Source organism: Actinospineispora spinosispora DSM 44797, assembly GCF_000429025.1.
In the GTDB taxonomy this organism is placed as follows: Bacteria; Actinomycetota; Actinomycetes; order Mycobacteriales; family Pseudonocardiaceae; genus Pseudonocardia; species Pseudonocardia spinosispora.
The window spans coordinates 1-56,290 of the sequence record NZ_AUBB01000017.1; the positions used below are offsets into that span (position 1 = coordinate 1).

Consider the following 56,290-nt stretch of genomic DNA (forward strand, 5'->3'; position numbering starts at 1 on the left):
GATCTCGCGCATGAGGTCGGCGGTTTCGCTGGGTGTTTTGCCGACCTTGACTCCTGCTGCTTCGAGTGCTTCTTTCTTGGCTTGTGCGGTGCCCGCTGAGCCGGAGACGATGGCGCCGGCGTGGCCCATGGTCTTGCCTTCGGGGGCGGTGAACCCGGCGACGTAGCCGACGACGGGTTTGGTGACGTTGGCCTTGATGAAGTCCGCGGCGCGTTCTTCGGCGTCGCCGCCGATCTCACCGATCATCACGATGGCCTCGGTGTCGGGGTCGGCCTCGAACGCCTGCAGGGCGTCGATGTGGGTGGTCCCGATGACCGGGTCCCCGCCGATGCCGATCGCGGTGGAGAAACCGAAGTCCCGCAGCTCGTACATCATCTGGTAGGTCAACGTCCCGGACTTCGACACCAACCCGATCTTGCCCGCTCCGGCGATGTCGGCCGGGATGATCCCGGCGTTGGACTCACCGGGGGAGATGATGCCTGGACAGTTCGGGCCGATGATCCGGGTCTGGTTGCCCTTCGCGCACGCATGCGCCCAGAAATAGGCGCTGTCGTGCACCGGAATGCCCTCGGTGATCACCACGGCCAGGGGGATCTGGGCGTCGATGGCCTCGATGACCGCGTCCTTGGCGAACTTCGGCGGCACGAACACGACGCTGACGTCGGCTCCGGTTTCCTTCATGGCCTCTTCGACGGTACCGAACACCGTCAGGTCCTTACCGCCGATCGTGACGCTCTGCCCGGCCTTGCGGGCGTTGACCCCGCCGACGATGTTGGTGCCCGCGGCGAGCATCTTGGTGGTGTGTTTGGTGCCCTCACCACCGGTGATGCCCTGCACGATGACCTTGCTGCTGCTGTTCAAAAAAATCGACATGGTTCAGGCCCCCGCTGCCGCGAGCTCGGCGGCCTTGTCGGCCGCGTTGTCCATTGTGTCCACCTGGGTCACCAGCGGGTGGTTCGCCTCGTCCAGAATCCGCCGGCCCTCGAGCACGTTGTTGCCATCCAGACGCACCACCAACGGCTTCGTCGCACTGTCACCCAAAATCTTGAGCGCCTCCACGATGCCGGTCGCGACCGCGTCACACGCGGTGATCCCACCGAACACGTTCACGAACACCGACTTGACGTCCGGATCCCCCAGGATCACATCCAGCCCGTCGGCCATCACCTGCGCCGACGCGCCACCACCGATGTCCAGGAAGTTCGCCGGCTTCACATTCCCGTGCTTCTCCCCGGCGTAGGCCACCACATCCAGGGTGGACATGACCAGACCGGCACCGTTACCGATGATCCCGACCTGACCATCATCGAGCTTCACATAGTTCAAACCCTTGGCCTTGGCCTTCGCCTCCAAGGGGTTCTCGGTGCGCTCATCGACCAACGCGGCATGATCGGGGTGACGGAAATCGGCGTTCTCGTCCAGGGTGACCTTGCCGTCCAACGCGATCACATTATCCGCGGGATCGCGGACCAGCGGGTTGACCTCGACCAGCGTGGCGTCCTCACCGACGAAGGTCTCCCACAACTTCACGATCACCGACGCGGCCTTGTCCGCCACCTCGGCCGGATACTTCGCCGCCGCCACGATCTCATCAGCCTTGGCCTTGTCCACCCCGGCGATCGCATCGATCGGAACCCGAGCCAACGCCTCCGGCCGCTCCACCGCCAGCTGCTCGATCTCCATACCACCCTCAGCACTGGCCATCGCCAGGAAAGTACGGTTCGACCGATCCAACAAGAACGAGAAGTAATACTCCTCAGCGATATCCGAAGCCTCGGTCACCAACACCTGATGCACCGTGTGACCCTTGATATCCATACCCAGGATCGCCCCAGCCTTCTCCTGGGCCTCACCCGCATCCTTCGCCAGCTTCACACCACCGGCCTTACCCCGCCCACCAGTCTTCACCTGGGCCTTCACCACCACAGCCGTACCAATCTCGGACGCGGCAGCCGCCGCATCCTCGGCCGTGGTGACGGTGCGACCCGGCAGCACCGGGACGCCGCGCGTCTCGAAGAGTGTCCGTGCCTGATATTCGAAGAGGTCCACTCGTGTCTCCCGTCGGGGTGGTGGAAGCACGACTGTATACAGTATGGAGTCAACCGTCCAGAGGTTTGGCTGTGATGTAGACAGTATGCAGTATGTGGAGTTACTGTGGCCTGTATCACTCAACGGGCAGCTCCAGGGGAGTCGTGATGTCGGGAACCGAGGACGCCGGACGCGAGGTCCGGGATTGCTACGGGCGCCTGTACTTCCTGCGCCACAGCGCCGCCGACCGGGTCGGGCGGGAGTCCTCGCCCTGGTTGACCTGGCCGCCGATGGCCGCTGTCGGGCTACTCCAGTACGGCTTCGGCGCGATCGCGCCCGCGCTGATGGCCGCGCGCGGATGGTCACTGACCACGGTCTTCTCACTTCTCGCCGTGTGGGTGGTCTGCCAGGCGGGGGTCGGTTTCCCGGTGGCATTCCTTCGTGAGCGTCGTGGGCTCGGACCGCGCGCGGTGATGCTCCTGGCAGCGGTCCTGTCCGCGGCGGGGCCTCTCGCGCTCGCACACAGCTCCGGCTACGCGGGTGCACTGATCGGCTACTCGATACTCGGTGGCGCCGGAGCCGGCTTCGTGTACGGGACCTGCACGTCGACGCTGACGAAGTGGTACCCGGAGCGGTCGAACGGGAAGGTCAGCGCGATCACCGGGGTGTTCGCCTACGCGTCGGCGCCGTTCGCCGCTGCCGCCGTCCTGAGACTGGATGCGGCCTGGCTGACGATGGCCCTGGACGCGGCGGCGATATTGATCCTGCTGGTCATCGCCGGCTTCGGCGCGTTCTTCAGAGACCCGCCCGCGCGCTGGTGGCCCGCTGACGTCGACCCGCGCGCATGGGCGCTGAGCACCGGTCCCGGTCGTCGCGCGAACGCACCGGCGGTGCGCCAGTTCTCGGCGGCGCAGGCGCTACGCACCGGCGCTCTTCCGGTGATGTACCTGATCGGCATCGGTGCGGGCGCGGTGTCGCTGCTCGACGCCGCGTTCCTCGTGGTGTTCATGGCGGATCTGGGAGCGGCGACGTCGGTGATTGCGGTGACGGTCGCGCTCCTGCTCGGCCTGAACGGGCTGGGGCGCGCCGCGTCGATCCGCATCTCCGACCGATGGGGGCGGCGACGCACCCTCAAGTACGTACTGATGGTGCAGACCCTCGGGCAGCTGCTCCTCGCCATGGCCGCGATGTCCGGCTCGACGGGCATGCTGGTGGTCGCCTCGGCGGTCGCGGGCTGCGGCGGTGGCGCCTTCTACCCGCTCGTGGCCAGTCTCGTACGGGACTATTTCGGCCATCAGAACGCGCTGGAGGTGCACGCACTCGTCTACAGCGCGAAGGCGTTCGCCGGGGTTCTCGGTGTGGGTGTCACGGCCTTCGCCATGACCTGGTGGACCTATCCGAGCCTGTTCCTGGTGGCGGGGTGCGTGTCGCTGACCGCGGTCGTCGGTATCGCCAGCCTGCAACGCCCGGGCCTGCCTGCCACGTTGCCGAGCCACGGCGCCGGACGCCTCGCGGGCTGACCAGGCGCGAGCCGAGCCCGCGAGTCGGGACGAATGTCCCGACTCGCGGGTGTTCAGGACGAGACGGCGTCGACGATGGCCGAGCTCTCGGTGTCGGCGGTGCGGTCGTGGTAGGCGCGGCGGGTCTGCTCGGTGTGGAAGCGCATGATCTCCGTGGCCTTCTCCGGGTCGTGCGCGGCGATGGCCTCGATCAGCTGCTCGTGCTCCACCCAGGACTGGCGACCTCGATGGCGGGCCACCGGCGCGTAGTACCAGCGGACCCTTCGGTCGACCTGCTCGGACAGCTCGACGAGTACCTGGTTGCCGGAGCTGCGAGTGATGGCCGCGTGCAGGCTCGCGTTGGCCTCGACCAAGCTGTTCAGGTCGTCGGACTCGAGCGCGGCCATGCCCTGCGCGTACAGCTCGCGGAGCCGCGCAAGGTCGGCATCGGTCGCGTTGAGGGCGGCGAGCCGCGCCGATTCGGTCTCCAGCATCGTGCGCACCGCCAGCAGCTGGTCGGCCTCCTCGACGGTGGGCGCGTGCACGAAGGCGCCGAACCCCGGCCGCAGCTCGACCCACCCGTCGTTCTTGAGCCATTGGAGAGCCTCGCGGACCGGCTGCCGCGATACGCCGAGCATGACGGCCAGCTCGTTCTCGACCAGGTGCTGGCCCGGCTGCAGGCTGCGCTCGACGATCATGTCCAGGATCGCCTCGTACACGCTCTGGCGCAGCGGGACCGGACGCGCGATCTGGCGAGCGGACTGGCCGGTGGCCGTCGTGGATGCTGGCTGGGGCACGGTGGAGCGTCTCCGTCCGAGGTCAGAAGCTGGGATGCTGCCTACAAAATACCGTATTCGCGGCGTCGAACCTCTCCTCTGAGGTCATCTCCACCGCTTCGAGCCATACCTGTTCGCTACATACTGTAGACAGTCTACCGGAACGCCACCGAGGCGCCGTGGACAAACTACGCGCAAGTTTCCCGTGGCGAGGCGTCTGACGGTGTGATCTGGTGTGCGATACCCACCCGATCGTGGCGGCCGGGTGCCGGCAGGGAGGAACGTCGCCGTGGCAGAGGTAGCCGATGGACCGCCCAGCAGCGCTCAGGCAGTCGTGGTGGGGGCCGGGGTCGTCGGTGCCGCGATCGCCTTCAACCTGGCACGTCTCGGCCTGACGGACGTCGTCGTGCTGGACAAGGGCACGGTCGCGGGGCAGGCATCCGGCCGGTCGGGTGCGCTGGTACGCACCCACTACACCAACGTCGACGAAGCGAGGATCGCGCTCGCCGCGCTGGGCTGGTTCGAACACTGGGCTGACCGGGTCGGCGGTACCTGCGGGTTCGCGGCGACCGGCTTCCTGCAGATGGTCGCCGCCCAGGACCACTCCACACTCCGGAGCAACGTCGAGCAACTGCGCGGCATCGGAGTGGACACGACGTTGGTGAACGCGGACGAGATCCGAAGGCTCCAGCCGCACATGGTGGTCGAGGACGACGCAGTCGCCGCGTACGAGCCGCGCGGCGGCTACGCCGACCCGGTCGCCACCACGGTCGGTCTCGCCGAGGCCGCCCGCCGCCTCGGCGCCACGGTGTTCGAGCAGGTCGAGGTCACCGGGCTGGCTGTCGCGCACGATCGGGTCCGGGGCGTCCACACCTCACACGGCACGATCGAGGCACCAATCGTCGTAGTGGCCAACGGCGCCTGGTGCACCGGGCTGCTCGCGCCACTGGGAATCGAGCTGCAGATCGAGACGGCGCGCGCACAGGTCAGCTTCTTCGCGCGGCCCGCCGAGCTGCCGACCGGACCCGACGGACATCTGACGATCATCGACCGCACCAACGGCTGCTACCTGCGTCCGGCGGGGGATCGGCACACGCTCGTCGGGCTCAGCGCGTTCCGTCGACCACTCGACGACCTCGACGGGTACGACGAGTCCGACGAGCCGGAGTTCACCGAACTGGCCAGGCGACAGGCCGCACGGCGACTGCCGGGGTTGGCCGACGCACCGCGAGCAAGCGGGCACGCCGGTCCGCTCGACATCACGCCCGACCGTCGGATGGTGCTGGGCTCGGCACCGGGGACCGAGGGCCTGTACCTCGCGGTCGGAATGAGCGGCGGTGGCTTCAAGAAGGCACCCGCGATCGGGGCGTGCCTGGCCGAGCTGATCGTCCACGGCAAGGCCGCCACCGCGCCGATCGAGCCCTTCCGGTTCTCGCGGTTCGCCGAGGGTCAGCCGCTGACCGGGGCGGACTACTCACTGCCCGCCGACGGCGTCGACCCCCGCCGTCGCGCGGCACTGCAGCACCAGGGACTCATCCACTAGCCGATACGGATTCCGCCATGCCGATACGAGCTCTTCCCCGGACTCCCGACACGTCCTCGGCGCACGGCTGGCGGGTGCGGTTACCTGTGGTGTTCCTGATACTGCTCGCCGCCCTCGCCGGGTGCGCGGACAGCGCCGCGACCAACGCCGACGTCGAGGTCATCAGAGCGCGGCCGGCACCCTCGGTCGAACAGCTGATCCCGCCAGCGGTCCGGGCGCGGGGCACGCTCAACGCGGTCATGAGCATCGGCAACGCGCCGTTGCACTACCCGACCCCGGACGGGTCAGGTGACATGCTCGGGGTCGACCCGGACCTGGCCAAGGCACTGGGCGACGTGATGGGCCTGCACGTCAACGTCGTGGGGGTGACGTTCGACCAGATCGTCCCCGGCCTGCAGAGCGGCCGGTACGACCTCGCGGTGAGCCAGATGGGTCTGACCCCGGAGCGGCTCAAGGTGCTCGACTTCGTCGACTACTTCAACTCGGGAACCGGGCTGGGGGTCCGGGCGGGCAACCCACTGCACATCACCGTCTCGTCGATGTGCGGCCGCGGGATCGCGGTGTCCAACGGCTCCATCCAGCAGGCCTCCTACCTGCCGAAACTGTCCGCCGCATGCCTCAGGGACGGCAAACCCCCGGTGCAGGTGCACAGCTTCCCCGACCAGCAGAAAGGAGTCCTGGCACTGGTGAGCGGACGGATCGACGGCGTCTTCGTCGACCTGCCGGTGATCCGGTACGCGGCCAAGAACGTGCCGGACATCGAGGTGTCGGACACCTACGAGGCGAACACCCCGGTCGCGATCGGTCTGGCGAAGGGCAGCCCGCTGGCACCGGCGGTCTCGGCCGCGCTCACGGAACTGGACCGCGACCAGGTCTACCGCCGGATCCTGACCAAATGGGCGGTACAGGACAACGCAATCAACACCTTCACGATCAGGACGGCGCCATGACCGCAGCGAGCTCGACAACGGAGTCGGCCGCACCCGTGACACTGCGGGTGATTCCCCGACGCAGGCCCTACCTCTGGTTCATCTATGCGCTACTCGCGGTGATCGCCGCCGCCGCCCTGTATTCGGCGGCGGTCAACGAACGGTTCGGCTGGGCCGTCGTCGGGCAGTACCTGTTCTCCGGCGCGATCCTGAAGGGATTGCTGACGACGATCGAGCTGACCGTCATCAGCATGGTCCTCGGTATCGTCCTCGGTGTCGTGCTGGCGATCATGCGGACGTCGAGCAGTGGCATCCTGAGCACGGTCGCCCGGCTCTACGTCTGGTTCTTCCGTGGAACCCCGCTGCTGGTCCAGATCCTGTTCTGGTTCAACCTCGCCGCGCTCTACCCGCAGCTCGGCCTCGGCGTGCCCGGTCATGAGCTGCTGTTCTCGTTCAACGCGAACCAGATCATCAGTCCGTTCACCGCCGCGATCCTGGCGCTGTCACTGCACGAGGCGGCGTACATGGCCGAGATCGTGCGCGCCGGTGTCATCGGCGTCGACAGGTGCCAGCGACAGGCCGCGCTGGCGTTGGGCATGCGGCCCGCGCGCGTGCTGCGGCGCATCGTCCTGCCGCAGGCGATGCGCACCATCATCCCACCGACCGGGAACCAGACGATCTCCATGCTGAAGACGTCCTCGCTGGTCAGCGTGATCGCGTTGAGCGACCTGCTCTACACCGCGCAGAGCATCTACGGGATCAACTACCGGGTCGTCCCGCTGCTGATGGTCGCCAGCATCTGGTACCTCGTCGTGGTGTCGTTGCTGTCGGTCGGTCAGGGACATCTGGAGCGGCGTTTCGGGCGGGGGTCACTGTGACGAACACGGCTGTCGTGCACATGGAGGGCGTGCGTAAGCGCTTCGGCTCGGTCGAGGCCCTGCGCGGGGTCGACCTCGAGGTAGAGCGGGGAGAGGTCGTGTGCCTCATCGGCCCGTCCGGCTCCGGCAAGAGCACCCTGCTGCGCTGCATCAACCATCTGGAGACGATCGACTCGGGCCTCGTGCTGGTCAACGGTGACTTCGTCGGGTACCGGCGGAAGGGGGACACGCTGCACGAGCTGTCACCCGCCGAGGCGGCGAGCCGGCGCGCGTCGATCGGCATGGTGTTCCAGCAGTTCGACCTCTTCCCCCACATGACGGTCCTGAAGAACATCATCGAGGCGCCGGTCGGCGTGCGTGGACACTCGGTCGCGTCGGCCACCGTGCGTGCGCGTGAGCTGCTCGACCGGGTCGGGCTGAGCGACAAGGAGAACGCCTACCCGGCCGAGCTGTCCGGCGGCCAGCAGCAGCGTGTCGCGATCGCGCGGGCCCTCGCGATGGACCCGTCGCTGATGCTGTTCGACGAGCCGACCTCGGCGTTGGACCCCGAGCTGGTCGGCGAGGTGCTGACCGTCATGCGTGACCTGGCGGCGGACGGCATGACGATGGTCGTGGTGACGCACGAGATGGCGTTCGCCAGGGACGTGTCCTCGCGGGTGGTGTTCATGGACCAGGGCGAGGTGGTCGAGTCCGGGCCGCCGGGCCAGGTGTTCGGCTCACCCAGCCACGAGCGCACCAGGACGTTCCTAGCGCGCGTGCTGACCTGACGTCCCGGGGAAGTCCGAGGGATGAATCCGCTGGTCGATCCCCCGGCCGGTGCTGCTGAGCACGCTGAGGAACTCGACGGCGCGGGGTTCGGCGTTGCCGAACCAGTGGGGTACCCGGGTGTCGAACTCGGCGGCCTGCCCGGTCGTCAGCACCAGGTCCCGGTCACCGAGAACGACCCGCAGCCGGCCGTTGAGCACGGTGAGCCAGTGGTATCCCTCGTGCGAACGCTGGTCCGGTTCGGCGCCGACCGGCCCGGCCCCGAGGATGCACTTGAAGGCCTGCAGCTCACCCTCGGTCGGGCTCAGGGGCACGACGGTCATGCCGTGGCGGCTCATCGGCTTCGGGTACACACGGGGGTCCCCGGTAGGGTCCGCGTCGACCAGCTCGTCGAGTGCGACCCGGTACTCACGAGCCAGCGGCAGCAGCAGATCGAGAGTTGGTGCCCGGATGCCCGACTCGAGCCGGGACAACGTGCTCACCGATATGCCGGTGCGCACCGCCACTGCCGCCAGCGTCGTCCCGCCGCGCAGGCGCAGACCGCGCAGCCGTGGTCCGATGGCCGCCAGAACCGTGTCGTAGTCGTCGATCACCGCCGAATTGCAGTTTCCGCAAGAACGATTGTCAAGCATTCCCGGCGCGACGCACCGTGGTCCCGTTGATCAACGGCCCGAGGGGCACGACCGCGAGGAGTGACGGAAACTGAACACGACGGACTACGACGTGATGATCATCGGTGGCGGTGCCGCCGGACTGACGGCGGCGCTCTACCTGGGACGTGCCCGCAGGCGGGTACTGGTGATGGACGCCGGCTCGCCGCGCAATGCTCCGGCCGCGCACATGCACGGTTTTCTGTCCAGGGACGGGATGGCGCCCGGCTCATTCCTGGCGGAAGGACGGCGTGAGCTTCGCGGGTACGGGGTGGAGATAGGAGAGGGACGGGTCGACGGCGTCGGCCGCACCGGCGAGGACCGGTTCGAGGTACGTCTCGCCGAGCACCCGGCGGTGACCGCGCGAGCGGTGCTCGTGGCGACCGGCCTGCGCGACGAGCTCCCGGACATCGCGGGGCTGCGCGAGCGGTGGGGCAGGGACGTGGTGCACTGTCCGTACTGCCACGGCTGGGAGGTGCGCGACTCGCCGATCGCGGTACTGGGTGGGGACAACCGACCGTTCAGCCTGCACCAGGCGGCCCTGATCCGGCAGTGGTCCTCCGACGTGGTGTTCTTTCCCGATCGGATCGAGCTCGACCAGGGCGAACGCGAACGGCTCGCGGCTCGGGGCGTCCGGGTCGTCGAGGGCAAGGTCGCCCGCGTCGTCGTCGACGAGGACCGGCTGCGGGGCGTCGAGCTGGCCGACGGGCGGACGATCGAGCGGTCGGCGGTGTTCGTCGGACCGAGGTTCGTCCCGCTCGACGGCCTCCTGCGCGACCTGGGATGTGCTGTCGGCGAGAACGGCTGGGTGGTCACCGATCCGAGCGGTCGCACGAGCGTCGACGGCGTCTGGGCCGCGGGCAACGTCGTGGACGAGAGCGCCCAGGCGATCAGGGCCGCCGGTGCCGGCGCAACAGCGGGAATCGCGCTGAACCACCACCTGCTGGCCCGAGACATCGAGCACGCCGTCGCCACCCGCTAGCGACTCGTGAGTGGTACGGGCGCCCCCAGGCGCCTGTACCACTCACGAGTTACATGACGGTGCCGATGTGCCAGGGGACGAACTCCTCCTCGCCGTAGTCCATCAGCTCGCTCTTCGTCGGTTCGCCCGACGCCACAGCGAGAACGCGCTCGAAGATTTCGTTCCCGAGCTCGCTCACCGTCGTGGTGCCGTCGACGATGCCGCCGGCATTGATGTCCATGTCGTCGCGCATGTGCTCGTACAGCTCTGTGTTGGTCGCCAGCTTGAGACTCGGCACCGGTGCGCAGCCGAACGCCGAACCTCGGCCGGTGGTGAAACACACGACGTTCGCGCCGCCCGCGACGATCCCGGTGACCGAGACCGGGTCGTAGCCGGGTGTGTCCATGAAGACGAAGCCTTTGCTGGTCACCGGGGCGGCGTAGTCGACGACGTCGGTGAGGGTGGTCGTCCCGCCCTTGGCTACGGCGCCAAGCGACTTCTCCAGGATCGTGGTGAGCCCGCCCGCTTTGTTGCCTGGCGACGGGTTGTTGTCCATCGAGCCGCCGTGGCGCGCCGTGTAGTCGCGCCACCAGTCGATGCGTTCGAGCAGCTTGCGACCGACCTGCTCCGACGCGGCGCGCCGCACCAGCATGTGCTCGGTGCCGTAGATCTCGGGTGTCTCCCCGACGACCCCGGTCCCGCCGTTGCGCACCAGACGGTCGACGGCGTCGCCGAGCGCCGGGTTCGCGGTCAGTCCTGAGTACGAGTCCGAACCGCCGCAGTTCGTGCCCAGGATCAGGCTGCTGACCGGCTGCCTCGTCCGCCTGGCGCGGTCTGTCTCCGGAAGCATCTCGGTCAGCCGCGCGACACCTTCGGCCACGGTCTTCTTCGTTCCGCCGATCGCCTGGATGGTGCTGGCGAACACCGGGACGTCGGCGCGCATCGGAACGCCCTCGGTCAGCTGGGCGATCTGGTTGTCCTCGCAGCCCAGCCCGAGGACGACGAATCCGGCGAAGTTCGGGTGCGTCAGGTAGCCGCGCATCACCCTGCGCAGCACGCGGATGCCCTCACCGTCCGGTGCCATTCCGCACCCTTGGCCGTGGGTCAGTGCGACGACGCCGTCGACGTGCTCGAAGTCGTCGAGCACACCGGAGTACCGCATGCGGGCGGCGATCTGCTTGGCGGCCGTCGCGGAGCAGTTGACGCTGGTCAGAACACCCAGGTAGTTACGTGTCCCGACGGTGCCGTCGGATCGGAGGTACCCGTCGAAGGTGGCCCGCCGCGACTCCTCGAGCAGTTCCTCCACCTTCGCATCGACCGCGAACTCGTAGTCCCGTTCGAACTCGCGGTACTCCAGGTTGTGGACGTGCACGTGCTCACCGACCGCGATGTCACGACCGGCGAACCCGATGACCTGCCCGTACCTCAGCACCCGCTCGCCGGCACGCAGCTCGTGCAGCGCCACCTTGTGACCGCGCCCCACGGCCTCGCGCACGGTGAACGGACCGTCCCCCGCATCGACCTGGGCGCCCGCCGGAACGTCCGCCGCGGCGATGGCCACGTCGTCGACCGGTTGCAACCGGATGAGCCGTTGCGCACTCAATGGGACTCCCTCGGAACGTCATGACCGCTGGCTCCGACCAGGAAGTCCAGGTCGAGCCCACGATCGGCCTGCAGGACGTGCTCGGTGTACAGCCGCGTCCAGCCTCGGTCCGCGACCGGCGGTGGCGGCGTCCAGTCAGCACGACGGGCGGCGAGCTCCTCGTCGTCGACCTCCAACGTGAGACTGCGCTCCGGCACGTCGAGCGCGATCCAGTCACCGTTGCGGACGAGGGCGAGCGGGCCACCCGCCGCGGACTCGGGCGCGACGTGCAGTACCACCGTCCCGTACGCGGTTCCCGACATCCGCCCGTCGCAGATGCGCACCATGTCGGTCACACCCCGACGGAGGAGCTTGGTCGGCAGCACCACGTTCGCCACCTCCGGCATACCCGGATAGCCGCGCGGACCGCTGCCCCGGATCACCAGCACGGTGGTCTCGTCGACCGGTAGGTCCTCGTCATCCGCGACCGCGTGATAGTCCTCGACCGAGTCGAACACCAGCGCCCGGCCGCGGTGACGCAGCAGGTCCGGTGAGGCCGCGGACTGTTTGATGACCGCGCCGTCCGGCGCCAGGTTGCCGTGCAGCACGGCGGTCCCGGTTCCGGCGGGCTGGAACGGGTCGTGCAGCGCGCGGATGACGTCGCGGTTGAAGCATTCGGCGTCCGACACGTTGTCCGCCACGGTTTTCCCGGTGACGGTCACCGCCGTGCCGTGCAGCAGCTCACCCAGCTCACGCATGACGGCCGGCAGTCCTCCGGCGTAGCAGAAGTCCTCCATCAGGAACCGGCCGGACGGCTGCAGATCCAACAGGGTCGGCACGTCCCTGGCGAGGGCGTCGAAGTCCGCCAGCTCCAGCCGCACGCCGAGACGTCCGGCGATGGCGAGCAGATGGATCACCGCGTTGGTCGAGCCGCCGATCGCGGCGTTGACCCGGATGGCGTTCTCGAAGGCCTCACGCGTCATGATCCGGGACGGTCGGAGATCCTCCTCCACCATTGCGACGATCCGCTGACCGGCACGTTGAGCCGTCTCGTACCGGCGCGAGTCGGCGGCAGGCCAGGTCGCCGAGTACGGCAGCTGCATACCCAGCGCCTCGGCCATCGACGCCATCGTCGAGGCGGTGCCCATCGTCATGCAGTGACCGTTCGAGCGCGCCATGCACCCTTCGGCGAAGAAGCACTCCTCCTGCGTCATCCGGCCGGCGGCGAGCTCCTCCTCGAACCGCCACACCTGGGTGCCGGACCCGACGTCCCTGCCCTGGTACTTGCCGTTCAGCATCGGTCCGCCGGTCACCATCAGCGCGGGCAGGTCGACGCTGGACGCGGCCATGAGCAGGCCGGGCGTGGTCTTGTCACAGCCGGAGAGCAGGACCACCCCGTCGAGCGGGTTGGCGCGCATCAGCTCCTCGGCCTCCATGGCGAGGAGGTTGCGGAAGAGCATCGCGGTCGGGCGCATGAGGGTCTCACCGAGTGCCATGGCCGGGAACTCCAACGGGAACCCACCCGCCTGCCAGACGCCTCGCTTGACCGACTCGGCGACGCGGTGCAGGTGCGCGTTGCACGGCGCCAGCTCGGACCAGGTCGTGGCGATGCCGATGACCGGTCGGCCGTCGAACACCTCGCCGGTGAACCCCTGGTTGCGCATCCAGGACCGGTAGACCATGCCGGATCGTCCGCCGGCACCGAACCACGCGGCGCTGCGACGGGGCTTGGGACTGCTGTCGCTCGTCATTGAGCTGCTCGATTCTGTGGTGGGTCGTCGGTTCGGTCAGCAGGCGGTGCGTCGGATCGCCTCCCAGGTGCCGATCGGGAGCGGGATCCCCTCGGCCAGACGGCGGGCTCGCACCGCACCCTCGGGATCGCCCGGCGCGAGTACGGGCTCACCGGGGCGAGCCGGTCTCGCGGAGAGCACCCAGTCCAGGTAGTCGAGCCCGATCCGCTCGAACTCGGCCCGGGTACCCAGGTGCTCCGGTGACAGATAGATCGACAGCATGCCGTTGCTGATGCCCCGACGCTCGCCGTCGAGCGGCCCCGCGCACGGCCCGCCGGTCAACGCGCCGGCCAGTAGCTCGCACATCAGTGCGAGACCGGAACCCTTGTGCTCGCCGAAGGCCCGAATGGCACCAGTCCCGCCCGAGGTGAGCCGCAGCTCGTCGTCCCGATAGTCGCCGTAGAGCACGCGAGGGTCTCCGGTCGGGGTGCCGTCCTGGCCGATCAACGCATCGCCCGGGAGTGGCTTTCCGCCGTAGGAAGCGACCTGAACTTTGCCCTCGGCGACGTAGGAGGTGGCGAAGTCCAGTACGACCGGTCTGCCCGGCAACGGCACGCCAGCCGCGAACGGGGCCGTGGAGTACCGCCGGTCCAGTCCGCCGAAGGGAGCGACGAGCGGTGAGCCGGCCACGTTGACGAAGTGCACCGAGACGAGGCCCGCGCGGATCGCCGACTCGGCGAACCAGCCCACCCGGCCGATGTGTCCGGCGTTGCGCAGCGCGACCACGCAGGACCCGGTTCGTCGGGCACGGTCGATGCCCAGGTCGACGGCCTGCGTGGCGACCGTCTGACCGAGGCCGAGGCCACCGTCGAGCACGAGGAAAGCGCCGCCGTCCGAGACGACCTCGATGCTCCGGCCCGCGTGTACGAATCCGGAGCGGAGCCAGTCGACGTACTGGGGGACCCGCACGACTCCGTGACTGTCGTGCCCGGCGAGGTTGGCGTCGACCAGCTGGGTGGCGATCAACGTGGCCTCGTCGTCGGCGCACCCCGACGCGAGGAAGATGCTCCGCACCGTCGCGCGCAGCTCGTCGACCGACACGATGTGCACCGCCGTGTTGCTCGTCACCACTGCAGTCTCACCCGCCGGCCGGCTCCGCGCAGGCGAAACTTGCGCGCATCCCGGGTCGCGGCTCGGCAGGATGGCGCGATGACCAGCCGTCCAGAGCCACCCCTGATCGCCGGCGAACGTGCGACCCTCACCGGATTCCTCGACTTCCAGCGCGCGACGCTGGAGTGGAAGTGCTCCGGCCTCACCCCGGAGCAGCTCGCGGTGCGGGGCGTGCCACCGTCGCCGATCTCGCTGCTCGGGCTGGTGCGCCACATGTCCGACGTCGAGCGCGGCTGGTTCCGCATGTTCGCCGGCGCACCCCTCCCGACCCGGTACTACGGCCCGGACGATCCGGACGGCGACTTCGACAACGCCGTCGGCACGGCGGCGGGTGTGGACGAGGCGTTCAGCAGCTGGCGCGAGGAGATCGCTCATGCGCGTGACGTGGTCGCCGGAGCCTCACTGGACGACACCGCCGTCCGTCCCCGGGACGGTCTGGAGTTCTCACTGCGCTGGATCCTGGTGCACATGATCGAGGAGCACGCCCGTCACGCCGGCCACGCCGACTTCCTCCGGGAACGCCTCGACGGAGCGGTCGGCGAGTAGCGACCGTCCGTCCGTCTCTCCTCGCTCCGCGAGGTCGAGCTCGGGGTGGTGCGGTTACTCGGCGGGCTCGGCCAGGAGGTGTTCCAGCACCGGGGCCAGGCGGGTCAGCTCGTGGATGTGCAGCTCGCTCAGGGCCGCGATGCGGTCCTCCGCCAGCTGGGTGAGGCACAGGCGGGTGACCCGGGCGTCGTCGGTGTCCCGGCAGCGACGCAGCAGCCCAGAGCGCTCGGCGCGGTCGACCAGGCCCACCGCGCTGTGATGCCGGGTCAGCAGCCGGTCCGCGACGTCGCGGATGGTCGGACCGCGCGGGTCGGAATGGCCCTTGATGACGAGCAGCAGCTGGTGCTGGGCCGGTGTGAGGCCGGCGTCTCGTGCCTGCTCCTGGCTCCAGCTCTCGAAGCTGCGCAGCGCGGACCGGAACTCGAGAAGGTTCGTGTAGTCGCGCTGCGACAAGCCGGTCACTGCCCTGATCCTGTTCGGTCCGATGTGGCGGGGGAGCTGAGGATATCGCAGTGCTCTCAGGAACAAACCATTGCATCGTGCCACGATAGAGATCTATCGTGGAGCGATAGTTAGTTGTCGTCGAAGGAGGCCTGAACCATGTGGGAAGATCTCACGGTGGCACTGTGCGGCATCGGCTTCACCGCGGCGATCGGGATGTTACTGATCGAGCTGCCCGCGGTACTGAACCCGAAATTCACCGTCCGGCGTCGCCTGAACTGACGACCATTCGATAGCGAAGACACGGGGGAGCGGCGGCCGGTTGCCGACCGCCGCGATCCCGCGTTCCTACCAACCGGTGAAACCACCGTCCACCAGCAGATCCGTGCCGGTGCAATAGGCGGCGGCATCGCTGGCGAGGAACACAGTGGGACCCACCAGGTCGTCCGGGGTCCCCAACCGGCCCATCGGCGTCTCGTCGGCGAACCGATCGGTCTTCGTTTTCCATTCCGGCCCGGAGATCATCGGTGTGGCGATGTAACCGGGGCTGATCGAATTGACTCGGATACCGCGTAGCGCCCATTCCAGCGCAAGTGAGGTCGTGAGGTGTTTCACCCCGGCCTTGGACGTGTTGTAGTGGACCTGCCAGAGGCCGCGGTTCGCGATCGTGGCCGACATGGACGCGATGTTGATGATGGAGCCGGCACCGTGGTGGAGCATCCGGCGGGACTCGGCGCGACAGCAGTAGAAGACGCCGGTGAGGTTGACCGACATCATGCGCTGCCAGTCCGCGTCGGTCATCTCCTCCGCGCGCGCGGAATGGTTGATGCCCGCACAGTTCACCGCGATGCGCAGCGGGCCCAGCTGGCTCTCGTGGGCCTCGATCGCGGCGTCGACCTGGTCCGCATCGGTGACGTCGGCGATCAGCGTGATCGCCCGCCGTCCCGCCGTACCGATGCGGTCGATCGTCTCCGCCAGACCGGGTCGCTGCCGTTCCAGGTCCAGGCACCCGACGTCGGCTCCCGCTTCCGCGAGTCCGACCGCGAGTCGCTGACCGATCCCGCTGCCGGCTCCGGTCACCAGGGCGGTCCGTCCGGTGAGGTCGAATCTCGGTGTGCTCATCAGCATGTCCTCCCGCTCCGGCCGAGGGCCGGCGATCGTTCAGCTCGAGGTGCGCAGCCCGGGTACGGCGTGGGGGTCGGCGCGAACCGACGCGGGGTTGGTCTCGCGCAGCCCCCATGCGCATCCGACGGTCAGTAGCGACATCAACGCTACATAGACGGAGACGAACGTCGTGGCCTCCGTCTGGGCGATGATCGCCGTCATGATGAGCGGCGTGCCACCGCTGATCGTGATCGCGGCCAGCTGGTAGGCGAGCGACGCGCCCGAGTAGCGGATTCTGGGGTCGAACAGCTCGCCGAGATAGGAGGCGAGTGGACCGTAGGTCATGGACTGGAAGATGCCGCCAACCGTGACGGCGATGAAGAACAGCGCGAAACTCGCGGTGTTGACGAGCCAGAAGTAGGGGAACGCCCACAGGACCAGCGCGCCCGCGCCGACGAAGATCATGGGCTTGCGTCCGATCCGGTCGGACATCGCTCCTGCCCACAGGATGACCGGCGCGGTCACCAGGGAGCTGAGCAGCGACATCATCAGCAGAGAGCTTCGGTTCATGCCGAGCTCGGCGGTCGCGTAGCTGAGCACACCGGCGATGCTGATGTAGAACAGGCAGTTCGTCGCGCCGAGCAGTCCCGAGCCCAGTAGAATCGTGCGCCAATGGTTGCGGACCGCGTCACTCAACGGTGCCGCGACCACCTTCGGTGCGGCCCCGGCGGTCGCCTGTTTCAACTGGCGGAACTCGGGGGTGTCCTCCACCCGGGTCTGGATGTAGAGCACCACCGGGAAAAGCAGGGCGCTGCAGAAGAACGGAATTCGCCAGCCCCAGCTGAGGAATGACTCATTCGACATGACGGCTGTCGCTATGAGAAAGGAGACATTTCCGAGAATGACGCCGAACGGCACACCCATCTGCCCGAACGTGCCCGCGAAACCACGTTTCTTCGGGTCGGCCGACTCGGTGAGAAGCAGCGCGATACCGCCCCATTGGCCACCGCAGGCCAGTCCCTGGACGAACCGCAGCGCCACGAGCAGGATCGGCGCCAGCACGCCGATCGTGGACGCGCCCGGCAGGCAGCCGATGAGCAACGTGGCCGCGCCCATCGCCGCCACGCTCACCACCACCATCGGCTTGCGGCCGTAGCGGTCACCGAAGTGACCGGCCACGACGCCGCCGAGCGGCCGGGCGAGGAAGCCCGACCAGAAGGTGCTGAAGGAGAGCAGGGTGCCCATGAGCGCCGAGCTGTCCGGGAAGAACACGTGGGGGAACACCAATGCCGCGGCTGTGCCGTAGAGGAAGAAGTCGTACCACTCGATCGAGCTGCCGATGAGACCCGCCGCCAGAAGTTTTCGATGGGCGCGCCGGGCGTCCACCGCCTCGGCCGAGGTATCCGCGGTCCCCTTGTTCGGTTCCACCGTCGATGAGGCCACCAGGCTGCTCCTTTGCAATCTGTGGGCTGCGCGCTCGATGAGCAGTCCGGCCAGTGTCCGGGAGCACAGTGGACCCGTCAATCATTTGCGCGAAGCGTCGATCGCGCAGACATTTGAATTGCCGTTCTATTTTTCACGCTCGCGAATCGGGCGGAAACGTACCTACCGGTCGAGGTATTCGGCGGCGACCTTCTTCGGCACGCACATCCGCCAGGCATCGACCAGTAGCTCGTGCATCTCCGCCTCGTCGAGCCGGTCCAGCCGGCAGACCACCCAGTTGTAACGCATCTGCGACGGACGCGGCAGGGCGAACTTGTCCGGCTCGGCCGCGACCAGCCCGGCCCGTTCTTCCTTCGGGTAGGCGAAACCCATCGATTGCTCGTCCCGGGAGAACGCCGCGTAGACCAGCCTGCCGATCCTGAAGCGGACGCTGTCGGAGACCACACCCGCGGTTGTTCGGGGCAGGCTCAGCGCCAGCTCTCTGACCTGCGCCGCGGTCACCACGTCGCAAGTCTATCCAGCGGGAGGCGCGGCCGACGCGCGCTCGGCTATCCCCGCACGTCCACGATCGGCAGCCGGAGAGCCCCGGTCGCCTCCGCCGGCACCGCGGGACGGTTCGGACGGACAGGCTTCAGCCGTCGGTACTCCGAGCCGACGACGGGCCGCTGGTCCGGCTCTCCCCGGTTGGGCCAGAACGCCATGGCGCGTTCGGCCTGCGCGGTGATCGTGAGGGAGGGGTTGACCCCGAGGTTCGCCGAGATCGCGGAGCCGTCCACGACGTGCAACCCGGGATGTCCGTAGAGCCGGTGCCACGGATCGATCGCCCCGGTCTCCGGCGAGTCGCCGATCGCGCAGCCACCGATGAAATGCGCGGTCATCGGAATGTTGGCGATCTCCCCGACGGTTCCGCCGGGGATACCGTCGATCTTCTCGGCCACCCGGCGCGCGGCTTCGTTGCCTGCCGGTATCCAGGTCGGGTTCGGCTCGCCGTGTCCCTGCTTCGAGGTGAGCGAGAACCGGCCGAGTCGGGTCCGCCCGGACACCGTGATCGAGTTGTCCAGGGTCTGCATCACCAGCAGAATGATCGTGCGCTCCGACCAGTGTCGGACGGACAGCGCCGCCAGCTGTCTCGGTGAGCTGACCATCTCCCGCACCCAGCTGAAGAACCGCGGATAGGGCTTGTCGCCATCGGTCAGCGCGGTCTGCAACAGCCCCATGGCGTTGCTGCCCTTTCCGTACCGCACCGGCTCGATGTGCGTGTGCTCGTCGGGGTGGAACGACGAGGTGATGGCCACACCCTTGCTGTAGTCGACGTCGACCCGCCGTGCTTTCGCTCCCAGGATCGCCTCGGAGTTGGTCCGGGTGAGCATGCCAAGGCGCGCGGAGATTCGGGGGAGAACGCCCGAGTCGCGCATCCGGTGCAGCAGCTTCTGCGTGTTATAGGTGCCGGCGGCGAAGACGACCTGCTCCGCGGTGAAGGTGCGTCGGTTCCGCGAGCGTCGGGGTGACCTACCGGTGCGCGCGGTGTCCACCGCGTACCCGCCGTCGGACAACGACCGGACCGTCGTCACGGTCGTGAGTGGGTGGACCTCGGCGCCGTGTTGCTCGGCGAGGTACAGGTAGTTCTTGTCGAGGGTGTTCTTCGCGCCGTGCGGGCAGCCGGTCATGCACGAGCCACACCCGATGCAGGTCTGTCGGCTCGGGCCGACCCCGCCGAAGAACGGGTCGGCGACCGTGGTGCCCGGCGGCGTGTCCGGGCCACCGAAGAAGACGCCGACGGGTGTCGTGTGGAACGTGTCGCCGACGCCCATCTCGTCGGCGATCTCCTTCATGACCCGGTCGGCCTCGGTCGTCACCGGGTTGTCGGTGACGCCGAGCATGCGGGTCGCCTGGTCGTAGTAGGGAGCCAGCTCGCTGCGCCAGTCGGTGATGTGCGCCCACTGCGGGTCGGTGTAGAAGGCGTTCAGGGGCTGGTAGAGCGTGTTCGCGTACACCAGCGATCCCCCTCCGACGCCGGCCGCCGCGAGCACCACCGCGTCGCGGACCAGATGGATCCGCTGAATTCCGAAACATCCGAGCCGGGGTGCCCACAGGAACTTGCGCACATCCCAGGAGGTCTTGGGGTAGGTATCCGGGGTGAATCGGCGCCCGGCTTCCAGAATGCCGACGCGGTAGCCCTTCTCGCTGAGCCGTAGCGCGGTGACCGAGCCGCCGAAGCCGGAGCCGATGACCAGCACGTCGTAGTCGTAACCCATCACTCGCTCCGTTCGACGCGTCAGGTCACGATTCCCCGGACCTCCACCCAACCTACTCGCCAGTAGAACAGAAGTCGGGCGTGTCCGCCGGGCGCCGTTTCGAATGATCGTTTCATGGCGAGGTAACTTCTGACGTCAAGGAGACCGCTGATCGCGACACTGAGGTCGATCTCGGCTCATCGGACGCGCGGGAAGGACAGGAATGGACATCGCGGGTGCATCTGCCATCGTCACCGGAGGGGCGTCGGGGCTCGGGGAGGCGACGGCGCGCCGGCTGGCGCAACGCGGCGCCAAGGTCGTCGTCCTCGATGTGAACGAGGACGCCGGAAAGGTCATCGCCAAGGAGATCGGCGGCGACTTCGCCAAGGCCGACGTGGCCGACGAGGCGCAGGTACAGGCCGCCGTCGACGCCGCGTCGGCGATGGGACCGCTGCGGGTGCTGGTCAACGCCGCCGGTCTCGGTCGCGCCGCGCGGATCATCGGCAGGGACCTGAGCCCCATTCCGCTGGAGACCTTCGAGTTCGTCATCCGGGTCAACCTGATCGGCTCGTACAACTGCGCTCGGCTCGCCGCGTCGGCGATGGCGAAGACCGACCCGCTGGAGGACGGCACCTCGCGCGGCGCGATCCTGAACACCGCGTCGGCCGCCGCGTTCGACGGGCAGATCGGCCAGACCCCCTACTCGGCGTCGAAGGGCGGTGTCGTCGGCATGACCCTGCCGATGGCCCGCGACCTGGCCCGGCACGGTATTCGGGTCAACACGATCGCACCCGGCTTGATCGACACCCCGATCTACGGCACCGGTGAGAAGGCCGAGGCCTTCAAGGCGCAGCTCGGCCAGAGCGTCGTCTACCCGAACCGCCTCGGCCACGCCGACGAGTTCGCCTCGATGGCGGTCGAGGTGCTGACCAACGACTACATGAACGGCGAGACGATCCGCCTCGACGGCGCGATCCGGATGCCCCCGAAGTAGTCCTCCGATCGGCGGCGGTGGATCCCTGCACGGTGGATCCACCGCCGTCGGTCAGTCCGGTTGCGGAAGATGGACGACCGGCGCTCCCTCGGCGTCCCAGGTGAGACCGGCGACGAGCATGCTGCGCTGGTACGGGCCGGTGAATGCGTGGAACACCAGAGAGCTCGGGTCGCGTGCCGGCAACAGGCTCTGCCCGCCGGGACTGATGAACTCGACACCGATGTCCTTGGATGTCAATAGTGCACCAGGATGTTTCTCGAACTTTCCATCGAGGGTCGGCGCCGTCGCGTAATTGACGAAATAGCTTCCGTTGTTGTATGCGTTGCCGGAGTAGAACAGTACGTACTTTCCGAGACGCTTCGTCAGCGTCGGCGCTTCCACGATGGACGCTTCTTCCGGCCGATCGGCCTGGATCAATGCTTTCGGGCAACCGACCAGCGTCAGCCCGTCGGTGGATATTCCCTGCAACCAGATCGTGCTACCCGCCCAGCCGTTGGCGTACAGCAGATAATGTGACCCGTCGTCGTCGACGAAGATGCTGGGATCGTTCGTGTCGTGCGTCTCGGGTACGCAGATCAACGGTTGGGGCGCGGCATCGAACGGCCCGGCCGGTGACGTGGCCACCGCTGTTCCGATGCAGTGCACGTTCTGCCGGGTCGCCGGCGCGGTGAAGTACAACAGGTAGGTGCCGTCGTTCCGGTCGACCACCTCGGGAGCCCAGATGTCGGTGTGACCTGCCCCGTCGCGCAACGTCCAGGCCGGCGGCCTCGGCATCGCGTCGCCGAGCGCGGACCAGCTGCCCTGTGGGCTGTCGGCGCGCTGGACCGGCACGTGCCAGATGTGGTCGCCGTAGCCGCTCTGCGTCGAGTAGGCGTAGTAGCCACCCTCGGCCTGAATGACCATCGGATCGGGAAAGTCGTGGGTAATGGCTATTCGAATTCTTGGACCCGAGAATACTGAGAGTCCGGCTAGAATCACGAGCGCTGCCGATGCCGTTCTTATCGACCACCATCGAACACGGCGGGTGAGCGGGTTCTGAGTTCTACCGATGATCGTTGCCGGAGTATCGGCGACGTCCATACGGTCACGAGTGGCCAGTTCCATTGGACGCCAATGTAACTGATCGGTCAGCGATCAGGCAAAGAACTCAGCTCAGGAATCCACGGAGCAGGGCAGCTGTTCCGGCAAGATGTTCCGCCATCAGGCGGTGTGCCGCTGTTGCATCGCCGGCCAGGATGGCGGCCACGATGTGCGCGTGTTGTTCGTCGGAATGCTTGATGTTCTGTTCGAGCAGTGGTATTCCGTCCAGCAGTTCGTTCATCTGCATCCGGATATCGGCGACCATGCTGGTCAGGGACGCCACCCCCGCGACCTCCGCGATGGCCAGGTGCAGGCGCGAGTCCAGCCGTCGGTAGTCGGGGAGGCTCGCCGCTGTGGTCTCGGCCAGTCGCTGCTGCAGGTGGGCGCGTTCCTCGGCGCTGGACAGGCGGCGGGCCGCGGTTTCGGCGGCACCGCACTCGAGCACGTGTCGCAGGGTCAGGCGGTCCTCCAGCTCGGCCCCGAGCGTCCGCGCCAGTGAGCGCACATCCCGATGGTCGGCCCCGGGGTGTGGGTGAGTGACGAACGAGCCGCCGTAACGACCGCGCCGTGACTGGACGTATCCGGCCTGCTGCAACGAACGGATCGCCTCACGCAGCGTCACCCGGCTGACGTCGAGGCGCGCGGCCAGCTCCCGCTCGGGAGGTAGCCGCTCGCCCGGGGCGATGAGACCGAGCTTGATGGCCTGCAGCAGCCGTTCGATGGTCTCCTCGAAGACGTTGGCCCGCACCGGGCGGAACAGGGCGTCACCGGCGCGTTCGCTCAGCGCGGTCACCCCTCGGGTCACCTCCACCCGGCCTCCTCATCACGCAACTTGTCCGGAGTACTTGACGCGGCGCCACCGAACCTCGACTCTATCCCAATTATCTTATGGACTGGTCTATGACCAATTGGAAGCAGGGAGCGACCATGGTCAGGCACGGCGGACGCGACAGCCAGGAACCCGGGCAGCAGGCGAGCCAGCGCGGCGTCGAGTACCACCAGGTCCAGTCGGACTACCTGCGCCAACGTGAGCTGAAACGGGGAGCCGCCGGGTGGGTGCTGCTCGCCGGGCTCGGTGTCGCCTACGTGGTGTCCGGTGACTTCGCGGGCTGGAACTTCGGTCTCGCCCAGGGCGGCTGGGGCGGCCTGGCCATCGCCTCGCTGCTCGTCGCGACGATGTACACCTGCATGGTCTTCGGCCTCGCGGAGCTCGCCACCGCGATGCCGGTGGCGGGCGCCGGCTACGGGTTCGCGCGCCGGGCACTCGGCCCCTTCGGAGGTTTCGCCACCGGTACCGCGATCCTGATCGAGTACGCGATCGCGCCCGCCGCGATCGCGGTGTTCATCGGCGGCTACGTCGAGTCGCTCGGGCTCTTCGGGCTGACCAGCGGCTGGCCGGTCTACCTCGCGTGCTACCTGATCTTCGTCGGGATCCACCTGTGGGGCGTCGGCGAGGCCCTCAAGGTGATGCTGGCGATTACCGTGATCGCGGTCGTGGCCCTGGTCGCGTTCGTCGTCGGCATGGTGCCGAAGTTCGAGTTCGCGCACCTGTTCGACATCGCACCCACCGACGCCTTCGGCGCGAGCACGTTCCTGCCGTTCGGGATCGCCGGCGTACTGGCGGCGCTGGTGTACGGGATCTGGTTCTTCCTCGCCGTCGAAGGCGTCCCACTGGCGGCAGAGGAAGCGCGCGATCCCAAGCGGGACATGCCGCGCGGCATCCTCGGTGCGCTGGCGGTACTGCTCGTGTTCGCGGCGCTGATGCTGTTCATCGGTCCCGGCGCGGCGGGCGCCTCGGCGATGAAGAGCCTGGACAACCCGCTTCCCCAGGCGATCCGGCTGGCGTTCGGCACCGACACCTGGCTCGCCCAGTTCGTCAACTACGTCGGGCTGGCCGGTCTCGTCGCCAGCTTCTTCTCGATCATCTACGCCTATTCGCGGATGCTCTTCGCGCTGTCGCGTGCCGGTTACCTGCCTCGGCGGTTGTCGGTGACCGGACGGCGCAAGACGCCGTACCTCGCGCTGATCGTGCCGGCGACGATCGGTTTCATCCTCGCCTCCGTCACCAAGAACGGCGCGCTGCTGATCAACATCGCGGTGTTCGGAGCGACGGTCTCGTACGTACTGATGATGGTCTCGCACATCGTGCTCCGGGTCCGCGAACCCGGACTCGACCGCCCGTACCGGACCCCTGGCGGCGTGGTGACGACCGGGGTGGCCCTGGTACTCGCCTCGGCGGCGGTCGTCGCGACGTTCATCGTCGACCCGTTGGCGGCAGCGATCACCGCCGGGGTGTTCGTGGTGGCCCTCGGCTACTTCTGGTTCTACAGCCGTCACCACCTCGTGGCGAACGCCCCGGAGGAGGAGTTCGCCGCGATCGCCCGCGCGGAGGCGGAGCTGGCGGGCGACTGACGCGACCGATCGCGGGAGTACGGGCGACCCCCGCCCGCGAGTCGGTGCTCTCAGCACACCGAGCGGGGATTCTCAGCACCTCACGGTGTGCCGAGGCGCCCGACTCGGTGTGCCGAGGGTCCCGACTCGCGGGTGAGGTTCTCGCCGGTGCGCGGGTCGAACAGGTGGATGCGCGTGGGGTCCAGCCACAGGGTCGCCTGTTCACCTCCCCGGACCTGGCTCGTCGGGTCGAGCGAGACGCACATCTGGGTGCGCAGGCGCTCACCGTCCAGCTCGGACTCCAGCTCCGCCAGCTGTCGCGCGATGTCCTCCGGCGCGTCGTAGGGGACGAATGCGTACTGCTCGTTGCCCAGCCACTCGGTGACGTCGATCCCGGCGGTGAAGGTCAGACCGCGGTCCCGCTTGGCGGGCTCGACCAGCGCCGCGTCCTCGAAATGGCCGGGGCGGACACCCGCGACCAGCACCGTCCGGTCGCCGATCCCGTCCTTCCACTCGGGCCGGACGGGAACGGTCAGCAGCGGTAGCCGCAGCTCGTCGCCGTGTACCGCGACCGGGAGGAAGTTCATCGGCGGAGATCCGATGAACCCGGCGACGAACAGGTTGACCGGCTGCTCGTACAGTTCGCGCGGGCTCGCCACCTGCTGCAGCTCGCCCTTGCGCATGACCGCCACGCGGTCACCCAGGGTCATCGCCTCGGTCTGGTCGTGCGTCACGTAGACCGTCGTGACACCGAGCTTGCGCTGCAGGCGCAGGATCTCGGTGCGCATCTGACCCCGGAGCTTGGCGTCCAGGTTGGACAGCGGCTCGTCGAACAGGAACGCATCGGCGTCACGGACGATGGCACGGCCCATCGCCACCCGTTGACGCTGGCCGCCGGAGAGCTGTGCCGGCTTGCGCCCCAGATGCTCGCGCAGCTCCAGGGTGTCGGCGGCCGATTCGACGAGCTCGGTGATGCGTTCCTCGGGTTCGGTGCCGCGCAGCCGCAGCGGGAACGCGATGTTCTCGAACACGCTCAGGTGCGGGTACAGCGCGTAGTTCTGGAACACCATCGCCAGGTTGCGGTCGCGCGGCGCCTTGTCGTTCACCCTGACACCGCCGATGAGCAGGTCGCCGTCGGTGATGTCCTCCAGCCCCACGATCATCCGCAGCAGGGTGGACTTCCCGCAGCCGGAGGGCCCGACCAGGATCATGAACTCGCCGTCGGAGATCTCCAGGCTCACGTCGTTGACCGCCGGGTAGCCGTCCCGGTAGCGCTTGACGACGTTCTTGATCGTGATGTCAGCCATGACGGGTCAGCCCTTCACTGCGCCGGCGGTCAGGCCGGCAACGATTCTGCGCTGGAACAGCAGCACGAGAATCACGACGGGAATCGTGACGGTGACCGAGGCGGCCATCACGTAGGGAACCGGCGACTCGAACCGTGAGGCGCCCTGGAAGAACGCGAGCGCGGCGGGGACGGTGCGCGCGCGGTCGGTCGAGGTCAACGAGATCGAGAAGAGGAAGTCGTTCCAGCAGAAGAAGAATGTCAGGATCGCGGTGGTGAACACCCCGGGAGCGGCCAGCGGCACGATGACCTTGCGGAACGCCTGCCAGGGAGTGGCGCCGTCGACCTGCGCGGCCTGCTCCATCTCCCACGGGATCTGACGGAAGAACGCGGACATCGTCCAGATCGACAACGGCAGCGCGAACGTCAGGTACGGGATGATCAGGCCCAGCCAGGTGTTGTAGATGCCGAGCCCGCGCCACATGTCGAACAGCGGCCCGACCAGTGCGGCCTGCGGGAAGGTCGCGATGCCGAGCGCGAGCGAGAGCAGCGGCTTCCTGCCGGGGAAGTCGAGCCGGGCGATCGCGTAGGCGGCGAACATCGCCACGACCACCGCGAGCACGGTCGCGATGATCGAGATGCCGATCGAGTTCAGCAGCGCTCTGGTGAACAGCGAGGTGCTGAACACGGTGGCGAAGTTGTCGACCGTCCAGCTCGTCGGCAGGAAGGTCGGGCTGCCGGACACGATGTCCGAGGGTGGTTTGAACGCCAGGCTCACCATCCAGGCGAGCGGGAAGAAGCTGTAGACCACGATGACGACACCGCCGACGGTCCACCACCGGCTGTCCCGGCTCATCGGTCGCCTCGCGCCTGTGAGAGGTCGGTCCTGAAGCCCTTGACGAACAGCGTCGCGATGAGCAGAACCGACAGGAAGAGCAGTACCGAGACAGCCGAGCCCATTCCGAGGTTGACCAGCGTGACGTTCTGGCGATAGGCCAGGAACGAGATCGTCTCGGTGTTGTTCGCGCCGTTCGTCATGACGAACGGGTTGTCGAAGATTCGCCATGCGTCCAATGTCCGGAACAGCAGCGCGACCATGATCGCGGCCTTCATGTTGGGCAGCGTGACCTTCCGCAGACGCTGCCATGCGCTCGCGCCGTCCACCTTCGCCGCCTCCTGGAGCTCCTCGGGCACCTGGACGAGCCCGGCGAGCAGGAGCAGCGAGATGAATGGTGTGGTCTTCCAGATCTCGGACACGGCGATCACGAACAGCGCGGAGGACCGCTGCCCGAACCAGTTGAAGTCGCCAAGGCCGAACCACTGGTTCACGAAGCCGGAGTCGAGGGTGAAGCCGTAGCGCCAGACGAACGCCGAGACGACGGTGACGATCCCGTAGGGGATGAGGATCGCGGTCCGTACCGGGCCTCGGCCGGTGACCACCCGGAACATGACGTAGGCGAGGACGAACCCGAGCACCAGCTCGGCGGCGACCGTCACCACCGTGATGATCAGGGTGGTTCCGAGGTCGCTCCACCACAGCGGGTCGCCCAGGATCGTCAGATAGTTGCCGAGCCCGACGAACCGGCGCGCGTCCGGGTCGGTGAGCCGGTAGTTGAACAGTGACAGGACGATCGCGTAGATCAGGGGATACGCCGCCACCAGCAGCATGATCAGGAACGACGGCCCGGCGAGGCACCAGCCCAGCCTGCGCTCGTGCTCCGCCCGGTCGGTGCGGTGTCGGAGCGTCCTCACAGCAGCCGCCTTCCACTGAGCACGTCGGCCATGAAGGCGTCGGTCGATGCGGGCGTCCGGTCGGTCACCGACGCGGGTGGATGCCAGGTGTTGAGGACCGAGCCCGCGACCTCGACGTAGTACGGGGTGTTGGGACGGGGCCCGCCTGCCTCGATCGAGTCCCGGATGAGGTCGGCGTTGGGGTAGAGGGCACGGACCCTCGGGTCCTCGAACGCGGCGGCGTAGGGCGAGGGGTCCCCTTCAGCGAGCATGAACTCGGTCGTACTGGCGAGCGAGGTGGCGCACTGCACCAGTGCGACGGCAGACGCTGCCTTTTCCGAGTACGCGCCCACCGCGAGGTTGGCGCCGCCCAGCGGTGGCTTGCTCGGGCGGTCGGCGGTCACCCTCGGATACGGGGCCCAGCCGATGTCGTCGACGACGGAACGCGGCAACGACCCCTTCTCCGCCGCGGTGCGCGCCGCGGTGAGAACGTACGGCCAGTTCACCATGAACATGCCCTGGTCGGACTGGAACACCGCGCGACCCGTCTCCTCCTGTGCGACCGAGAGGTTCGCCGGCGCGGCGGACGAGCGTGCGAGCTCGCCCACGATGCGCGCTGCCTGGTGCCCGGCCGGGCCGTCCACTGCCGGCCGAGCGGCGGAGCCGGCGGCGAGATCGTCGACGAGGTGTCCGCCCGCCGACTCGACCAGCGCGTTGATCCAGACCAGATAGCCCTCGTACCGGTCACCCTGGACGGCGATCCGCTTACCCTGCCCGGTCGCGGCGGTGAGCATGTCGTCCCAGGTGAAGCCCGGGGTGTTCGGATCGACCCCGGCCGCGGCGACGGCCGACCTGCGGAACCACAGCAGCTGCGTGTTCGTCTTCAACGGCGCCGCGTACAGCACGTCCTTCCAGTACGCCGTACTCATCGGGGCGGCCATCTTGCCCGCCGCGATCGAGGCGGTCTCCCCGGAGGTGAACGGTCGTAGGAAACCGGCGTTGGCGAACTCGGCGGTCAGGACCACGTCGAGGCTGACGACGTCGATCGACGAGTCCTCGGCCGCGAGCCGCCGCACCAGCTGTTCGCGTTGCTGGGTCGAGTCGTTCGGCAGCATCTCGACCGCTACCCGGTAGGCGCCGTGCGACTCGTCGGCACACTGGCGGGCGATCGTCGCCTGGGCTCCGTTGTCCGGCACCGTGTACCAGGTCAGGAGAGGCGGCCCGGTCGCCACCGCGCCGCATCCGGCGAGCGCAAGGCAGCCGCTGAGGCCGAGAACCACCACTATCGAGTTGCGTCGTCGCGATCTGGATCGATACAGCGATAGCGACACGGGTCACCAACCTCCATTGGCCGTGGAACCGAGTTGACCTCTACCGTGCCACAGGGTGATCGGCTACATCCAGCGACAAGCCGTGCGCCCGGGGTCACCGGCGCCAAGTTGTGCAGAGCAGAATCAGCTGGACAAGACCGCGCGCGATCCGAAGAGGCGATGAATGACCACGTTGGTCGTGTTCGACATCGACGGCACTCTGCTGAACAGCGTCGAGCAGCACCACCAGGCGTTCGAGGATGCGTTGGCCGACCTGGAGCTGACGGCGCCCGGCTCGGGATGGGGTGAGTACACGCACCACACGGACTCGTGGATCTTCCGCGAGCTGTTCCGGCGTGATCGGGGCAGAACACCGACCCGGCTCGAGACGGATCGTTTCGCCCGCGCGCTCCTCGACCGGTACACCGCGATCACCGCGACGGCACCGCCGCCGGAGATTCAGGGCGCCTCGACCTTCCTCGCCGCTCTCGACGACTCGGCGGACCACCGGATCGCCTACGCGACCGGCGGCATGCGCGAGGTCGCGGTGCGGAAGCTCGCGACGGTGGCTCCCTCGGACGACTCCGCTGTCGTGGCCACCGCGAGCGAGCACACCTTCCGTGAACACGTCGTGCGGGATGCGATCGATCGCGCCGGGGGAGACCGCGCGCCGAAGCGGATCATCGCGGTCGGCGACGGCACCTGGGATGTCCGGGCGGCGGTCGCGCTGGACATCGAGTTCATCGGCATCGGCGACTCACCCCAGGTGTTCGGCCCGTGGTTCCCCCGAACACATCTGGCCGCGTCCTTCGACGAGATCGACCTGACCCGGAGCTACACACTGAGACCGCCCTCGGGCTCCGTCCCGCCCGAACCGGGGCGTGACACCCGGTTCGTGGGGGACTCGGGAGACTGCCCCTGCTGGGACTGACGTCAGAGGCGTCGCCGCGCGTACACCTCGATCTCGATCTTCATGCGCGGATCGGCCAGGCCGCACACGAGCATCGTCGCGGCGGGTTGCACCGAACCGAACCGCGCGCGCAGCACCGGCCAGCAGGGCTGGAAATCCTCCCGCTCCGGGAGCAGGTAGCGGACCCGGTACACCTCGGCGACGGTGCACCCCGCTTCGGTCAGCGCGCTCTCGATGTTGCGCAGGCATTGCTCGGCCTGTTCGACGACGTCGTCGGAGATCGTCATCGTCGCGTAGTCGTATCCGGTCGTCCCCGAGACGTGGACCCATTCGCCGTCGACCACCGCTCTGGCGTAGCCGATCTCGGTCTCGAAGGTCGACCCACTCACTATCGCGTATCGCTCGTGCATGGGAGAACGCTAGGAAACCAGCTGGCATACGTCCAATACCTGAAGTGACGCGGCATGATATCTCTTCGAATATGACTCGGCCTGAACTCGCGCTCCACCAGCTCCACGCCTTCGTGGTGCTGGCCGAGGAGCTGCACTTCGGGCGCGCAGCTCAGCGGCTCGGGATCGCGCAACCGCCGCTGAGCCAGCAGATCCAACGGCTCGAGACGAAGGTCGGCCATGCGCTGTTCGACCGCGGTCCCGGACGGGTCGTACTCACCGCGACGGGGCGCGAGTTGTTGCCGGCCGCGCGCCGAGCCCTTCAGGAGCTGGATCGAGGCCTGGATGCCGCTCGGCGGATCGGGACCGGGGCGAGCGGGCGGCTGCGGGTCGGGTTCGCCGCGTCACTCGCACTCACCGTGTTGCCCGGTCTGCTGCGCGCCTACCGGGCCGACAACCCCGACGTCGTCCTGGAGATCGAGGAGATGACCACCGCTCCACAGCTGGCCGCCCTGCGCGACCGGAGGATCGACATCGGGCTGCTCCGCGAGCCGCCTGCCGAGCCCGGCTTGTGCACCGAGCCGCTCCTGACCGAGAAGTTCGTCGCGGTGCTTCCCGTCGCCCACCGACTCGCGTCACTACGACGGGTTCCGGTGACGGCACTCGCCGACGAACCGTTCGTCCTGTTGCCCCGTCACGTCGGTCCCACGGTGCACGACCGCATCGTGACGGTGTGCCGGGACGCCGGCTTCGAGCCGAGGGTCGCTCAGCACGCCGTGGAGTGGCAGACGGTCTGTGCGCTGGTCGAGGCCGGGTTCGGGGTGTCGCTGGCGCCCGCGAGCATTCGCAGGATCCGGCTCAGGGGAGTCGTGTGCCGCGGCGTCGAGCCGGAGTCGGCGCGTACCACGGTGTCGGTGTGCTGGCGCGACGCCGATCCCGACCCGCTGGTGGACCGGTTCCTCGCCAGAGCTCGCTCCACGATCACCACGGGCCCGCGGTGATCGTGGAGACGTCGCTATCGCGGTGACGCGGCCGCTCGCTCGGCGGACAGCTGGATCGCCACGTCGATGATCATGTCTTCCTGACCTCCGACGTAGCCGAGCTCGCCGCAGCGGCGCAGGATCTCGTGCGCGGGCACCTTGTAGCGCTCGGCCGCGCGCTCGGCGTGGAGCAGGAACGACGAGTACACGCCGGCCCAGCCCTGCACGATCGCGTTCCGGTCCATCTTCGGCCAGCGGTTGAGGTAGGGCCGCACGACCTCCTCCGCGGCGTCGAGCAGGGCGAGGACGTCGAGGCCGGTGTCGATCTCCAGACGGTCGAAGACCGCCGCGAGTACCTCGGTGGGGGAGTTGCCGGAGCCCGCGCCCAACGCGCACAGTGACCCGTCGATGTAGCGCACACCGGCTTCGTAGGCGAGCACCGAGTTGGCGACGCCCATGCTCAGGTTCTGGTGACCGTGGTAACCGACCCACGCCTCGTCGCCGACCTCCGCGACCAGCGCCTCGAACCGGGCCTTCGCCTCGTGCATGAGCAGAGCACCCGCCGAGTCGGTGACATACGGCGCCTGACAACCGGCGTCGACCATGATTCGCGCCTGCTTCGCCAGGTTCTCCGGCGGCGTCCGGTGAGCCATCATCAGGAAGCCCACGGTCTCCATGCCCAGGTCACGCGCGGCGGCGAAGTGCTGCGGCGAGACGTCGGCCTCTGTGCAGTGGGTGGCGACCCTCACCATGTCGGCGCCGGCGTCGCGGGCGCGCTTCAGGTCATCGACGGTGCCGATGCCCGGCACCAGCAGTACCGCGATCTTGGCCTGGCGGGCCTCCTCGCGCGCGGCGGCGATCAACGTCATCTCATCGGTGTGTGAGAAGCCGTAGTTGAACGAGCTGCCGCCCAGCCCGTCACCGTGCGTGACTTCGATGACCTCGACGCCCGCCGCGTCCAGCGCGCGGACCGTGTCTCGCACCTGGGTCTCGGTGAACTGATGCGCCATCGCGTGCGAGCCGTCGCGCAGGGTCGTGTCGGTGATCCGGACGTCGTGCTTCAGCTCGGGCCGTGTGCTGCTCATACCTGTGCTCCCAGCATGTTCTCCGCCATCAGCTCGCCGACCCTGGCGGCGGCCGCCGTCATGATGTCCAGGTTGCCCGCGTACTCGGGCAGGTAGTCGCCGTTGCCCTTGACCTCGAGGAACACCGCGACGCGACCGTGGCCGTCCCATGATTCCTGCGGTTCGTCGAACTGTGGTTCGGCGCGCAACGTGTAGCCGGGCACGTACTCCCGCACCTCGTCGATCATGTCGTGGACCGAGCGGATGATCGCCGCGCGGTCGGCGTCGGCCGGGATCATGCAGAACACCGTGTCCCGCATGATCATCGGCGGTTCGACCGGGTTGAGGATGATGATGGCCTTGCCGCGCGCGGCACCACCGACTTCCTCCACGGCGCGGGCGGTGGTCTGGGTGAACTCGTCGATGTTGGCCCGGGTACCGGGTCCGGCCGAGCGGGACGCGACCGACGCGACGATCTCGGCGTAGGGCACCGGGCACACCCGGGACACCGCGTGCACCATCGGGATGGTGGCCTGGCCGCCGCAGGTGATCATCGAGACGTTCGGGGCCGTCAGGTGGTCACGCAGGTTGACCGGCGGGCACACCATCGGGCCGAGATGCGCGGGGGTCAGGTCGACCGCCTGGATACCGGCCTCGGCGTAGCGCGGGGCATTGGCGGCATGGGCGGCGGCCGACGTGGCCTCGAACACGATGCCGGGAAGGGGGTCCTGGCGCAACAGCCAGTCGACCCCTTCGGCGGATGCCGTGATGCCCTGTGCGCGGGCCCTGGCCAGGCCGTCGGACTCCACGACCCCGACCATGTACGCGACGTCGATCAGTGCGCTGCCGCGCAGCTTCGCCAGCAGGTCGGTCCCGATGTTGCCCGGACCGACGATCGCGGCGGTCACCTTCTTCGATGGCATGCCGAGCACTGTGGCACCGAGGCCGATCGGTCGGGAAGGATGGCGTTTCACTCATCGAAACGCCTGCGGCGAAACGCGAGGAACACCCGGATGACGGTCGAGCCCCCGAACTCAGTGCTCGCTCGCGCGTTCACGCTGCTGTCCGCGTTCCAGCCCGGCGATGCGGAGCTGACGCTCGCCGAGCTGTGCCGACGTACCTCCATCCCGAAACCGACCGCCCACCGGTTGCTCGCGGAGCTGGCCACCTGGGACGTCATCGAGCGGACACCGACCGGGCTTCGGCTGGGCATGCGGCTGTTCGAGCTGGGTCAGCTGGCACCGCGTCAGCGCGGGCTGCGCGAGGCGGCGGCACCGTATCTCGCCGACCTGTTCGAGGCGACCCACGAGACGGTGCACCTGGCCATCCTGGACGGTGCCGAGGTCGTCTACCTGCAGAAGTTCGACGCCAAGGCAGGCCCGGCGGTCCCGTCCCGGATCGGCGGCCGGATGCCGGCGCACTGCACCGGCGTGGGTAAGGCGATGCTGGCGTTCTCGCCTCGGGCGCGGCTGGAACAGGTACTCGCGGCCGGTCTGACCCGTAGGACACCTCGCACGGTGATCGCGCCCGGACTGCTGGAGCGGGAGCTGGCCACGATCCGGCAGCGGGGAGTCGCCGAGGAGCACGAGGAGTCGGGCGTCGGCATCGCGTGTGTCGCCGCGCCCGTGCTGGACGCCTCAGGTGTCGCGGTGGCCGCGATCTCGATCACCGGATGGGTACACCGAGTGGACACGACTCGCTTCGCCCCGGCCGTCCGCACGGCAGCTCTTGGCCTGACCCGATCTCTACGCTCTTCGTATCAAGGGAAATAAGCCTACTCAATCGGATCAACTGACATGTCGTCCGAACGCAAATGATCCCAGATTGAGGACGTACCCTCGACAATCGTCGGGCAATCGTCTTAATGATGTGGTAGGCAGTCGATCCACTCGACCGGGGAACACACGGACAGGTGGATACCCGACCCATGAGAGGGCGATCTGTGGACAACCTGAGCAATGCGGACTAGACCTTGTGAAGCGGTTGAGGCGATAGGCGCCTCGGCTGAGGAAATTCGGGAGGAAATGTGAAGCGCAAGTACGGGCAGCGCGTAGCCATCGCGGTTGCGGCAATCGCCATGGGTACCGCTGGGTTCGCCGGCACCGCGTTCGCACATGGCCACGATGACGTGAACGGCAACGGCGGCGCTGGCGGCTCGGGCGGCAAGGCCAACGCCAACTGCCTCATCCCGGTCGGCGTCTCGGCCGGGGTGGTCGGCCAGGGCGGCGACAACGCTCAGTGCAACGCGGCCGGTGGCGCTGGTGGCTCCGGTGGGGACGGCGTCAACTAGGAGTCGTCAGAACCTGATTCAATAGTGCGGGCCCCCGGATGTGTCGGGGGCCCGCACTATTGCTGTGCGGGGCCTTCCTCGCTAGGACGGAGCGTGTGATGCGGAGCAGGCAGGTCCGTGGGCGCCTGTCGCTTGCGCTGCTGTCTCTGCTGTTCGTCGCCGTCACGATCGCCTCGGGCCGGCCGGCGGCCGAACATGAGCCGGCCTCCTCGGCCGGGCTGCTCTCCGCGTGGCGGTCTCCCGCTGACGTGACGGCCTCGTGGAGCCCGCCCGCGCTGGTGGTCATTCATGAACCCCATGGGTCGGCGTGGTCGCTACCCTCGGTGACCGGCGCCTCGGCAGGTGAGCGGACCGGCGAGCCGAGGCCGGACTGTCGATTCGGGACCGACCGGCCGTCTCCGCTGAATGACGCCGGCGCGCGTTGCTTTCGCGAAAGAGCTCCACCTGACTTCGAGCTGTGAATTAAGGACGTCAAGTCCATTCACTCTTCCGGTCATCACATCCCGACTCCGTCACTGACGGTCCGGGGTGCGGTGCCGGTACACGGCCGACCCCGAACATGAGACCGGGTCGACCGACGCTCATTCTTGGCCTTACGGCCCGAACGTCAGGGGTTACTTGTGATTTTCTTTCTGGCACTGATTATTGTCGCGACCATTGCCAGTGTCGGCCTGCTCATCGCAATGTTCGTTCGTAATGACTGCCTGCACGGCGTGTGGGGCATTATCGGCTTGTGCCTCACCGGGATGGCCGGTGCCGCATATGGGATGTTGAGCAGCCTCTGAGTGTGCTGTGCTGTTCTCATGACGGCTTCTTCCGCCGGGGTCGGCACGACCCTCCTGGTGATCTATACCGAGTCCCTGGACCAGTGCCGGGCGTTCTATCAGGGTCTGGGCCTGTGCTTCGTCGGCGAGCAGCACGGTGCCGGGCCGCGCCACTGGGCGGCGGTTCTGGCGGGCGGCATGGTGCTCGAGCTGTACCCGGCCACCACGGATCGCGTGACGCGACACGTCCGGCTGGGCTTCTCGGTGCCGGCCTCCGCTCCTGATCCGCCGCTCCCGGTCGGCCGCCATCTACGGACCGATCCCGACGGTCGCACAGTGGAGGTCGAGGTTCACTGACGGAGGTTGAGTCCGCCGTCCAGCACGATGACCTCGCCGGTGAGGTAGGTGTTCGCGACCAGTGAGGCGACGAGGTCGGCGACGTCGTCCGGCCGCGCCGGACGCCTCATCGGCGCCGTCTCCACCCATCGTCGCCTGAGCTCGGTCCAGTCGCGGGTCATCGGTGTGTCGACGAGTCCAGGTGCCACCGCGTTGACCCGGACCGCGGGTCCGAGTGCCGCGGCGAGCAGCTTGGTCACATGGTTCAGCGCCGCCTTGCTCGCCGCGTACGGGATCGAGGAGCCCTTTGGGCGGACACCGGCCCAGCTGGTGACGTTCACGATGCTGCCGCCACCGGGACGCGGTGAGTCGCGCAGCGCGGGGAGCGCCGAGGTGCACAACAGCCAGGGCGCGATGAGGTTGACGTCCAGCAGCCGTCGCCAGTCGGCAGCCGACGCGGCGGCGAGGTCGTCGTGCGGGATCGGCCGGCTGATGCCCGCGTTGTTCACCAGGACGTCGAGTTGTCCGTACTCGTCGAGCACGCGTGGAACGACGCCGTCGACGGCCGAGTCGTCGGCGAGGTCGGCCTGCAGGTAGAGCCCGCCGAGCTCGTCCGCGATGGCCAGTCCGGCCTCCCGGCTGGCACGGGAGTGCACGACCACCCTGAATCCGTCCCGGGCGAACCGGCGGACGATCGCCTCGCCGATTCCCGAGGTCGAACCGGTGACCAGAGCAACGGGGCGGTCGGCGCGCACCGCACGATCGTGGCAGAGGGCCTCAGCGGCGATGGATGTGGACCGTGACGTTCATACCGGGAGCGAGTGCGATCCCGTCGGTGTTGGTGAACTCGATCTTCACCGGCACGTACTGGTCGACCTTCTGCGGGTTCGACGGATCCGTGCTGGTGCCGGGGAAGATGGTGAACTCGCTCGCCGCGGCACCCTGGATGTTCTGCACGACGCCGGTGACCGGAACACCGGGGAACGCGTCGACACTGATGTCGACCTTCTCACCGGTGTGAACGTCGGCGATGTCGGTGTCCTCGACCCTGGCGGTGACGTAGATCTTGCTGAAGTCGTACGCGGTGGCCAGCTCGGTTCCGCCGTCGACGTAGGCGCCGTTCACCGCGTTGTCGACCGCGACCGTGCCGTTGCCCGGCGACCTGACGACCTTCTCCGGCTGGGCACCGCTGCCCAGCCCCTGCACACGTCCGACGATCTGGTTGGTGTGCACCTCGGAGCCCTGGTTGATCGTCCAGTCCACGAGGTTTCCGGTTGCCGGCGCGTTGATCGCGATCTTGTCGCCGTCGACCTGCGCGTTGTCGGTCGTCACGTAATGCCGGGAGTAGAGCAGGTACGTCGAGCCGAACGCGATGCCTTCGAGGACCGTCACGACGATGACGACCACGAGCGCGATCCGGCTGGAGCGCCGGAGGCGGTGTCGACGACCGTCGGCGGGCGGGTGGGCGAGCCCCTGCTCAGAAGGTCCCTCGAGCGTGGCGCTGTTCGACCCGGGCATGTCTCCTCCAGACCCGACGGTTATTAGTACACATAACGAATTATACGCTCGTCATGAGATGTCGGCCTGCCGTCCGATCGCCGAGCGGGCAAGCTCGACGATCGCCCGCCCTGCCGTGTGCAGGGGTTCCGGGTCGCGACTCGCGCGACTGAGCACGAATGCACCTTCGAGGAGCATGATCATCGAACGGGCAAGGTCCCGAGCGAGGCGGCGGTCGGTGATCCACCGGCCGAACCACTCGGTTCCCGCCGTCACCCAGCCTTCGAACACGTCGGCGGTCGCGATTCGCAGCGTCTCGTTGCTGCTCGCGACCTCGAGCGCGAGCGTCGCTATCGGGCAGGCATCGGCGTAGTCGGTGGCCACGAGGCTCTCCGCCGCGGAGTCGAAGGCGTTGGCCAGCGACTCCAGGGGCTCCGGGACGCTGTTGAGCAACGTGAGCACCAGGTCCTGGTACGCCGCGCCCGAGGTGCGTACGGCGTCCTGTGCCAGCTGTTCCTTCCCGCCAGGGAAGAAGTGGTAGATCGAGCCGAACGGCGCCCCCGACTCGGTGGCGATGCGCTTGAGGCCGGTGGCCGAGTATCCGTCGCGCCGGAACAGCGTCGAGGCTGCGTCGCGGATTCGGGTCCGGGTGTCCGGAGGTGTCGTCATCGCTGCCGCTTTCTGTACTTGCTCGGTGGTTCCGCTCCGGTCTAGTCTAGATTAGAACGTTCTATCAAGGGAGGTCGAGATGCCGAGAATCGAACTGACCTCCGGACCCGTCGACTACCAGGACACCGGTGGAAACGGACCGGTCGTCGTTCTCGCGCACGGACTGCCCATGAACGAGACCCAGTGGCGGAAGGTCCTCCCGTTGTTGTCCGGGTACCGCTGTGTGCTGCCGACGCTCCCGCTCGGTGGTCACCGGACACCGATGCGGCCGGACGCCGATCTGAGCCAGCGTGGCGTGGCCCGTCTGCTGGGTGAGCTGATCGACCGGCTGGCGCTGCGTGATGTGACCCTGGTGCTCAACGACTGGGGCGGCGGCCAGTTCCTGGTGACCGAGGACGTCCCGGGCGCGGACCAGGTCGCCAGGCTCGTGCTGGTCGCGTGCGAGGCGTTCGACAACTTCCCGCCCGGTTCGGCCAAGAACATCGCCAAGGTGGCGAAGCTCCCCGGCGGTGTCTGGCTCCTGCTGCGGCTGCTGCGCGTGAGGGCCGTACGTCAGCACCCCCGGACGTACGGCGGACTGAGCCTGCTCGGAATCCCGGATGACGTTCTGACCGACTGGTTCGCGCCGGCCTGGGGGAGCCGCGCCATCCGGCGGGACTTCGCCAAGTTCGCCACGTCGGCGCCGGACGGCGACACGCTGTTGGCCTGGAGCGAGGAACTGCGCGGCTTCGATCGACCGGTGCTCGTGGTCTGGGCGACGCAGGACCCGCTCATGCCGCGCGAGCACGGACCGAGGCTTGCCCGGCTGTACCCCCAGGGGCGACTGGTGGAGATCGACGACTCGTCCACACTGGTCCCCGAGGACCAGCCGGAACGCCTCGCGGAGGTACTGACCTCGTTCCTCACCGAGACCGGCGCCGAGCCGGTCAGCCGTCGAAGGTGATCAACCGGTCGCGCCGGCGAGCACGTGCACGTCACTCAGCAGATCGAGCAGCCCGGTCGGCTCCTCACGCCGGAACCACTCGGTGCCGTACGCGTCCTGGAACACGGCCGCCGGCACGTCCGAATGCCCGATCTGGCTCGCGTGCGCGGTGATCGCCGAGTACTTCGCCGCGAGCTGCGTCTGGTTCCCGGTCACCGCCAGGGTGATCTCGGAGGTGCTCCGGCCGAAGTCGACGGCGGCGGCCGACGCGGCGCCGTGGACCAGGTGGCCACCCGGAGCGGCGGTGTTCAGATGGTCGCGGTCGACGGTCATGCGATAGCCGGTCGCGCCGCTCATGGTGGCGGCGGCGGACCCGATACGGAACGCGGCCTGATGGTCAGGATGTCCGTAGATGCCCTGTTCGTCGTCGTAGATGAGGGTGCCGGCGCCTTCCTGCTCGGCGATTCGGGCGATCCGCGCCGCCAGGGTGTGGGTATCGGCGTTGGCGAGTGCGCGCGGATGTGTCGCACTGCTCCAGCCGGGTAGTCCCGAGTCACGGCTGCTGAGAAGCTCCAACCGGGCGACGCCCAGCAGCGCGGCCGCGTGCTCGAGCTCGGCGATCCGCCGGTCGGAGATGCTCTCGCCGCGACCGAGCGGCACCCGGGACTCGCCGAGCTCACCGGAGGTGGCCATGACCAGGACGATTCGGGCTCCCGCGTCAGCAAGACGACGCAGCGTGATGCCGGTGAAGATGGCCTCGTCATCGGGATGTGCGTGCAGCGCGAGGACGGTGTGACCACGAAGATCCAGAGTGCTGAGCATGAGGTGATCGCAGACGTTCGGTCGGCCGGACGGCCGAGGTTGCCGGGGGCGTCAGATGCAGCGACAGCTGCGACAGCACCCCGGACAGCAACAACCCATGAGCGGGCTGCTGGTCCGGTCGATCACGCGCACAGTGTGCCAGTAGTAGTGACCCGGGCGCACGCCGGGTACCGCACAAGTGACGCAGGCCGCGGCACGCGCGGATTTGTACGACAATCGACGAGGCCACGAACGCCGAGGAGGACCGTGACAGCACGACGGTGGCGACGTCCGGACCCGCCGGTGATCACCTCCGCGGCGGAGTCGTTCGAACAGCAGCAGGCACGACGACGACACACCTACGTCGTGATCATGGTCGTGCACCTGGTCGGCTTCGCGCTGTCCTACCCGCTCTACCTGTGGCACCCGTGGGCAGGCGTGGTCATGGTCGTGGCGACGGGCGCACTGCCCTGGGTAGCGGTGGTGTTCGCCAACGACGGGCCGGCCCGCCGAGGCCGTTGAGGCGCCGTCTACGCATCAGGAGTGGTCGGCGAGGGTGTTCCAGAACATCAGCTCGTAGCTCTGGAACAGGCGCGCGTACTGGCGGGCTCGCGCCGGGTCGAGAGTTCTGGACTCGATGCCCACCCCGATCGCCTCGGCGGCGGCATCGGGTGGCAGTGGCGTGGCGAAGAAGTCGAAGAACGCGACCGCACCGGGTTCGAAACCGTAGTGGCGCCGCATACCGCCGGAGATCGCGGCGCAGTAGCGGCCCCACGCCGCGAAGTTCGCGGTCATCGCCACCGCGACCTCGGTCGGCTCGGCATTGAGCGCCAGCCAGGCGAAGTAGCTCGGGTAGGCCTGGCAGCCGGGCAGCGGCTCGTGGCCCCTGATGGCGGCCGTGTCGAGACCCACCGCGTCGACGAGGCCCCGAAGTGCGGCGAGCGCGTGCTCCTCACCGGTGGCGAGATCCGCGAAATAGTGCCGCACCGAGGGGTGTTCCGAGCGAGCCGCGAGATGGTGCAGGCTGCGCCAGTCGCTCGGCACGATCCGCAGTTGCTCGAGGGCCAGCAGGGTGAACACGGATCGGGATGCCGTTCCCGCCGCCACGAGCGGCGGCAACCTGTTCTGCTCGTCCCTGGGCGCCAGCTCGGCCTGTACCGAGTCGAGCAGCGCCAGCCCCGCGGCGGTCATGGTCCCCCGACGATCGTGTGAGTGGTGGTCAGCAACGATCATCGTGGGCGGCGGGCCAGGGCTCGGCAAGTCAATTGTCGGCGACCCTTCGGCGGCTGAGCACCGTCTGCAGGAGTACGACCACCGCCAGGAAAGCTCCATTGACCAGGTCCGACGCCGAGGAACCGTACTCCGACAGGTGCACGCCGATGAGGTTGAGCATGACGGCGAGCAGCAGGACCCCCGAGGCGGTACCGGTGATCGAGCCTGCACCGCCGGTCAGCAGAGTGCCTCCGATGATCACCGCCGCGATCGCGGTCAATTCGTAGCCGACCCCGATGTTGGTGACCCCGGACTGCAGCCGGGCGGCGTTGAGCATCCCCGCGCCGCCTGCCAGCAGGCCGGACATCGAGTAGACCAGCACGGTGGTCCGGGCGACCGGCACCCCCATCAGCACGGCGGCCTGCTCGTTGCCCCCGATCGCGAACAGCGCCTGCCCGAAACGGGTGCGCAACAACAGCACCGCGCCACCCGCGAACAGCACCACAGCGGTGAGGATAGGTGTCCAGGTGCCCCGGCCAAGGCCGAGGAACGGCGAATCGGGTGGGACCAGGTAGGTGGTCGCGCCCTCGCCGGACATCGCCTGCAGAAGTCCCCTGGCGAACAGCAGTCCGGCGAGCGTGACGATGAACGGTGCCAGCCGGGCGCGGGCGATGAGCAGACCGTGCACCGTGCCCAGGGCACCGCAGCAGACGAGCGGAACCACGACCGACACCAGTGTGCCGCCATGGTTGACGCCCCACGCCGCGAGCACCCCGCCGAGGGCGAACATCGAGCCGACGGACAGGTCGATGCCCCCGGAGATGATCACGAAGGTCATGCCCAGCGCGAGCAGCGACGTGTAGGCGTTGCCCACCAGGATGCTCTGGAAGTTGCCCTGATCGGCGAAACCGGGGGAGAGGAGGCAGGCGGCCACCACCACGATCGCCAGCACCACGGTGCTGCCGAGCTGCTGCACCCGGCCCAGAACGGCCCCGGAACGCCGGGTCGTCCGCTCGGCCGTCATCCCGGTCATCGGGCCGCCTTCCCGCGTGCCGCGTACACCGCGACCACGATGATCGCCGCCTCGATCATCTGCTCGAACGAGGACCGGACGTTGTGCTGGATCAAGGTCGCTTCGATCAGCTGCATGAACAGCGCACCCGCCGCCGTACCCCACACCCGTACCCGTCCGCCGGACAGCGACGTGCCCCCGACGACGACAGCGGTGATGGCGCTGAGCTCGTAGTCGAGCCCGTAGTTGGCCGGATCGGCGTAGCCGCCGTGCCCGACGATCAGCACGCCCGCGAACGCGGCGAGCACGCCGGAGATCACGTACACGGTGAGCAGCACCCGGCGGACCGGCAGCCCCGCCAGCGTGCTCGCCGCGCGGTTGTCACCGATCGCGGTCAGCTGTCTGCCGAAGGTCGTCCTGCGCACGACGAAGGCCACCCCGAGCACCAGGACCACGGCGATCCACGCCATCTCGGGAAGACCGAGCCAGCTGTCCAACCCGAGCCCGAGCAGCGCCGGATCCTGCACCGGTTTGGCGGTCGCACCGTTGAGGATGACCGACAGACCACGCAGCCCGATCATCAGCGCGAGCGTCGCGACGATCGGCTGCACACGCCCGAGCGCGACCATGCTCCCGCCGAGGACGCCGGACGCGGCGCCGCCGATGAGCGCGACGGCGACGGCGGGCCACGGCCCGTACCCCAGGTACAGCGGGATGAGAGCGGAGGCGAACGCGATCACCGCTCCGACAGACAGGTCGATGCCCTCGGTCCCGATCACCAGCGCCATACCCAATGCCACGATCAGAACCGGGACCGCTTGGAAGAGCTGGACGCGTAGGTTGTCCACGCTGAGGAAGTGCGGGGTGAGGATCGTGTTGACGACGACGAGAACCAGGATGGCGGCGTAGACGCCGTAATCCTGGAGCAGCGCGAGGACCTTGCCCCTCTCTAAGCGTCTCTCGCTCCTGTCCTCGCCGCCGGGTTCCGGTGCGGCGGTCACCGGTGGGGCGGTGTTCTCGGCGGTCACCCCGACCCCTCCTCCGGTGTGGCGGCCAGCGCGCTCATCAGCGCCGACTCGGTGACCTCGGGCCCGGTCAGCTCTCCGATCTGGCCACCGTCCTTCAACACGACGATCCGATCGGCACCCTCGATGAGCTCTTCGAGCTCGGAGGAGATCAGAACGACCGCGAGTCCCTCCGCGGCCAGCTCGTCGATCACCCCCTGGACCTCGGCCTTGGCGCCGACGTCGATGCCCCGCGTCGGCTCGTCCAGCAGCAGGATCTTCGGGTCGAGGCACAACCACCTGGCCAGCATCACCTTCTGCTGGTTGCCACCGGACAGCTCGCTGACCCGCTGGTCCGGACTCGACACCCGGATCCTCAGGCGTTCGATGAAGTATTCGACGATCTTGTCCTGCTTGGCGCGGTCGACGAGTCCGGCCCGGGAGATCCGGGGGAGTGCGGCGAGCACGATGTTCTCCCTGACCGAGAGGTTTGGGATGATCCCCTCGCTCTTGCGGTCCTCCGGGAGCAGTACGGCGCCTGCCCTGATGGCCGACGGAGTGGAGTTGCGCCGCAGCGGCACACCGTCGACGGCCACCTCACCGGACTCGGTGTGCAGCGCACCGACGATGGCCTTCGCGGTCTCGCTCCGACCGGCCCCCAGCAGGCCGCCCAGCCCGACGACCTCGCTCCTGCGTACGTCGAACGAGACGTCGTGGACCCGATGCCGGGCGGTGAGTCCTCGGACCCGCAGCACCGGGGTCTCGTCGCCCTCGTGTATCGGACGGTCCTCTGCGCCGAACGCGGTGGTGCCTTCCCGACGGACCTGTGCGATGTCGCGCCCGAGCATCAGCGAGATCAGGGCGAGCCGGTCCAGCTCGGACATCGCCGAGGTGCGCACGACGGCGCCGTCGCGCAGCACCGTGACCCGATCACAGATCCGGTACAGCTCGTCGAGCCGATGGCTGACGTACACGACCGCGATCCCGGCGCCGGTGAGCCGTTCGATCACACCGAACAGGGTCTCGACCTCGCGTTGCTCCAGCGAGGAGGTCGGCTCGTCCATCACCACGACACGGGCGTCGATCTGGACGGCCCTTGCGATCGCGACCATCTGCTGCGCGCCGAGGCCGAGGGAGCCCAACGGACGGGTCACGTCGACGTCCACGCCGTAGTCGCGCAGGATCTCGGCTGCCTCGCGGCGCATCCGCCGACCGTCGATCAGACCGAACCGGCGTGGCTCACGGTTGAGGAACAGATTGCGCGCGACGCTCATCAACGGGATGAGGTTGACCTCCTGGTAGATCGTCGACACCCCGGCGCGCTGCGCGTCGAGCGGGCTGCCGAACGACACCTCCTCGCCCCGGTAGCGCACCACGCCGGAGTCCGCCCGGTGGACACCCGTCGCGACCTTGATCAGTGTCGACTTCCCCGCGCCGTTCTCTCCGACGAGCGCGTGGACCTCACCGGGCAGCAGCTCGAAGGTCACCTCGCGCAGTGCCTGCACCCCGGGGAACCGCTTGGACACCCGCTCGACCCGCAGAACCGGGTCCACCGTCCTGGTCATGTCGTCCCGTCGCCCTCACCCGCCGCCTAGTAGACGTCGCCGTTCTTGAGCGCGTCGGCCGCATTCGCGGAGGTGAAGTGATGGTCGCTGATCAGTACCGTGCCGGGCACACCCTCGGGGCTGTAGAAGCGCTGCAGGCTCTGGAACGCCAGCGGGCCGAACCTCGGGTTGGTCTCGACATCGGCCACCATGACCCCGTCGGCGACGTTGCGCACGCACTGCTCGGTGCCGTCGATCGCCACGACCTTGACGTCCTTGCCCGGAGTCTTACCGGCCGCACGGATGGCCTGGATCGCGCCGAGCGCCATCGTGTCGTTCTGCGCGTACACCCCGGTCACATCCGGGTTGCTCTGCAGGATCTGCTCCATGACCTTCTGGCCGGTGGCCTGGTCGAAGTTCGCGGTCTGCTGCGCGACGACCTTGATTCCTGGGTACTTGGCCGCGATCTGCTGGTTGAAACCGTTGGTCCGGTCGGTCGCCACGTTGTTGCCCGAGGTGCCCTGCAGTACCGCCACGTTGCCCTGCCCGCCCAGCGCGCCAGCCAGGTCGTCGGCGGCGATCTTGGCCTGCCCGAGGAAGTCCGACCCGATGAAACCGATGAAGTCGCTGCACGCCGTGCCGTTGACGGTGCGGTCGATCGTCAGCACCGGAATGTGCTTGGCCTTGGCGGCCGCGAACGCCGGCGCCAGACCGTCCGAGTTCTCCGGCGCGACGATCAGGACCTGAGCCCCCTGCGCGATCATGTCCTGGATGTCGGTGTTCTGCTGCGGCACGTTCGCGTTGGCGTTGCGCTGGATGAGCTTGATGCCGAGCCGCTTGGCCTCGTCGGTGATCGACTGCGTCTCGGTCGCCCGGAACGGGTTGCTGGTCGACTCCGACTGGGAGAACCCGACCGTCGCCTTGGTGAGGTCCAGCATCGGAGCGCCGTACTGGGCCGAGCTGCAGTTCGGCCCGCGCTCGCCGGACTGTGCGACCTCCTGCTTCCCGCCGCCGGCCGGTGGCGCACCGCTGGACGGGCTCTCCACACCCTTCGCACAGCCGGAGGCGAGCAGGACTACCGCTGCGCAGGTCAGACCGACGACCGTGCGCCGACCTGGGCGTGAACTGATTCCGACCATTCGAGAGTCAACTCCTCTTGGCGTCTGCTGGGAGCACCGTTGGCCAGCTCGCAATGAGCGTGGTTGACGCAGTGGGGTAGTTTTTACATCGTTGTTCCAACGTTGTAAAGACGGATTCGGGCAGGATCGGAGGCACATGGCCGTCACGCTGAAGGATGTCGCCACCCTGGCCGGGGTCTCCGTCAAGACCGTGTCCAACGTGGTCAACGGCTATGCGTTCGTGAAGCCGGACAACCGTCGCAGGGTCGAGGAGGCGCTCGCCGCGACCGGCTACCGGCCGAACCTCGGCGCGCGGAACCTGCGGCGGGGCCGGACCGGGTTCCTGGCCCTGATGGTCCCCGAGCTCAGCGTCCCGTACTTCGGGGAGCTCGCCGGCCTGATCATCAACGCGGCGCAGCACCGCGACTGGAACGTGCTGATCGAGCAGACCCAGGGCACGCGGGACCGCGAACGCGCCAGCCTGGCTTCATTGGGCCCGCACCTGATCGACGGGGCCATCGTGAGCCCGGAGGCTCTCGAGGCGGACGACCTGAGCGCGCTGGACCCGGGCGTGCCGATGATCATGCTGGGCGAACACGTCGTGGACTTCCCGATCGACCGCGTGGCGATCGACAACGTGCGAGCCGCCCAGGTCGCCGTCGGGCACCTGATCTCGATGGGGCGCACACGCATCGCGGCGATCGGCCAGAACCCGTACCGGGGCACGGCCGCACTCCGACTGGCGGGCTACCGGGCCGCATTGGCCCAAGCCGGACTGCGCGAACACCCGGGCCATGTCACCTCGGTGCTGAACTACCACCGTCGCGACGGTGCCCAGGCGATGGCGGCGCTGCTCGACGAGCCGGAACCTCCGGACGCCGTGTTCTGCTTCAACGACCTCCTGGCGATCGGCGCTCTCCGCGCCGCCGCCGAGCGTGGCGTACGAGTGCCTTCCGATCTTGCGGTCGTCGGCTTCGACGGCACCGAGGAGAGCGCGTACAGCCTCCCGGCGCTCACCACGATCGCCCCCGACAAGGCGGCCATCGCGCAACGCGCCGTCGAGCTGGTCAACCGACGGGTCACCAGCGGCGACCCGCTGCCCACCCGTGAGGTGGAGACGCCCTTCGCTCTCCAGATCCGCGAGAGCACCACCGGCGCGCGCTGACGAGCCCCGGCCGTGATCGGCTCTGAGCACATCACAATCCTGAGGCGGTAGATGGTTGTAGTCTTGTAACAGTTAGTGAGATACAACTGATTGGAGTTCGGGTGCCCGAGCTCAGCGCACGTCGCAGAATCCTCGTACTCGCCATTTGTTGTTGCAGCCTGCTGGTCGTCGGCATGGACAACACGATCGTCAACGTGGCACTGCCGGCGATGCGGCGCGAGCTGCACGCCTCGGTGTCCGGTCTGCAGTGGACGATCGACGCCTACACCCTCGTGCTGGCGAGCTTCCTGATGCTGGCAGGGTCGACGGCCGACCGGGTCGGGCGGCGACGGACGTTCCAGGTCGGTCTCGTCTCCTTCGGAGCGGGCTCGCTGCTGTGCAGTCTCGCGCCGAGCATCGGCTGGCTGATCGCCGCCAGGATCCTTCAGGCACTCGGCGGCTCGATGCTCAACCCCGTCGCGATGTCGATCATCACAAACACCTTCACCGACCGAGTGGAACGGGCGAAGGCGATCGGTGTGTGGGGCGCGGTCGCGGGTCTGTCTCTCGGGCTGGGACCGGTCGTGGGCGGCGCACTCGTCGACGCGGCCGGGTGGCGCTCGATATTCTGGATCAACGTTCCGATCGTGGCCGTCGCCGTCGTGCTGGCCGCCTTCTTCGTCCCGGAGTCGAAGGCGCCGAGGCCGCGTCGCTTCGATCCGATCGGGCAGACGCTGGTGACGATCGTGCTGGGCAGCGTCGTGTACGCGATCATCGAGGCGCCCAGGCTCGGTTGGGCCTCCGCCGAGGTCCTCGGGTTGTTCGTGCTCGCGGTGGGCGCGGTGGCCGGCATTCTGGTCGTCGAGCCCCGGCGTAGAGAACCGCTGCTCGACCTGCGGTTCTTCCGCAGCCTGCCGTTCAGTGGGGCGACCGTGACGGCGATCGCCGCCTACTGCGGCTACGGAGCCTTCCTGTTCCTCAACACCCTCTACCTGCAGGACGTGCGTGGGATGTCGGCGTTGCACGCCGGTCTGTGCACCCTGCCGGTCGCGGTGCTGATCGTGGTGCTCGCGCCGATCTCCGGACGGATCGTCGGAGCGAGAGGACCTCGCCTGCCCCTGGTGATCGCGGGAGGCAGCCAGCTGCTCGGGGCGCTCGCGTTCACCTGGCTGACTCCGGGAACCCCGTTCCTCGCCCTGATCGGAATCTATGTCCTGTTCGGGATCACCCAGGGGCTGATCAACCCACCGATCACCAACGCGGCGGTGTCCGGCATGCCCAGCTCGATGGCGGGGGTCGCGGCCTCGTGCGCCTCTACGAGCCGGCAGACCGGCACAGCGCTGGGGGTCGCGGTCGCGGGTTCGATCGTGGGCTCCGCCGCGTCGCAGGGCGGCGCGGTCTTCACCTCCGCGACGCACCCGGTGTGGTGGGCGCTCGTCGGGCTGGGCGCGTGCGTGCTCGCTCTCGGCCTGCTGACCACGGGGCGGCGCGCGGAGGCCAGCGCGGCGAGGGCGGCGCTCCTGTTCGACGAGGTGCCCGACGGGCCGTCGGCGCGGGCGTCCGAGCAGTCGGCGGCGGCACGATGAACGACCTCGATCCCGCCATCGTGTGGCGGGACCTGCGTGCACTGGTGGTCGAACGCCTCGACGAGGACCGCAGGATGGCGGTCGCGGTGACCGGTCTGCCGTTCTCCAGGCTCCGCGCTCTGCGCAGGCTCGCCGCCGGTCCGCTCACGCACGCCCAGCTCGCCGAGGCGATGGTGGTGGACCGACCGGCGGCGACGCTGGCCGTGGACGATCTGTGTGCGAAGGGACTGGCGGTCCGCGAGGTTCATCCGACGGACCGACGGTGCAAGCTGGTGTCACTGACCGCCGAGGGCCACCGCATGATCGAGCTGGCGGACTCGGCGGTACCGCCGCCGCCCGAGGGCTGGCCGGATCTACCCCGCGAAGATCTGGCTGCCATCGCGCGGGTCAGCGCGACGGTACGTCGGGTGGCCCCGGGCCGGGAGCGGCTCCATCGACCGCCCCTCGACCCGAGGCCTGCCTGATCAGGGTGTGATCAGGCCGGGCGTCTGTGCCCGGGTGGCGTCGAAGCGAGCCGAGGCGTCAGCCCAGTTCACGACGTTCCACCATGCCGTGACGTAGTCCGCCTTGACGTTGCGGTACTGCAGGTAGAAGGCGTGCTCCCACATGTCCAGCAGCACCAGCGGAACGACGCCGAGCGGCACGTTTGCCTGCTGGTCGTACAGCTGGAAGATGTGCAGCTTCTGACCGAGCGAGTCCCACCCGAGGATGGACCAGCCGGATCCCTGGATGGCCAGCGCGTTGGCCTGGAAGTGTGCGCGGAAAGCGTCGAAGGAGCCGAACGCGTCGTCGATCGCGGCGGCGAGCTCACCCTCCGGCTTGCCTCCACCATCCGGAGAGAGGTTCTTCCAGAAGGTCGAGTGGTTGACGTGGCCACCGAGGTTGAACGCCAGCGTCTTCTCGAGGCCGCCGACGGCGCCGAAGGAGTCCTTCTCCCTGGCCTCGGCGAGCTGCTCCACCGTGCTGTTCAGCCCGTTGACGTAGGTCTGGTGGTGCTTGCTGTGGTGCAGCTCCATGATCTCGCCCGAGACGTGCGGCTCCAGAGCGCCGTAGTCGAAGGAAAGATCGGGAAGCGTGTAGTCGGACACGAGTCTCCTCTCAGCGATCGAATATCGTCGCTGCCATCATCTTGCAACAGCGACATGTTCGCATTCGCTAACACTAGTCACTAGCCAGTCCGTGTCTCGATCTGTAGGCTGTTGCAAGATTCTTGCAGCAACTCAGGTTGGTGTTCGAGGATCGGCGCTGGTGATCGTTCCGACACAATGAGCACCGGCATTCCGGGTGAGGCCGCCATGGTCGTGTCGGCCTCACCCGGACAGCGCGACCTCGTCGGCGGCGTCTCGTACTGTGGTCGACATGCGTGACGCGTTCGCCGCCGACGTCCTGACCGGATCGGGCCACGGGGAAGGGGCGTGACGACCGCCTCGACACCGAACGATGTGTTCCGGCCGATGTCCGCCGGAGTGGTCTCGGCGCTGGTGGGATTCACGAGTGCCTTCGTCATCGTCCTGAGCGGCCTGAAGGGCGTCGGCGCGGACGCGGACCAGGCTTCGAGCGGCCTGCTCTCGGTGAGCATCACGATGGGCCTCGGCTGCATCGTCCTCGCCTGGTGGACCCGGACGCCGATCACCGTCGCCTGGTCGACCCCCGGTGGGGCGCTCCTGGCCTCCACCGGCGCGGTCCAAGGGGGGTGGCCGGTGGCGATCGGCGCCTTCCTGATCACCGGGGCGTTGATCGTGCTCACCGGACTCGTGCCACAGCTGGGCGCACTCATCGCCCGGATCCCGGCTTCGGTCGCGCAGGCGATGCTCGCCGGGGTGCTGCTCCAGTTGTGTCTCGGCCCGATCACCGGGCTGGCGGCCAACCCGGCCGAGGTCGCGCCGGTGGTGCTGGTCTGGCTGGTGGCCCTGCGGTTCCTGCCACGCTGGGCGGCGCCACTCGCGTTCGTCACCGCCGCGATCGTGATCGGCATCCACGTCGGGGTCTCCGGCGCCCCACTGGACCCGTCCTCGTTCGCGCCGACGGTGCGGCTCACCGTCCCGGCGTTCACCTTGACCGGGCTGATCGGCGTCGCGCTGCCGCTCTACCTCGTGACCATGGCCTCGCAGAACGTTCCGGGCGTGGCCGTGATGAAGAGCTTCGGCTACGAGGTGCCGTGGCGGCGCTCGATGCTCGTGACCGGCATCGGCACCATCCTCGGGGCACCGGTGGGAGGACACGCGATCAACCTCGCCGCGATCAGCGCGGCCCTGGCCGCCGGGCCGGAAGCGGGGGAGGACCGCTCACGGCGCTGGATCGCGAGCGTCACGGCCGGCAGTCTCCTCGTGCTGCTCGGGGTCGCCTCCTCGGCGTTCGGCGCACTCATGCTGCTCGCGCCGACCGGAGTCATCCCGGCAGTCGCGGGACTTGCCCTTCTCGGCACGCTCGCGTCCTCCCTGCAGGCGGCGCTCGTCGAAGCGGACGAGCGGATCCCCGCCGTCATCGCTTTCGCCACCGCCGCGTCGGGCATCGCGATCGCCGGGGTGGGCGCCGCACTGTGGGCCCTCGTCGCCGGGCTCGTCGTCCGGTTCGTCCTGCGGATCGGCCGGTCGCCCGAAGCCTAGGCGGGGTCGGCCACCTCCGGCGCGAGCTTCGCCGACCACTTCTCCTCGATCCGGCCGAAGCGCCACACCGCGACCGCGACCAGCCATGCGACGACGAACAGCACCACGATGCCGTATCCGGCGTAGTCCAGCGGAATCGAGGCGATCGCGGCCAGCGGCCCGGACTCGATCCCCGCCTGGTCGGTCAGGACCGAGATCAGCTCGATCGTGCCGATGATCAGCGCGACCGCGACGGACAGCGCCGTGATGGTGATGTTGTAGAAGACCTTCCGGACCGGTTTGGCGAAGGCCCAGCCGTACGCGGCGTTCATGAAGATGCCGTCCGTGGCGTCCATCAGGCTCATGCCAGCCGCGAACAGGATCGGCAGCACCAGGATCGCGTAGAACGGCAGGTTGAACGCCGCCGCGCCACCCGCGAGAACCAGCAGGCCCACCTCGGTCGCGGTGTCGAAACCGAGTCCGAACAGCACGCCGATCGGGTAGATGTGCCACGGCTTGCACACCGAACGGGTCAGGCCGCTCAGGAACCGGTTCATGAAACCGCGCTTGTTGAGCTGGTCCTCCAGCTCCTGCTCGCTGTAGTCGCCGTCGCGCATCTTCCGGAACACCTTGAGGATGCCGATCAGCACGGCGAGGTTGAGGATCCCGAGAATCCACAGAAACACGCCGGACACCGAAACGCCGATGATGCCGGTGATCGAGTGCAGCTCGGAGGAGTCGTTCTCGACCTGGCCGGCGAGCGCCTTCACCCCGACCGACAGCAGGAACGCCAGTCCGAACACGACCGTCGAGTGCCCGAGCGAGAACCAGAACCCGACGGACAGCGGCTTGCGCTGCTCCTCGAGGGGCTTGTCGGAGGCGACGTTGTCGGCCATCAGCTTGCGGGTCGTGTTGTCGATCGCGGCGATGTGGTCGGCGTCGAACGCGTGCCGCAGCCCGAAGGTGTAGGCGAGCACGCCGACACCGACCCCGTACACGCCGGTGGCCCCCAAGCTGTAGCTGTGGGGGACCACCAGCGCGATCAGGACACCGAAGCCCACGACGTGCAGGAACACGATGAAGCCGTACATCCCGGCGATCGACGACCAGTCCGCGCGGGTCAGTGAGGCACGGAACCGGGCGAGCCCGGACGTGGGCGCAACCGATGGCGAGGTGGTCATGGGGAAGTGCTCATTTCGCCAGGTCACATCATGTGACAGCTCTGCCTACCCGAACGAGTGAAGCCAGCTGCCAGAATGAGGTAGTTGCAGAGTCCCTGCAACTCGGCGGATGAACATCACCAGATGCGGACTCTCAGGTCCGGCGGTGTGTACAGGGCGTCGGACTCGTGGACGTCGAAGGCCTCGTGGAACGCGTCGAGGTTGGTGACGACCGCGTTGCAGCGCAGGTCGGGTGGCGAGTGCACGTCGACGGCGAGACGCCGGATGGCCTCGGCGTCACGGGTGGCGATCCGCCAGACCTGGGCCCAGCCGAAGAACACCCGCTGCAGGCCGGTGAGCCCGTCGATGACCGGGCCCTCGTCGAGGCCCTGCGCGGCCAGAGCGATGCGGTAGGCCTTCAGCGCGATCGTCAGACCACCGAGGTCACCGATGTTCTCACCGACGGTGAGCGCCCCGTTGACCTTGTGGTCCGGCAAGCCGGCCGGCGACAGTGCGCTGTACTGGTCGATCAGCGCCTGGGCGCGCCGCTCGAACTCGGCGCGGTCCTGAGGCTCCCACCAGTCGTTCATGTTGCCGTCGCCGTCGTACTTCGACCCCTGGTCGTCGAAACCGTGGCCGATCTCGTGCCCGATCACCGCGCCGATCCCACCGTAGTTCGCGGCGTCGTCGGCCTCGGGGTCGAAGAACGGCGGTTGCAGGATCGCGGCCGGGAAGACGATCTCGTTCATCCTCGGGTGGTAGTACGCGTTGACCGTCTGCGGGGTCATCAGCCATTCCGAGCGGTCCACCGGACGGCCGATCTTGGCCAGCTCGAAGTCGAACTCCCAGGCGCCGGCCCGCCGGACGTTGCCGAGCAGGTCGTCGGAGCGGACCTGCAGCGCGGAGTAGTCCTTCCAGCTGTCCGGGTAACCGATCTTCGGGGTGAACCGGGCCAGCTTGGCGAGCGCGCGCTCACGGGTCGCCGGGCTCATCCAGTCGAGCTCGCTGATGCTCTGCCGGTAGGCCTCGACGAGGTTCGCGACGAGGGTGACCATGCGGTCCTTCGACGCGGCCGGGAAGTGCCGTTCCACGTACCGCTGCCCGACCTCCTCGCCGAGTGCGCCCTCGACCAGCGAGACGCCGCGCTTCCAGCGCTCACGCAGTACCGGCGTACCGGACAGCGTGCGCCCGTAGAAGGCGAAGTCCTGCTCGACCAGCGCCTCGCCGAGGTAGTCGGCGCACGCGGAGATGGTGCGGATGGTCAGCCAGGCCTTCCACTGTTCCACCGGACGTTCGCTCCACAACCGCGCGGCGTGGGTGACGAAGCTCGGTTGCCGTACGACGACCTCGTCGAAGGCGCCGTCCGGCGCCTCGAGTGCGGACAGCCAGCTGTCCCAGTCGAAGTCGGGTGCCTGCTCGACCAGGGCCGACCTGGTCATGAGCGTGTAGGTCTTCTCGGCGTCGCGGTTGGTCACCCGGTCCCAGGAGACCGTCGCCAGCGCCGTCTCCAGCTCCATGACCGAGTCGGCGAGCTTCTCCGGCTCGGAGAGCCCGACCAGTTCCGCCAGCTTGGCCAGATGGGCGACGTACGCCGTGCGAATCTCGGCGTTGGCTTCCTCGCGGTAGTACGACTCGTCGGGCAGCCCGAGCCCCGACTGGGACAGGTGCACCAGGTATCGGGTCGAGTCCTTCGCGTCGGTGCTGACACCGGCACCGAACAGGGCGACAAGGCCTTCGCGCTGGCGCCTGCCGAGCACCGCCGCGAGGGCTGGAGCGTCCTTCGCCTCGCGGATCTCGGTGAGCAGCTCGTCCAGTGGTGCGCTGCCCGCTGCCTCCACCCGGTCGGTGTCCATGAACGAGCGGTAGAGATCCCCGACCCGGTTGGCGCAGCTCTCGGCCGCCGCTTCCTCGATGATCTCGCGGACGTCCTGTTCGGACTGGTCACGCAGCGCACGGAAGGCGCCGTCCTGGGCGCGGTCCTCCGGAATCTCGTGGTTACGCAGCCAGGTGCCGTTGACGTGCTGGAACAGGTCGTCACGCGGCTGCACGGCGGCGTCGACCCACCGCAGGTCCAATCCGGAACGAGTCGCGGGCGTAGAGGTAGTCACCACCCCATCCTGACACGAACCCCGTGAGTGGCGCGGCCGCCTATGAGCGGCCGCGCCACTCACGGACCGAACCAGCTGAGCCGGTCTACTCGGCCGGCTCTTCCGGGAGCCGCTCGAGGACCTTGCCGACCATCTGCGTCAACGACCGGAGCTGGGCGTCCACCGAGTCGAATCGGGCGGTGTGTTCCTGAAGCTGGTTGGTGTGTTCCTGAAGCTGGTCGGAGTGCTCCCGCAGAATGACCGTGTGCTCCTCCAGGATGGCCGACTGGCGTTCCTGGATCGCGCGGATCGCGCGGGTCTCCTGCCGCAGCTCCTTGACGTCATCGTCCACGCGCAGCGTCAACCACCGAGTCTCCGCGTGGTCCACCACCAGCTTGCGCACCTGACGTTCCACGCTGTCCTCCTCGGGCATGGGGCCATTATGCCCCGGGTCCGTGCCCGATTCGGTCATTCGACGCGAACGCGATATACCACTCGGCGAGCGGTCCCGCCCCGAAGGCGTGGGACCGCTCGCCGAGCAGACCGTCAGACCAGCGGTCGGTCGGTCGGCGCGATGGGCGCCGGCAGTACGTCCCGACCGGTGAGGTACTTGTCGAGACCCGCCGCCGCGGCACGTCCTTCGGCGATCGCCCACACGATGAGCGACTGACCCCGACCCATGTCGCCCGCTACGAACACACCGGGAACGGTGCTGGTGAACGCATCGTCCCTGGCCACGTTGCCGCGCTCGTCGTAGTCGACGCCGAGGCCCTCGAGCAGCTTGCTCTTCTCCGGGCCGACGAAGCCCATCGCGAGCAGTGCCAGGTCGCACGGCAGGTCCTGTTCGCTGTCCGGCACCGGCTCGAACCGACCGTTCTCGAACACCACCTCGGACAGCCGCAGCGCGCGCACCTGGCCCTCCTCGTCGCCGAGGAACTCCTGAGTGCTGACCGCGAACAGCCGGTCGCCGCCCTCCTCGTGCGCCGAGGTGATTCGGTACAGCGTCGGATAGGTCGGCCAGGGGTTGCGGTCCGACCGGGTCTGCGGCGGGGTCGGCATGATCTCCAGCTGGGTCACCGATGCCGCACCCTGGCGGTGCGCGGTGCCCAGACAGTCGGCGCCGGTGTCACCGCCACCGATGATCACCACGTGCTTGCCCTCGGCGTGGATGGGGGAGCGCTCCATGTCTCCCTCCTGCACCTTGTTCGACGGTGGCAGGTACTCCATCGCCTGGTAGATGCCGGACAGCTCACGTCCCGGTACCGGAAGATCCCGCCAGGCCGTTGCGCCACCGGCGAGCAGCACCGCGTCGAAGTCGGCGCGCAGCTCCTCGACCGTGATGTCCACGCCCACGTCGACCCCGGCCCGGAACTCGGTGCCCTCGGCGCGCATCTGCTCCAGACGGCGGTCCAACCGGTGCTTCGCCATCTTGAACTCGGGGATGCCGTACCGGAGCAGCCCGCCGATGCGGTCGGCCCGCTCGAACACGACGACGTCGTGCCCGACGCGGGTGAGCTGCTGCGCGGCCGCGAGACCGGCCGGCCCCGAGCCCACCACGGCGACCTTCTTACCGGTGCGCACCGAAGGCGGCTGCGGCTCGACCCAGCCCTCCTCCCAGGCGCGATCGATGATCTCGATCTCCACCTGCTTGATGGTCACCGCGTCGTCGTTGATACCGAGCACACACGCCGCCTCGCACGGGGCGGGGCACAGCGTCCCGGTGAACTCCGGGAAGTTGTTCGTCGCGTGCAGCCGCTCCGCGGCGTCCGCCCAGTCCTTGCGCCAGACCAGCGTGTTCCACTCCGGGATCAGGTTGCCCAACGGACAGCCCTGGTGACAGAACGGAATACCGCAGTTCATACACCGGCCGGCCTGGGACTCCAACGTGTCGCGGTTGAAGTCCTCGTAGACCTCGTTCCAGTCGCGCAGCCGCAGGTCGACGGGACGGCGCTTCGGGCCTTGACGCGTGGTGTTGAGAAAACCCTTGGGGTCAGCCATGTGCGGCCTCCATGATCGCCTCGTTGACGTCCCGGCCGTCGCGCTGTGCGGCCGCCTGAGCAGCCAGCACCCGCTTGTAGTCCTTCGGCATGACCTTGCCGAACCGGGTTGCCGCCTTGTCCCAGTCGGCGAGCAGCGCGTGCGCCAC

58 protein-coding genes (1 of these 58 cut by a window edge) are annotated in these 56,290 nt (G+C 68.2%); 22 read left to right on the forward strand and 36 right to left on the reverse strand.

The window, feature by feature from the left end:
• Both sucD and sucC read right to left on the reverse strand, forming a co-directional pair.
• Positions 1-873, reverse strand: an 873-nt coding sequence (gene sucD / locus G406_RS0106120) for a succinate--CoA ligase subunit alpha (protein ID WP_028933160.1), incomplete at its 3' end; no start/stop codon positions are given.
• Positions 874-876: 3 nt separating this feature from the next.
• Positions 877-2,049: an ADP-forming succinate--CoA ligase subunit beta gene (gene sucC / locus G406_RS0106125; RefSeq protein ID WP_028933161.1), complete on the reverse strand. Its 1,173-nt coding sequence runs from the start codon at positions 2,047-2,049 to the stop codon at positions 877-879.
• Positions 2,050-2,195: 146 nt separating this feature from the next.
• Here sucC and G406_RS0106130 point away from each other — a divergent pair, with 146 nt between their 5' ends.
• Positions 2,196-3,548, forward strand: coding sequence for an MFS transporter (locus G406_RS0106130; protein ID WP_028933162.1), 1,353 nt, complete (start codon positions 2,196-2,198; stop codon positions 3,546-3,548).
• 53 nt (positions 3,549-3,601) lie between these two features.
• Here G406_RS0106130 and G406_RS44890 read toward each other — a convergent pair whose 3' ends face one another.
• On the reverse strand, positions 3,602-4,324 hold the full coding sequence (locus tag G406_RS44890) for a GntR family transcriptional regulator (protein WP_051341712.1): 723 nt from the start codon (positions 4,322-4,324) through the stop codon (positions 3,602-3,604).
• A gap of 268 nt (positions 4,325-4,592) precedes the next feature.
• Here G406_RS44890 and G406_RS0106140 point away from each other — a divergent pair, with 268 nt between their 5' ends.
• From G406_RS0106140 to G406_RS0106155, 4 genes are read left to right on the forward strand one after another with little or no spacing between them, the layout of a single operon-like run.
• A complete protein-coding gene (locus G406_RS0106140; protein WP_169736628.1) occupies positions 4,593-5,846 on the forward strand; it encodes an NAD(P)/FAD-dependent oxidoreductase in 1,254 nt (417 codons plus the stop codon).
• Positions 5,847-5,863: 17 nt separating this feature from the next.
• Complete coding sequence (locus G406_RS0106145) at positions 5,864-6,796, forward strand: ABC transporter substrate-binding protein (RefSeq protein ID WP_084215808.1); 933 nt, start codon at positions 5,864-5,866, stop codon at positions 6,794-6,796.
• The gene (locus G406_RS0106150; protein ID WP_028933165.1) at positions 6,793-7,653 is read left to right on the forward strand and encodes an amino acid ABC transporter permease; all 861 of its coding nucleotides are present in this window, start codon (positions 6,793-6,795) and stop codon (positions 7,651-7,653) included. Before G406_RS0106145 ends, G406_RS0106150 begins: the two co-directional genes overlap by 4 nt.
• Positions 7,654-7,673: 20 nt before the next feature.
• On the forward strand, positions 7,674-8,420 hold the full coding sequence (locus G406_RS0106155; RefSeq protein WP_037075483.1) for an amino acid ABC transporter ATP-binding protein: 747 nt from the start codon (positions 7,674-7,676) through the stop codon (positions 8,418-8,420).
• On the opposite strand, the gene G406_RS44895 is transcribed toward G406_RS0106155, so the two are convergent.
• Positions 8,400-9,011: a helix-turn-helix domain-containing protein gene (locus tag G406_RS44895; protein WP_051341713.1), complete on the reverse strand. Its 612-nt coding sequence runs from the start codon at positions 9,009-9,011 to the stop codon at positions 8,400-8,402. The genes G406_RS0106155 and G406_RS44895 overlap by 21 nt on opposite strands.
• A gap of 133 nt (positions 9,012-9,144) precedes the next feature.
• Here G406_RS44895 and G406_RS0106165 point away from each other — a divergent pair, with 133 nt between their 5' ends.
• A complete protein-coding gene (locus tag G406_RS0106165) occupies positions 9,145-10,050 on the forward strand; it encodes an NAD(P)/FAD-dependent oxidoreductase (protein ID WP_245607042.1) in 906 nt (301 codons plus the stop codon).
• A 49-nt stretch (positions 10,051-10,099) separates the two neighbouring features.
• Here the strand turns inward: G406_RS0106165 and G406_RS0106170 are convergent, their stop codons facing one another.
• Genes G406_RS0106170 through G406_RS0106180 form a run of 3 tightly spaced genes read right to left on the reverse strand, consistent with a single transcriptional unit; the run spans position 10,100 to position 14,469 of the window.
• Positions 10,100-11,632 (reverse strand): UxaA family hydrolase, encoded by a 1,533-nt coding sequence (locus G406_RS0106170; protein ID WP_028933168.1) that lies wholly within the window; start codon positions 11,630-11,632, stop codon positions 10,100-10,102.
• Positions 11,629-13,362: an IlvD/Edd family dehydratase gene (locus G406_RS0106175; protein WP_028933169.1), complete on the reverse strand. Its 1,734-nt coding sequence runs from the start codon at positions 13,360-13,362 to the stop codon at positions 11,629-11,631. Before G406_RS0106175 ends, G406_RS0106170 begins: the two co-directional genes overlap by 4 nt.
• Positions 13,363-13,398: 36 nt before the next feature.
• Positions 13,399-14,469, reverse strand: coding sequence for a malate/lactate/ureidoglycolate dehydrogenase (locus tag G406_RS0106180; protein WP_084215837.1), 1,071 nt, complete (start codon positions 14,467-14,469; stop codon positions 13,399-13,401).
• 81 nt (positions 14,470-14,550) lie between these two features.
• Between G406_RS0106180 and G406_RS0106185 the strand changes: the two genes are divergently transcribed.
• Entirely contained in the window at positions 14,551-15,057 is a 507-nt protein-coding gene (locus G406_RS0106185; RefSeq protein ID WP_028933171.1) for a DinB family protein, read from the forward strand.
• A gap of 54 nt (positions 15,058-15,111) precedes the next feature.
• Here G406_RS0106185 and G406_RS0106190 read toward each other — a convergent pair whose 3' ends face one another.
• Entirely contained in the window at positions 15,112-15,519 is a 408-nt protein-coding gene (locus tag G406_RS0106190) for a MarR family winged helix-turn-helix transcriptional regulator (protein ID WP_037075416.1), read from the reverse strand.
• Positions 15,520-15,657: 138 nt separating this feature from the next.
• Here G406_RS0106190 and G406_RS59290 point away from each other — a divergent pair, with 138 nt between their 5' ends.
• On the forward strand, positions 15,658-15,780 hold the full coding sequence (locus G406_RS59290; RefSeq protein ID WP_281172399.1) for a hypothetical protein: 123 nt from the start codon (positions 15,658-15,660) through the stop codon (positions 15,778-15,780).
• Between the two features lie 66 nt (positions 15,781-15,846).
• Here the strand turns inward: G406_RS59290 and G406_RS0106200 are convergent, their stop codons facing one another.
• The 4 genes from G406_RS0106200 to G406_RS0106215 form a co-directional block, all read right to left on the reverse strand.
• Positions 15,847-16,620: an SDR family oxidoreductase gene (locus G406_RS0106200; protein ID WP_028933173.1), complete on the reverse strand. Its 774-nt coding sequence runs from the start codon at positions 16,618-16,620 to the stop codon at positions 15,847-15,849.
• Positions 16,621-16,659: 39 nt separating this feature from the next.
• Positions 16,660-18,045 carry an MFS transporter gene (locus tag G406_RS0106205; protein WP_028933174.1) on the reverse strand — a complete coding sequence of 462 codons (1,386 nt, stop codon included), beginning with the start codon at positions 18,043-18,045 and terminating at the stop codon, positions 16,660-16,662.
• Positions 18,046-18,207: 162 nt separating this feature from the next.
• Positions 18,208-18,549, reverse strand: coding sequence for an MmcQ/YjbR family DNA-binding protein (locus G406_RS0106210; RefSeq protein ID WP_028933175.1), 342 nt, complete (start codon positions 18,547-18,549; stop codon positions 18,208-18,210).
• Between the two features lie 44 nt (positions 18,550-18,593).
• Positions 18,594-20,300 carry a GMC oxidoreductase gene (locus G406_RS0106215; protein ID WP_028933176.1) on the reverse strand — a complete coding sequence of 569 codons (1,707 nt, stop codon included), beginning with the start codon at positions 20,298-20,300 and terminating at the stop codon, positions 18,594-18,596.
• Between the two features lie 202 nt (positions 20,301-20,502).
• Between G406_RS0106215 and G406_RS0106220 the strand changes: the two genes are divergently transcribed.
• On the forward strand, positions 20,503-21,273 hold the full coding sequence (locus G406_RS0106220) for an SDR family NAD(P)-dependent oxidoreductase (protein ID WP_028933177.1): 771 nt from the start codon (positions 20,503-20,505) through the stop codon (positions 21,271-21,273).
• 51 nt (positions 21,274-21,324) lie between these two features.
• Here the strand turns inward: G406_RS0106220 and G406_RS44900 are convergent, their stop codons facing one another.
• Entirely contained in the window at positions 21,325-22,377 is a 1,053-nt protein-coding gene (locus G406_RS44900; protein WP_084215810.1) for a glycoside hydrolase family 43 protein, read from the reverse strand.
• A gap of 43 nt (positions 22,378-22,420) precedes the next feature.
• Entirely contained in the window at positions 22,421-23,164 is a 744-nt protein-coding gene (locus tag G406_RS0106230; protein ID WP_245607024.1) for a FadR/GntR family transcriptional regulator, read from the reverse strand.
• A 116-nt stretch (positions 23,165-23,280) separates the two neighbouring features.
• On the opposite strand from G406_RS0106230, the gene eat reads away from it, so the two are divergent.
• Entirely contained in the window at positions 23,281-24,765 is a 1,485-nt protein-coding gene (gene eat / locus G406_RS44905; protein WP_051341716.1) for an ethanolamine permease, read from the forward strand.
• 80 nt (positions 24,766-24,845) lie between these two features.
• Here eat and G406_RS44910 read toward each other — a convergent pair whose 3' ends face one another.
• From G406_RS44910 to G406_RS0106255, 4 genes are read right to left on the reverse strand one after another with little or no spacing between them, the layout of a single operon-like run.
• Positions 24,846-26,051 (reverse strand): ABC transporter ATP-binding protein, encoded by a 1,206-nt coding sequence (locus tag G406_RS44910; RefSeq protein ID WP_051341717.1) that lies wholly within the window; start codon positions 26,049-26,051, stop codon positions 24,846-24,848.
• A 6-nt stretch (positions 26,052-26,057) separates the two neighbouring features.
• Positions 26,058-26,885, reverse strand: coding sequence for a carbohydrate ABC transporter permease (locus G406_RS0106245; RefSeq protein WP_028933179.1), 828 nt, complete (start codon positions 26,883-26,885; stop codon positions 26,058-26,060).
• Positions 26,882-27,781, reverse strand: a complete 900-nt coding sequence (locus G406_RS0106250) for a carbohydrate ABC transporter permease (protein WP_028933180.1) — start codon at positions 27,779-27,781, stop codon at positions 26,882-26,884. Before G406_RS0106250 ends, G406_RS0106245 begins: the two co-directional genes overlap by 4 nt.
• The gene (locus G406_RS0106255; protein ID WP_211241051.1) at positions 27,778-29,043 is read right to left on the reverse strand and encodes an extracellular solute-binding protein; all 1,266 of its coding nucleotides are present in this window, start codon (positions 29,041-29,043) and stop codon (positions 27,778-27,780) included. Before G406_RS0106255 ends, G406_RS0106250 begins: the two co-directional genes overlap by 4 nt.
• 211 nt (positions 29,044-29,254) lie before the next feature.
• Between G406_RS0106255 and G406_RS0106260 the strand changes: the two genes are divergently transcribed.
• Positions 29,255-30,001 carry an HAD family hydrolase gene (locus G406_RS0106260; protein ID WP_028933182.1) on the forward strand — a complete coding sequence of 249 codons (747 nt, stop codon included), beginning with the start codon at positions 29,255-29,257 and terminating at the stop codon, positions 29,999-30,001.
• 2 nt (positions 30,002-30,003) lie between these two features.
• Here the strand turns inward: G406_RS0106260 and G406_RS0106265 are convergent, their stop codons facing one another.
• Positions 30,004-30,390 (reverse strand): RidA family protein, encoded by a 387-nt coding sequence (locus G406_RS0106265; protein WP_028933183.1) that lies wholly within the window; start codon positions 30,388-30,390, stop codon positions 30,004-30,006.
• 71 nt (positions 30,391-30,461) lie between these two features.
• Between G406_RS0106265 and G406_RS0106270 the strand changes: the two genes are divergently transcribed.
• Positions 30,462-31,370: a LysR family transcriptional regulator gene (locus tag G406_RS0106270; RefSeq protein ID WP_028933184.1), complete on the forward strand. Its 909-nt coding sequence runs from the start codon at positions 30,462-30,464 to the stop codon at positions 31,368-31,370.
• A 14-nt stretch (positions 31,371-31,384) separates the two neighbouring features.
• Here G406_RS0106270 and dmpG read toward each other — a convergent pair whose 3' ends face one another.
• The gene (gene dmpG / locus G406_RS0106275) at positions 31,385-32,434 is read right to left on the reverse strand and encodes a 4-hydroxy-2-oxovalerate aldolase (protein ID WP_028933185.1); all 1,050 of its coding nucleotides are present in this window, start codon (positions 32,432-32,434) and stop codon (positions 31,385-31,387) included.
• Positions 32,431-33,336 (reverse strand): acetaldehyde dehydrogenase (acetylating), encoded by a 906-nt coding sequence (locus tag G406_RS0106280; RefSeq protein ID WP_028933186.1) that lies wholly within the window; start codon positions 33,334-33,336, stop codon positions 32,431-32,433. Before G406_RS0106280 ends, dmpG begins: the two co-directional genes overlap by 4 nt.
• A 90-nt stretch (positions 33,337-33,426) precedes the next feature.
• On the opposite strand from G406_RS0106280, the gene G406_RS0106285 reads away from it, so the two are divergent.
• From G406_RS0106285 to G406_RS0106305, 4 genes are all read left to right on the forward strand, one after another.
• Positions 33,427-34,185, forward strand: coding sequence for an IclR family transcriptional regulator (locus G406_RS0106285; protein WP_028933187.1), 759 nt, complete (start codon positions 33,427-33,429; stop codon positions 34,183-34,185).
• A 254-nt stretch (positions 34,186-34,439) separates the two neighbouring features.
• Entirely contained in the window at positions 34,440-34,703 is a 264-nt protein-coding gene (locus G406_RS53685; protein ID WP_156934703.1) for a hypothetical protein, read from the forward strand.
• 620 nt (positions 34,704-35,323) lie between these two features.
• The gene (locus G406_RS56505; protein WP_156934704.1) at positions 35,324-35,488 is read left to right on the forward strand and encodes a hypothetical protein; all 165 of its coding nucleotides are present in this window, start codon (positions 35,324-35,326) and stop codon (positions 35,486-35,488) included.
• Between the two features lie 18 nt (positions 35,489-35,506).
• Entirely contained in the window at positions 35,507-35,824 is a 318-nt protein-coding gene (locus tag G406_RS0106305; protein WP_028933190.1) for a VOC family protein, read from the forward strand.
• On the opposite strand, the gene G406_RS0106310 is transcribed toward G406_RS0106305, so the two are convergent.
• Genes G406_RS0106310 through G406_RS0106320 form a run of 3 tightly spaced genes read right to left on the reverse strand, consistent with a single transcriptional unit; the run spans position 35,818 to position 37,969 of the window.
• Positions 35,818-36,558: an SDR family NAD(P)-dependent oxidoreductase gene (locus G406_RS0106310; RefSeq protein WP_028933191.1), complete on the reverse strand. Its 741-nt coding sequence runs from the start codon at positions 36,556-36,558 to the stop codon at positions 35,818-35,820. The genes G406_RS0106305 and G406_RS0106310 overlap by 7 nt on opposite strands.
• A gap of 22 nt (positions 36,559-36,580) precedes the next feature.
• Complete coding sequence (locus tag G406_RS0106315; RefSeq protein ID WP_051341718.1) at positions 36,581-37,321, reverse strand: HlyD family secretion protein; 741 nt, start codon at positions 37,319-37,321, stop codon at positions 36,581-36,583.
• A 51-nt stretch (positions 37,322-37,372) separates the two neighbouring features.
• A complete protein-coding gene (locus G406_RS0106320; RefSeq protein ID WP_028933193.1) occupies positions 37,373-37,969 on the reverse strand; it encodes a TetR/AcrR family transcriptional regulator in 597 nt (198 codons plus the stop codon).
• Between the two features lie 79 nt (positions 37,970-38,048).
• Between G406_RS0106320 and G406_RS0106325 the strand changes: the two genes are divergently transcribed.
• Positions 38,049-38,912 (forward strand): alpha/beta fold hydrolase, encoded by an 864-nt coding sequence (locus tag G406_RS0106325; RefSeq protein ID WP_028933194.1) that lies wholly within the window; start codon positions 38,049-38,051, stop codon positions 38,910-38,912.
• On the opposite strand, the gene G406_RS44920 is transcribed toward G406_RS0106325, so the two are convergent.
• Positions 38,913-39,713 (reverse strand): PIG-L deacetylase family protein, encoded by an 801-nt coding sequence (locus tag G406_RS44920; RefSeq protein ID WP_051341719.1) that lies wholly within the window; start codon positions 39,711-39,713, stop codon positions 38,913-38,915.
• A gap of 246 nt (positions 39,714-39,959) precedes the next feature.
• Here G406_RS44920 and G406_RS57730 point away from each other — a divergent pair, with 246 nt between their 5' ends.
• Positions 39,960-40,214, forward strand: coding sequence for a DUF3099 domain-containing protein (locus tag G406_RS57730; RefSeq protein WP_169736630.1), 255 nt, complete (start codon positions 39,960-39,962; stop codon positions 40,212-40,214).
• A gap of 15 nt (positions 40,215-40,229) precedes the next feature.
• Here G406_RS57730 and G406_RS0106340 read toward each other — a convergent pair whose 3' ends face one another.
• The 5 genes from G406_RS0106340 to G406_RS44940 form a co-directional block, all read right to left on the reverse strand.
• Positions 40,230-40,883, reverse strand: coding sequence for a thiaminase II/PqqC family protein (locus G406_RS0106340; protein WP_028933195.1), 654 nt, complete (start codon positions 40,881-40,883; stop codon positions 40,230-40,232).
• Between the two features lie 70 nt (positions 40,884-40,953).
• Positions 40,954-41,937, reverse strand: coding sequence for an ABC transporter permease (locus tag G406_RS44930; RefSeq protein ID WP_084215812.1), 984 nt, complete (start codon positions 41,935-41,937; stop codon positions 40,954-40,956).
• A complete protein-coding gene (locus G406_RS0106350; protein ID WP_037075422.1) occupies positions 41,934-42,944 on the reverse strand; it encodes an ABC transporter permease in 1,011 nt (336 codons plus the stop codon). Before G406_RS0106350 ends, G406_RS44930 begins: the two co-directional genes overlap by 4 nt.
• On the reverse strand, positions 42,941-44,485 hold the full coding sequence (locus G406_RS44935; protein ID WP_037075423.1) for a sugar ABC transporter ATP-binding protein: 1,545 nt from the start codon (positions 44,483-44,485) through the stop codon (positions 42,941-42,943). Before G406_RS44935 ends, G406_RS0106350 begins: the two co-directional genes overlap by 4 nt.
• 26 nt (positions 44,486-44,511) lie before the next feature.
• Positions 44,512-45,603 (reverse strand): ABC transporter substrate-binding protein, encoded by a 1,092-nt coding sequence (locus tag G406_RS44940; protein WP_051341722.1) that lies wholly within the window; start codon positions 45,601-45,603, stop codon positions 44,512-44,514.
• 136 nt (positions 45,604-45,739) lie between these two features.
• On the opposite strand from G406_RS44940, the gene G406_RS0106365 reads away from it, so the two are divergent.
• The 3 genes from G406_RS0106365 (at position 45,740) to G406_RS44950 (ending at position 48,776) form a co-directional block, all read left to right on the forward strand.
• Entirely contained in the window at positions 45,740-46,747 is a 1,008-nt protein-coding gene (locus tag G406_RS0106365) for a LacI family DNA-binding transcriptional regulator (protein ID WP_028933197.1), read from the forward strand.
• Positions 46,748-46,848: 101 nt separating this feature from the next.
• On the forward strand, positions 46,849-48,312 hold the full coding sequence (locus G406_RS44945) for an MFS transporter (protein ID WP_211241052.1): 1,464 nt from the start codon (positions 46,849-46,851) through the stop codon (positions 48,310-48,312).
• Positions 48,309-48,776 carry a MarR family transcriptional regulator gene (locus G406_RS44950; protein WP_051341723.1) on the forward strand — a complete coding sequence of 156 codons (468 nt, stop codon included), beginning with the start codon at positions 48,309-48,311 and terminating at the stop codon, positions 48,774-48,776. The genes G406_RS44945 and G406_RS44950 overlap by 4 nt, the downstream gene beginning before the upstream one ends.
• On the opposite strand, the gene G406_RS0106380 is transcribed toward G406_RS44950, so the two are convergent.
• Positions 48,777-49,400 (reverse strand): superoxide dismutase, encoded by a 624-nt coding sequence (locus G406_RS0106380; protein WP_028933198.1) that lies wholly within the window; start codon positions 49,398-49,400, stop codon positions 48,777-48,779.
• Positions 49,401-49,727: 327 nt separating this feature from the next.
• Here G406_RS0106380 and G406_RS0106390 point away from each other — a divergent pair, with 327 nt between their 5' ends.
• The gene (locus G406_RS0106390) at positions 49,728-50,918 is read left to right on the forward strand and encodes a benzoate/H(+) symporter BenE family transporter (RefSeq protein ID WP_245607025.1); all 1,191 of its coding nucleotides are present in this window, start codon (positions 49,728-49,730) and stop codon (positions 50,916-50,918) included.
• Here the strand turns inward: G406_RS0106390 and nicT are convergent.
• From nicT to gltB, 5 genes are all read right to left on the reverse strand, one after another.
• Entirely contained in the window at positions 50,915-52,078 is a 1,164-nt protein-coding gene (nicT, locus tag G406_RS0106395) for a Nickel transporter NicT (protein WP_028933200.1), read from the reverse strand. The genes G406_RS0106390 and nicT overlap by 4 nt on opposite strands.
• Before the next feature lie 116 nt (positions 52,079-52,194).
• On the reverse strand, positions 52,195-54,165 hold the full coding sequence (locus G406_RS0106400) for a M13 family metallopeptidase (protein ID WP_169736631.1): 1,971 nt from the start codon (positions 54,163-54,165) through the stop codon (positions 52,195-52,197).
• A gap of 85 nt (positions 54,166-54,250) precedes the next feature.
• Positions 54,251-54,577 (reverse strand): hypothetical protein, encoded by a 327-nt coding sequence (locus G406_RS0106405; RefSeq protein ID WP_028933202.1) that lies wholly within the window; start codon positions 54,575-54,577, stop codon positions 54,251-54,253.
• A gap of 113 nt (positions 54,578-54,690) precedes the next feature.
• Positions 54,691-56,142: a glutamate synthase subunit beta gene (locus G406_RS0106410; protein WP_028933203.1), complete on the reverse strand. Its 1,452-nt coding sequence runs from the start codon at positions 56,140-56,142 to the stop codon at positions 54,691-54,693.
• Positions 56,135-56,290 carry the 3' portion of a glutamate synthase large subunit gene (gene gltB / locus G406_RS0106415; RefSeq protein ID WP_028933204.1) on the reverse strand. Its footprint extends 4,371 nt past the window's final position, so 156 of the gene's 4,527 nt are visible here — the last part of the coding sequence; its start codon lies beyond the right edge, outside the window — the gene reads right to left on this strand; the stop codon is at positions 56,135-56,137. Before gltB ends, G406_RS0106410 begins: the two co-directional genes overlap by 8 nt.

Excerpts from the sequence above, each read along its gene's own strand:
- G406_RS0106130 (WP_028933162.1), top strand. The coding sequence starts at position 2,196 with ATGTCGGGAACCGAGGACGCCGGACGCGAGGTCCGGGATTGCTACGGG.
- G406_RS0106145 (WP_084215808.1), top strand. The coding sequence starts at position 5,864 with ATGCCGATACGAGCTCTTCCCCGGACTCCCGACACGTCCTCGGCGCAC.
- G406_RS0106150 (WP_028933165.1), top strand. The coding sequence starts at position 6,793 with ATGACCGCAGCGAGCTCGACAACGGAGTCGGCCGCACCCGTGACACTG.
- G406_RS0106155 (WP_037075483.1), top strand. The coding sequence starts at position 7,674 with ATGGAGGGCGTGCGTAAGCGCTTCGGCTCGGTCGAGGCCCTGCGCGGG.
- G406_RS0106165 (WP_245607042.1), top strand. The coding sequence starts at position 9,145 with ATGATCATCGGTGGCGGTGCCGCCGGACTGACGGCGGCGCTCTACCTG.
- G406_RS0106175 (WP_028933169.1), bottom strand. The coding sequence starts at position 13,362 with ATGACGAGCGACAGCAGTCCCAAGCCCCGTCGCAGCGCCGCGTGGTTC.
- G406_RS0106185 (WP_028933171.1), top strand. The coding sequence starts at position 14,551 with ATGACCAGCCGTCCAGAGCCACCCCTGATCGCCGGCGAACGTGCGACC.
- G406_RS59290 (WP_281172399.1), top strand. The coding sequence starts at position 15,658 with ATGTGGGAAGATCTCACGGTGGCACTGTGCGGCATCGGCTTCACCGCG.
- G406_RS0106200 (WP_028933173.1), bottom strand. The coding sequence starts at position 16,620 with ATGAGCACACCGAGATTCGACCTCACCGGACGGACCGCCCTGGTGACC.
- G406_RS0106215 (WP_028933176.1), bottom strand. The coding sequence starts at position 20,300 with ATGGGTTACGACTACGACGTGCTGGTCATCGGCTCCGGCTTCGGCGGC.
- G406_RS0106220 (WP_028933177.1), top strand. The coding sequence starts at position 20,503 with ATGGACATCGCGGGTGCATCTGCCATCGTCACCGGAGGGGCGTCGGGG.
- G406_RS44900 (WP_084215810.1), bottom strand. The coding sequence starts at position 22,377 with ATGGAACTGGCCACTCGTGACCGTATGGACGTCGCCGATACTCCGGCA.
- eat (WP_051341716.1), top strand. The coding sequence starts at position 23,281 with ATGGTCAGGCACGGCGGACGCGACAGCCAGGAACCCGGGCAGCAGGCG.
- G406_RS44910 (WP_051341717.1), bottom strand. The coding sequence starts at position 26,051 with ATGGCTGACATCACGATCAAGAACGTCGTCAAGCGCTACCGGGACGGC.
- G406_RS0106245 (WP_028933179.1), bottom strand. The coding sequence starts at position 26,885 with ATGAGCCGGGACAGCCGGTGGTGGACCGTCGGCGGTGTCGTCATCGTG.
- G406_RS0106260 (WP_028933182.1), top strand. The coding sequence starts at position 29,255 with ATGACCACGTTGGTCGTGTTCGACATCGACGGCACTCTGCTGAACAGC.
- G406_RS0106265 (WP_028933183.1), bottom strand. The coding sequence starts at position 30,390 with ATGCACGAGCGATACGCGATAGTGAGTGGGTCGACCTTCGAGACCGAG.
- G406_RS0106270 (WP_028933184.1), top strand. The coding sequence starts at position 30,462 with ATGACTCGGCCTGAACTCGCGCTCCACCAGCTCCACGCCTTCGTGGTG.
- dmpG (WP_028933185.1), bottom strand. The coding sequence starts at position 32,434 with ATGAGCAGCACACGGCCCGAGCTGAAGCACGACGTCCGGATCACCGAC.
- G406_RS0106280 (WP_028933186.1), bottom strand. The coding sequence starts at position 33,336 with ATGCCATCGAAGAAGGTGACCGCCGCGATCGTCGGTCCGGGCAACATC.
- G406_RS0106285 (WP_028933187.1), top strand. The coding sequence starts at position 33,427 with ATGACGGTCGAGCCCCCGAACTCAGTGCTCGCTCGCGCGTTCACGCTG.
- G406_RS0106305 (WP_028933190.1), top strand. The coding sequence starts at position 35,507 with ATGACGGCTTCTTCCGCCGGGGTCGGCACGACCCTCCTGGTGATCTAT.
- G406_RS0106315 (WP_051341718.1), bottom strand. The coding sequence starts at position 37,321 with ATGCCCGGGTCGAACAGCGCCACGCTCGAGGGACCTTCTGAGCAGGGG.
- G406_RS0106320 (WP_028933193.1), bottom strand. The coding sequence starts at position 37,969 with ATGACGACACCTCCGGACACCCGGACCCGAATCCGCGACGCAGCCTCG.
- G406_RS0106325 (WP_028933194.1), top strand. The coding sequence starts at position 38,049 with ATGCCGAGAATCGAACTGACCTCCGGACCCGTCGACTACCAGGACACC.
- G406_RS44920 (WP_051341719.1), bottom strand. The coding sequence starts at position 39,713 with ATGCTCAGCACTCTGGATCTTCGTGGTCACACCGTCCTCGCGCTGCAC.
- G406_RS0106340 (WP_028933195.1), bottom strand. The coding sequence starts at position 40,883 with ATGACCGCCGCGGGGCTGGCGCTGCTCGACTCGGTACAGGCCGAGCTG.
- G406_RS44930 (WP_084215812.1), bottom strand. The coding sequence starts at position 41,937 with ATGACCGGGATGACGGCCGAGCGGACGACCCGGCGTTCCGGGGCCGTT.
- G406_RS44935 (WP_037075423.1), bottom strand. The coding sequence starts at position 44,485 with ATGACCAGGACGGTGGACCCGGTTCTGCGGGTCGAGCGGGTGTCCAAG.
- G406_RS44940 (WP_051341722.1), bottom strand. The coding sequence starts at position 45,603 with ATGGTCGGAATCAGTTCACGCCCAGGTCGGCGCACGGTCGTCGGTCTG.
- G406_RS0106365 (WP_028933197.1), top strand. The coding sequence starts at position 45,740 with ATGGCCGTCACGCTGAAGGATGTCGCCACCCTGGCCGGGGTCTCCGTC.
- G406_RS44950 (WP_051341723.1), top strand. The coding sequence starts at position 48,309 with ATGAACGACCTCGATCCCGCCATCGTGTGGCGGGACCTGCGTGCACTG.
- nicT (WP_028933200.1), bottom strand. The coding sequence starts at position 52,078 with ATGACCACCTCGCCATCGGTTGCGCCCACGTCCGGGCTCGCCCGGTTC.
- G406_RS0106405 (WP_028933202.1), bottom strand. The coding sequence starts at position 54,577 with ATGCCCGAGGAGGACAGCGTGGAACGTCAGGTGCGCAAGCTGGTGGTG.
- G406_RS0106410 (WP_028933203.1), bottom strand. The coding sequence starts at position 56,142 with ATGGCTGACCCCAAGGGTTTTCTCAACACCACGCGTCAAGGCCCGAAG.